The following is a 56,634-nucleotide window of genomic DNA, read 5'->3' as shown; positions in this document are numbered from 1 at the left end:
ACCATCCCGGCGCGCTGGACGGTGTCGACCCGGAGACGTGGCTGGACAACATCTGCCAGTCCGCCGACGACCCGGATGTGACCGGATCCGCCCTGTGCAGCGAGGTCACAGGCTGACCCACGCCTGGGACAGTGCCAGGTCGCTGTGAGCCCGCGGTGGCAGAGGTACCGGTACCGAAGAGGCCCGAGCCGGCAGCGGCCATCCAGGCCGACTACGACGCCCCCGCGACGGACTGGCTGGCTAGACCCGCCACGCGATCGCGACCCGGCCCGGGTCGAAGAAGTTCCGGCCCCTCACCGCCGCGTTGACGGTCACCGTCTCGATGAGAGCCTCGACGATGGCGCGGCGCTGACCGAAGCTCATCCCGTCCCAGTCCCCCGCGAAGCTGACCGGCGACAACCCGTCGAGCACGTCGCAGGTACGCAGCCGCTCCAACTCGCGGCGCGACCCGGCCAGGCGCGCATCCAGCCCCGAACGTGCCGCCAGGTACTCGCCCCGGCCGATCAGCCCGTCGGTGTAGTGGTCACGGGCGAGCTGGGTCAGCATGGCCTCGTCCCGCTCCACTGCCGCCATCAACGTGGCGACCTCCGATTCGTCGCCGTTGCGCTCGGATCGGGCCTGCCGGTACGCGTCGCTGTCCAGCCGCATCCCGAGCTGGGCGGCGACCCACTCCTCAAACGGATCGGCGAGCATCGCCATCCGGCCGCACCCGCCACCGTGCATCGGCTCGGCCGCGCACACGTACTTGCGGGACCCGTCCTCCCGCGGCCGCGCCACCAGCCGGTTGCTGCACCGCCCACACGTCGCCACACCGCCGGTGAGCAGGTAGCGGCGCGACGCGCGCCTGTGCGCGTACGCGGCCGCACGGTCGTCGATCGCCGCGCGAACACGCTGCCACGTCACCCTGTCCACGATCGCCGGCCACACCGCCTCAGCTACCACCTCGCCGTGGTGCTGCCGCAGCCCCGCGATCCGTGGCGAGCACAGCATGTGCCGCAGCACCTGGTGGCTCCACCCGGCCCCGGTCACCGTCTCCACGCCACGCTCGGTCCAGTCAGCGATCACCGACCGCAGCGTCTCCCCCGCCGCCACCCTCGACGCCGCCTCACGGATCAGCACCGCCTCCGATTCGCGAATCGCGACACGGTCAGGCTCGAACCCGAAGGGGCGCGTCCCCCCACCCCCGACCTTGCCGGCCCGGGCTAGCTCCTCAGCCTTGCGGCGGATCCGGCGCCGCAGCTGCTCGACCTCGTACGCCGCCACCGTGCCCTTCATCCGGGCCACCAACCGGCCCTGCGGCGTGGCCAGATCGACCTCCCCGCCGACGTTCAGCAGCGCCGGCTGACCGGAACGGTCCCACGCCTCGAAGAAGCTCTCGAGCTCGGCCGGGCGCCGGTGAAGTCGGTCCAGGTCCCACACGATCAGCACGTCCCAGGCGGCTGCTTCCATGTCGGCGATGAGGCGCTGATAGCCGGGACGTGGCTTACGCGGGTCGGCCGCGGTCAGATCGTTGTCGGTGTAGACCTCGACGATCTCGTGGCCGCGCTGCTCGGCGAGGGCCCGGCAGTCGGCCTCTTGGCGGGCCACACCGAGACCGGTGGATTCGCGGTCGTCGCTGATGCGGACGTAGATGGCTGCACGCATGTTCGGAACTTACCGTCGCCTAGTGACATGGTCTCACCCTGGGGTGCGCCAAGCTGAGCTCGCCGGGGGTCGCGATGCCGGTGCCCCCACCGATGAGGCCGACGGCGGATGTGCCGTGGTGGGGATCGCGGTAGGGGGGCCGCCGAGGGAGAGGAGCGTCCGGCTCACGTGTGCCTGCGATCGAGTGGATGGACGCCACCTCGAGCGCTTCGGTGATGGCGAGCGGCGGGAGCACCGATGGCAGGCGCGCAGCGAGCATGGACTTGCCGCAGCCTGGGGGCCCGGCGAGGAGCAGGTGGTGGCCTCCGGCCGCCGCGATCTCGATCGCGCGGCGCCCCGTCGCCTGGCCTCGCACATCGCGCAGGTCCGGCCCAGCGATCTCGACCACGGTCGGGGCGGCGGCGATCGTGCGGGGCGCCTGCTCGCCCCGGAGGATGGCGTACGCCTCCCGGAGGTTGGCCACCGGCACAACCTCGATGCCCTCGATGAGTGCCGCCTCGGGTGCCGAAGTCTCGGTGACGAACAGGCGACGCCCGCCGAGATCGCGCACGGTCTTCGCGACCGGGAGGGCACCCGCGACAGGGTTGGTGTCGCCGTCGAGACCGAGCTCACCGAACGCCCACACGTCGCATAGCGCGGTGTCGTCGATCTGCTCGGTCGCGCCCAGTGCCGCGAGCGCGATCGCGAGGTCGAAGCCGGTACCGGACTTCGGCAGTCCAGCCGGAGCGAGGTTGACGACGATGCGCTGGTCCGGCCACCCGAGTTCGGAGCGCTGCACCGCTGACTTGACCCGCTCGGCGGCCTCCCGGATGACGGTGTCTGGCAGTCCGGTGATCCGGGTCGTGGGCAAGCCCACGCTCGCGTTGCACTCCACCCGAACGTCACGGCCCCTCACACCGAGCAGCGCGATGGCGTGGACCGTGGCGAAGCCCATCAGAACGCACTCTCGAGGTGGGTGATGCGCGGCGTGCCGTCGCCCACCTCGATGCCCACGACATCGAAGCGGAGGGTCCGGGCGGCGAGGCCGGACTGCCGGAGGAACGCCAGCGCGAGCGAGCGGATCTTGGCCTGCTTCGCGGGGGTCACCGCAGCCAGCGGTCCGCCGAAGCGTCCGCCCGCCCGGCGGGTCTTCACCTCGACGAACGTGAGTGCCCCGTCCGGGGCGCGACAGATCAGGTCCAGCTCACCCCGGAGCACGCCGGCGGCGAGGCGCCAGTTCCTTGCCAGCACGACGTAGCCGTTGGCGCGGAGGTGGTCGGCGGCCAGGTCCTCGCCGTGGGCGCCGGTCGCGGCGCGGGGCGAGGGGGCGGGTTCGGTGGGCATAGCCGCGACGCTACGTCGCCCCACGCCCTCTGCGGTCGGTGACGTGTCCCGCGCCTGTGGAAACTGGAGGTCAGCCGAGGCTGCCGGCGGCCCCAGTCCCTCGTCCACTCGTCACTTCGTCCCCCACATCGCTCGCATATCCGAACGGATCGGGTGACGAAGTGGTGGCAGCCGACCACGGTGAACGGTCGGAGGTCAGCCGAGGATGCCGGTGGCCCACAGGAGCAGGCCGACCACGATCGCGGCCGCGGTGACGAGCAGGACGATGTCGTTGCGCTTGTCGTCCCGGTACCGCCGGTTCGCGTTGAAACCCACGTCAGCTGTCGAGCAGCTTGTCGATGGCGTCGTCGTCGTGGGCCAGTTCCTCGACGTTGACGTCGCGGAAGGTCAGCACGCGGACCTTCTTGATGAACCGGGCGGGGCGGTACATGTCCCAGACCCAGGCGTCCTCGAGATCGAGCTCGAAGTACATGCTGTCGCCCTCGCCCCGTGGCGTCACCTCGACGCGGTTCGCGAGGTAGAAGCGGCGCTCGGTCTCGACCACGAAACGGAAGGTGCGGACGACGTCGCGGTACTCGCGGTACAGCCGCAGCTCGAGATCGTTCTCGTAGGCGTCGAGGTCGTCGGGGCTCATCGGACCGAGGGTACGCAGCGTCGTCGGCTCACGCTGCGTCCTGGTACGCCGCGCTGGAGTCCTCGGCCGGTGGCACGTCGGGGATGTCACCGATGTCGGGGACGCCGACGCCGTCGAACCGGCTCGGCGGCCAGATGATCACCATCGCGCGTCCCACGACGTGATCGCGGCTGACGAAGCCGAGGCCGCCGCGTGAATCGGACGAGTTGGAGCGGTTGTCACCGAGCACGAACAGCTTGCCGTCGGGGACCGTGATCGGCCCGAAGGAGCGCTGCTGCGGCAGCACGTAGTCGGTCTCGTCGAGCTGGATCCCGTTGACGAACACGTGTCCCTCGTCGTCGATCCGGATCTCGTCTCCGGGGAGGCCGATCACGCGCTTGACGAAATCGCGGGCGTTGGCGGGGACGATCCCGAGGAACTGACCTACCCGGTTCGCGACCCGCGACAGCGTGCCACGGTCGTCGGCGAAGGGGTCGCTGCTCTCGCCCTCGAAGACGATGATCTCGCCGTGGCGGGGCTCGCGGAGACGGTAGGTGATCTTCTCGACGATCATCCGGTCGTTGATCTGCAGCGTCGGCTCCATCGAGCTCGACGGGATGTAGAACACCTGCACGACGAACGTCCGGAGGAGGAACGCCAGGAGGAAGGCCACGAACAGCAGGACCGGCAGCTCGCGCAGGAACTGCAGGACCGAGCCGTCATCGTCGGGAGCATCGGGGCCGTCGCCGGCGGGCTCGAGGCCATCGTCGGGCGCCGGCTCCTGGGGTTCGGCGTCGGCGGCCGGTCGCCGTCTCGCGTGGAACATCTCGCCGTGGGTCACCACGGGACGCTCTTCGGGTTCGGTCATCGGGCGAGCCTACGCCAGCAGCGACAGCGTCGGTGCGTAGCCGATCACGTCTGCGCGTCGCGCTTCTCCTTGATGCGCGCCTTCTTCCCCCGCCGCTCACGGAGGTAGTACAGCTTCGCGCGACGCACCTTCCCGCGACGGGTCACCTCGATCTGGTCGATGATCGGGCTGTGCACGGGGAACGTGCGCTCGACACCGACCCCGAAGGACACCTTGCGCACGGTGAACGTCTCGCGCACACCTCCACCCTGACGGCGCATGACGACGCCCTCGAACACCTGGATGCGGGAGCGCGTGCCCTCGACGACGCGGACGTGCACCTTGACGTTGTCGCCCGGTCGGAAGTCGGGCACCTCACGCAGGTGCTGCTCCTCGACCATGTCGAGCTTGTTCATGACGTGTCCGTTCCTGTGGTCGTCCGGGGCGGCGCACGACCCGAGGTCGGCCGGTGTGGTGGCGGGGGCGGTGCACGTGCTGCGCGCGGGCGAGCGATCGGCGCAGAGCAGACAGGGAGGATACGTCGGTCCTCCGAGATGGGTCAAACGTCCCCGGAGGAAGGGGGGAGGTCCTCGGAGGAGCCACCGCGTCGGTCCCACAGGTCGGGGCGCCGACGACGGGTGATCGCCTCGGCCTGCTCGCGCCGCCACGCGGCGATCGCCCCGTGGTCACCGCTGAGGAGCACGTCGGGGACACGGTGGCCGACGATCTCGGCCGGCCGGGTGTACTGGGGGTACTCGAGCAGGTCGTCGCGGAACGACTCGTCCTCCGGCGACGCCTCGTTGCCCATCACGCCGGGGACCAGGCGTGTGACCGCCTCGACGATCACGGCCGCAGCGACCTCGCCGCCCGCGAGCACGTAGTCGCCGATCGACACCTCGTCGGTGGCGACGACGTCGTGGACACGCTCGTCGATGCCTTCGTACCGGCCACAGCAGAGCACCAGGCGAGCCTCCGCCGCCAGCTCCTGGGCGAGGTCGTGGTCGAAGAGGCGGCCGCGAGGAGTGAGCACGATCGTGCGCGGACGTGGCCCCTCCACCCCCTGCGGCGCGTCGTTCCCCCACACCGCCTCGGCAGCCCGGAACCACACGTCGGCGCGCATGACCATCCCGGCTCCACCCCCGTACGGCGCGTCGTCGACGGTGCGGTGGCGGTCGTCGGTCCAGCCACGCAGGTCGTGCACGTGCAGCTCGACCGTGCCGGCCGCCGACGCTCTGCCGAGCAGTGACGCCGAGAACGGTCCCTCGAAGAACTCGGGGAAGATCGTGATGACGTCGATGCGCATCACAACGGCTCGCCGTCGACCAGCCCCTCGGGGGGATCGACCACCCCCAGGTGCAGGCCCTCGTCGGTCTCGACCACCTCGACGTACTCGTCGACGGTGGGCAGCAACCACGTCGAGCCATCGCTCCGATGGACCTCGAGCAGGTCGTAGCCAGCCTGATCGGGGAGCTCGATCAGTGCCGCGACCGTCCCCAGATGGCGACCGTCGACCGCCAGGCGAACGGGGAGCCCGACGAGCTCGTGGGCGAAGTAGGTCTCGGTCGCGCTGAGATCCGCCGCCTCTGCGGTGAGCTCGAGGCCACGCAGCAGCTCCGCGTCGCTGCGGGTGGTGACGCCCTCGAACCGCACGAGGAGGCGACCCTGGTGCGGTCGCGATGTCACGACGGTCAACGTGCCGTCGAGGCTGCGCACGCTCGCGCCCACGTCGAACCGGCCTGCGACATCGGAAAGGACCTCGACCGTGACCTCGCCGCGGATGCCGTGAGGCTTGATGATGCGCCCCACGAGCACCTCGTCGGCCCCGGACACATCAGTCCACGATGTCGACGGTGACGTTGTCCCCATCGAGCGACGCGGCGGCCTTGACGAGCGTGCGCAGAGCCTTCGCGGTGCGGCCCCGCTTGCCGATGACCTTGCCGAGGTCGTCGTCGTTGACGTGCAGCTCGAGGACGGTGTTGCGTTCGCCGTCCACCTTGACGACCTCGACATCGTCGGGGTTGTCGACGAGCTGCTTGGCGACGTACTCCAGGACCTCCTTGGCCTTCACTCGCTGCTCTCCTCGATCGCGTCGGACTCAGACGGCTCTGCCGGGGCGGCCTCGTCAGTTGTGCTACCGCTTTGCTGCTTGAGCACGGCCGGCGCGGCCGCCGCCTCGGCAGCCTCGCGCTGCTTCTCGCGCTTCTTCCTGCTGACCTTCTCGCGTTCGCGTTGGGAGCGGTCGCGGGTGGGCTCGTCGCCGGGCTTGAACTCCGCCCACACGCCGCTGATGCGCAGGAGCTTCTCGACCGCGGAGGTGGGTTGGGCGCCGTTGCGCAGCCAGTGCAGCGCGCGCTCGGCGTCGACCTCGATGCCGGACGGCTCGCGCAGCGGGTGGTAGTGCCCGATGATCTCGATGAAGCGCCCGTCGCGTGGCGAGCGGTGATCCGCAGCGACGATGCGGTAGTGGGGGGTCTTCTTCGTGCCCTCGCGTCGGAGGCGCAGCTTGACGGCCATGGATGGTCTCCGGTCCGTGCCGGGCGACGGTCGCCGCGGCGTCGTGGTCGGGCGGTACCCACGCGGCCGCGGGGTCGCGGACTGGCGGGGCGGGCTCGACCCGTGCTCTAGAAGGCCGTGAGGCCGTTCGCACGCTCTCGTTGGTTGCGGCAACGTCCAGGGGGCGGGCCCGAGGACGACGCGATGGGGAGGGTACCCGCCACCGCTCAGCGCGTCACACCGCCGGTCAGCGGTCGTCCTTGGGTGCCGGCGAGAGCCCGGGGAAGCCGCCGAGTCCGCCGCCCCGCACGCCGCCGCTCTGCTGCAGCTGGCGCAGCGCCTGGACCTGCTGACGCGCGCTGGGCTGCCCGCCCCGCCGCTTCCCGCCCCCGCGCTGGGGGCCCCCCATGCCGCCGGCCATCTTCGACACCGACTTCATGAGCTTCTGAGCCTCGCGGAACTGCTTCACCAGCCGGTTGACCTCGGTGACCGTGGTCCCCGAACCCGTCGCGATGCGCTTGCGACGCTTGCCGTTGAGCACCTTGGGGTTGCGTCGCTCCTGCGGGGTCATCGAGCGGATGATGGCCTCGACCCTGCCGACCTGCTTGTCGTCGATATCGAGGTCCTTCAGCTGCTTGCCCATCCCCGGGAGCATCCCGAGCAGTCCCTGGAGTGGACCCATCTTCTTCAACATCTGCATCTGCTCGAGGAAGTCCTCGAGGCTGAAGTCGCCCGACAGCAGCGCCTCCTCGGCGCGCTGCTGCTCCTCCTCGGTGTACGCCTCCTCGGCCTTCTCGATGAGCGTCATCACATCGCCCATGCCGAGGATGCGGCCAGCGAGACGGTCGGGGTGGAAGACCTCGAAGTCCTCGAGCTTCTCACCGATCGAGGCGAACTTGATCGGCCGGTCGGTCACCTCGCGGACGGACAGGGCCGCGCCGCCGCGCGCGTCACCGTCGAGCTTGGAGAGGATCACGCCGTCGAAGCCGACGTCGTCGAGGAACGCCTTCGCGACGTTGACGGCCTCCTGACCGATCATCGCGTCGATGACGAAAAGGGTCTCGACCGGATCGACGGCGTCGCGGATGTCGCGTGCTTGCGCCATCATCTCGGCGTCGACGTGCAGCCGTCCCGCGGTGTCGACGATCACGACGTCGCACCCCGTCTGGCGTGCCTTGTCGATCGACTCGCGCGCGACCGGCACCGGATCGCCGGCCTCGACCGGCGCGTAGACGTGTACGCCGGCCTGTTCCGCGACCACGCGGAGCTGCTGGACGGCGGCGGGACGCTGAAGGTCGCAGGCCACCACCATCGGGTTGCGACCCTTGCTCTTGAGGTGGGCGGCGAGCTTGCCGGTCGCGGTCGTCTTCCCCGATCCCTGCAGACCCGCGAGCATGATGACGGCCGGCCTGTCCTTGCCGAGGTCGAGCGGGACGACGTCGCCGCCGAGAGCGCGTTCGAGCTCGGCGTTCACCGCCTTGACCACGTGCTGGCTGGGGTTGAGGGCCTTGGCGATCTCCTCCCCTACGAGCTGTTCGCGGAGGCGGGCGACGAAGTCCTTGACGACCTTGAAGTTGACGTCGGCCTCGAGCAGCGCGAGGCGGATCTCCTTGAGGGTCTCGTCGACCGTCTCCTCGTCGAGACGGCCCTTCCCACGGATGCGGTCGAGGACGCCGTCGAGTCGTTCGGACAGCGCTTCGAACACGGTCTACCTCTCCACGGGATGGACGCAAGCGTACCGGGACGCCTCCTGGCCCTGTCCCGTGAGGGAAGCAGCACGACCTGCCCGGGGACGTGGCGTACCATCGCGAGAGACGGGGAGCAGGTCCTGGGCGTCGGGGCGGCGCCGACAGGGGGTTGCTCGTGCAGACCGGTCAGCAACGTGGCGAGGCTCGTTCCGCCGTGCCCGCTGGTGACCCCGGTCCCCCGTCCGACCGGATCGGACCGCTCAACTGGCGACGGTCGCGCGAACGCGCGGCGGGCGCGCTGCGGCTGGGCGCTGCCGCCTACGGCGCGGCCCTCATGGTCCTCCGCGAACCGGACCTCGGCGAGGCCGCGACGGCCGCGATGTGGGTGGTGCTGACCCTCACCGCAGCGCTCGGCGTCATCGCGCTCGGCACCATCCAGCAGCTCGGTCGCAGCGATCTGGAGCGCTTCGCTCGGGTCACGTTCGGTCTGGACGCCGTCCTCCTCAGCCTCCCCTCGCTGCTCCTCGGGGCCGAGGAGATCCCGCTCACGGGCGCGTTGCTGCTGGTCCTGCTCGTCATCGGGGCGTTCAAGTTCGCTCTCACCGGTGCGCTCCTGGCGATCGGCGTCGTCGCGGTCGCCGAGGTGGCGCGCCAGATCCTGAGAGTGACCGTCTGGCAGGTCGATCCGACGTGGGAGATCGCCGCTCTGAGCTTCGGGCTCGCGGTGGTGCTCGGGGTCGCCCTCGGGTGGCTGGCACGTGACGCGGAGGCCCGGCGGGAGGTGTCGGAGCGCGAGACCCGGCGGGCGACCCTGCTCGCCGAACAGAGCGCCGCCACGAGTCGCGAGGTGACGGCGATGCAGCGCGTCGTCGTGGCCGGTATCGCCAGCGTCGAGATCGATGCCCTGGACCGGATGGTCCACGAGGTCGCGCTTCAGCTCGATCTGCCCGGCGTCAGCCTGATCGTCGTAGGCGATGCGGGACCGGTGCTGGCCGCATCCACCATCCCCGGCGCGGCCGTCGGAGAGGTCGTGGCGCCCCGACCCCACGGCCCGGTGGCGAGCGCGCTGGAGTCGGGGCGATCGCAGCTGGCCGACGCGGACACCGCCGACCGCCTGGGAGGGTCCGACCCGGTGGTGCAGGTGGCGGCCCCGTTCCACGCCAAGACCGGCACGTCCGGGGCGCTGGTCGTGCAGTCGGGCGACACGACCGCCCTGGGCACCGAACAGCTCGGCATGCTCAAGCGCCTCGCCGATCAGATGGGGCTCGTGATCGAAGCCGCGCGCGCCTTCGAGAAGGAGGCAGCCCTCGTGGAGGAGTACCGCCAGCTCGACGAGATGAAGACCGACTTCGTGGCGATCACCTCCCACGAGCTGCGTACGCCCCTCACCGCCGTCCTCGGGTTCGCCGAGACCCTGCTGCGACCCGAGCTGGACCTCAGCGAGCAGCAGACGGGACAGCTGCTGGGGTCGTTGCTGAGCCAGGCGCGCCGGCTCGCGCACCTCGTCGACGACCTGCAGACCGTGAGCCACCTGGACCGTGGGAAACTGAAGGTCCAGCCGCGCGATGTCGCGTTGGCCGAGGTCGTCACGACCGTGCGAGACGAGTCCCCGCACGCCTCCCGGATCCGCACCGCGGGACCGGACCTCGCGGTGCACGCCGATCCCAACCGGCTGCGGCAGGTGATCGCGAACCTGGTGTCCAACGCGTTCGACCACGGGGGTAGCGAGGTCGAGGTCTCGTGGCGGCTCGTCGACGGCACGGTACTGCTGACCGTCGCCGACAACGGGCCCGGGATCGCTCCGGAGCACCAGGAACGGATCTTCGACCGGTTCTTCCAGGTGGAGGACACGATGGCGCACCAGCGAGGCAGCGGCCTGGGCCTTCCGATCGCTACCGGGCTGATGGCAGCGATGGGTGGGGAGCTGTGGCTGGAGGACATCGATGCCCCGGGGGCACGCTTCACGATCTCGCTCGTGCCCGCCCGATCGGCAAGCCTCAGCCGACACTGACCTCCGCGAACAGGCCATCCACGAACGCATCGGCGTCGAAGTCGGCGAGATCGTCGATGTCCTCGCCCAGCCCCACGAGCTTCACCGGCAGACCGAGCTCGCGCTGGACCGCGATGACGATCCCGCCCTTGGCCGTGCCGTCGAGCTTGGTCAACACCAGACCGCTCACGTCGACCGCCTCGAGGAACGCCCGCGCCTGTGCGATCCCGTTCTGGCCCACGGTGGCATCGAGCACGAGCAAGGTCTCCTCCAGCTGACCAGCCTGCTTCTCGAGCACCCGCTTGACCTTGCCGAGCTCGTCCATGAGCTCGCGCTTGTTGTGCAGGCGCCCCGCGGTGTCGACGATCACGATGTCGGCGTCGGTCGCCTTCGCGGCGAGGTAGGCGTCGTAGGCCACCGACGCGGGGTCGGCGCCTGCCCCCTTGGAGACGAGACGCGATCCGCTGCGCTCGGCCCACAGTCCGAGTTGTTCGATCGCGGCGGCGCGGAAGGTGTCAGCAGCACCGAGCACGACCTGGCGGCCGTCGCGCTGCTCACGCGCGGCGAGCTTGCCGATGCTGGTCGTCTTCCCGGTCCCGTTCACGCCCGTGACCAGCCACACGGTCGGGTCGTCGTCGGTGGACCGGGCGAGCGAGCGGTCACCGACGGCGAGCGCCTGCTTCAGCTCCTCCTTGAGCAGGCGCAGGACGCCGTCGCCGGTGCTCACCCCCTCTTCACGGGCGCGGCGTCGGAGTTCCTCGACGATCGCGAGGGAGGCCTCGACCCCCACGTCGGCGCCGATCAGAGCCTCCTCCAGGCCCTCCCATGCCTCGTCGGAGATGCCGCGCCCGAACAGCTCGGCGACGCTGGTGCCCAGCACGTTGCGGGTCCGGACGAGGCGGCGGCGGAAGCGCTCGCCGAGGGTGAGCGGTTCCGGCTCGACGACCTCCGGCTCGACGACCTCCGGCTCGACGACCTCCGGCTCAGCCACCTCCGGCTCAGCCACTTCCGGCTCAGCCACTTCCGGCTCGGCGACCGGCGGCGTCGGTGGGACGTCGAGCACCGCGGTGTCGGTGTCAGTGAGCTCATCCCGATCGAGCTCGAGGGTCGTGGTGCCCTCGGACCCGGCCGGCGGCTGGTCGGGCGGTCGTCGGGCCACGACGAAGCCGGCGACCAAGGCGCTGATGACCACCACGACGCTGATGGCGATCACGATCTCCACGCTGCAACCCCACGTCGACGGGCCCGAGACGGTACCCGCCCTAGGCCGACAGCGGCTCGCCCTCTTCGAGACGCTGGGCGACGACCTTGCTGATCCCGTCGCGGTTCATCGTCACGCCGTACAGCACGTCGGCGATCTCCATCGTCCGCCGCTGGTGGGTGACGACGATGAGCTGGCTGCGCTCCTTGAAGGCTTCGATCGCGTCGACAAGCCGGATGATGTTGGCATCGTCGAGCGCGGCATCCACCTCGTCGAGCACGTAGAACGGCGAGGGCCGAGCCCGGAAGATGGCGAACACGAACGCGAGCACCGTGAGCGAACGCTCGCCGCCGGAGAGCAGCGACAGCCGCTTCACGCGCTTGCCCGGTGGACGTGCCTCGACCTCGACCCCGGTCGTGAGGGGTTCGTCTGGGTCGGTGAGCACGAGCCGCCCGTGCCCACCGGGGAACATCTGCCCGAACACGGTCTCGAACTCGTGGGCCACGTCTTCGAACGCGCTCATGAAGACCTGCCGGATGCGGTCGTCGACGGCTTCGATGACCTGTTCGAGATCGCGCTTGGACCGGCGCAGATCGTCGAGCTGACCCGATAGGAACGCGTGGCGCTCCTCCAGCGCCTGGAACTCCTCGAGCGCCAGGGGGTTCACGCGTCCGAGCAGTCCGATGCGCCGGACCAGCAGATCCTCGCGCTCGGTCAGCGCGTCACGGTCGGCGTCGAACGCGGCGGGCTGCTCGTCGTCCAGTTCGTCGAGCGACAGACCGAGCTCGGCAGCCCGGGTCGCCAGCTGTTCACGCCGGTGCTCCAGGTCGGCTCGGCGCAGATCGGCCGCGTGGCGTTCCTCACGGACCTCCTCGAGCTGCGCAGCTACCTGCTGCTCTCGCTCTCGGACACGCTCGAGTTCCTGGCGCTGCGCGCGGAGCTCGCTGTCGAGACGGTCACGGTGCTGCTCGGCATCGGCGATGGCACGTCCCAGCGCCGCGATGGCCTCGTCGCAGACGGTCGACAGTTCCCGGCACCGCACGATCGCACGCTGCCGTGCCTCACGCCGCCGTGCGGCCTCAGCCAGGGCGCGCTCGACGTCATCCGCTTCGCGGCGCAGATCGGCGGCAGTGGTCTCGAGGTTGCGGATGCGCTCGCTGAGCCGCTCGAGCTGGACCCGAACCTCGAGCTCCAACTCGCGCGCGGTCTCGACGTCGGCATCCAGCCGTTCGAGCTCGCGCGGGTCAGCGTCCCGCGCGTCGGTGTCGTCGCGGGCGTCGGGTCCGCGACCGACCAGCGCGTCGAGCGTCCCGCGGTCCCGCACGAGCAGCTCGGCCAACTCGGCGTGCTGAGCAGCGATGACATCGCGCTGGTTCTGCAGCGCCGCCAGCTCCTTGTTCACGCGTGCCAAGCGTTCCGCGGCACCGGTGATGCGCGCATCCGACTCGTTGATGCGGTCGGTCGCCTCCCTGAGTGCCCGATGGCGTCTCGCCAGCGCCTCGCGCGCCGCAGTGAGGTCCCGATGCAGGCCCGCGAGCGCCGCGCTGAGCGTCGCCACACGCTGTTCGGCCTCGTCCGCGGCGGCGGCGGTCAGGACGGCGGAGCGCTCCGGGGCGGATCCGCCGCTGATGCCCCACGGCCCGGCGATGTCCCCGTCGCGCGTCACGAAGGTGAGCCGGGGGTGGCGGCCGTGCAGCAGGATCGCCGCGTCGAGATGATCGACCACGAACGTGGCGCCGAGCGCGGCCCGCAGTGCCTGGACGACGTCCACGCTCCGGCCGCGCCCCTGCAGGGTCGAGGCGATCGGGATGGCGCCCACCGCCGCGAGCTGCTCCACCAAGCCAGGATCGAGGTCGTCGGCCGCGGGGCGCGCTCCGCGCACCGCGACGAGCACCGCACGCCCCGCGCCCACCTCGCGGAGCCAGCCGACCGCACGTCGAGCCCCTTCCGGGCTGGTGACGAGCACCGCCTCGCCCAGCGGTCCGAGCGCCGCCGCGAACGCCGCTTGCAGGTCGCTGGGGACCCGCAGCGCGTCGGCGACACGGCCCACGACCCCGTCGAGTCCCGACTCGAGCAGGGCCGCGGCGCCGCCGCTGGTCTCAGCCTCGGCGGCGCGCAGCGCCTCGGCCCGCGCGGACTGTGATGAGCGCTCACGCTCGAGCTCACGCTCTCGCGTCAGCAGCTCGTCGAGCTGTCGCTGTGCCGCTGCGACCTCGACCTCGGCCGTCTCGAGTCCGGCCGTGAGCTCGACCTCGCTGGTGTCGAGGCGCTGGATCTCGTCCTGGACCTTCTGCACGTCGGCCTCGGCCTCGGCGATGCGGCCGTCGAGGCTCTGCAACTGTGCGCCGACCCGTCCCGCCTCCGCCTCGGCCGACGCGATCGAACCGCGCAGGGCGCTGACCTCCCCCTCCCAGCGCAACACCCGCTCACGCTGCTCCGCACGCCGTCGGGCCTCCGCCTGCTGTTGCTGCTCGTACTCACGCCGTGCCGACTCGGCGTGACGGCGCTGCGCGACCGCTTCCTCGAAGCTGCGCCGCACCTCGTCGCGTTCGGCGTCACGTGCACGACCGTCGGCCTCGACGCGGTCCGCGGCTGCGCGCAGCTCTGCTGGAGGGCGACCAGCCAGGGGCTCCTCGGTGAACTCGATGAGGTGGCGCCGCTTGGCCTCGATGAGGTCCCCCGTGCCGCGGACCCGTTCCAGGAGCGAACGCAGGTCGTGGTAGGTGGCGTGGGCGCGCTCGAGTCGCGGCTCGTGACCGCGGATCTGCGAGGTGAGCCGCTGCTCACGCTCGCGCACCTCGGCTATGGCCTGTTCGGTGGAGACCAGGCGCTCGACGACCTCCTCGCCGCTCGTGGCGTCCGCGTGCAGTTGGCTCGCCAGGACCGCCGCGTCGTGAGCGACGAGCGTCACACGGACGTCCCGGAGCTCGGCCTGGAGTTGGCTCAGCTTGTTGGCGGCTTCAGCTTGTCGTTCCAACGGTCGGAGCTGGCGACGGAGCTCGCGCAGGATCGAGCGCAGCTTGTCGATGTGCACATCGACCTGCTCGAGCTTGCGGACCGCGCGCTCGCGCCGGCGTCGGTGCTTGAGGATCCCGGCAGCCTCCTCGATGAAGGCGCGTCGGTCCTCGGGCTTGGCGTTGAGGATCGCGTCGAGCTGGCCCTGGCCGATGATCGTGTGCAGCTCGCGCCCGAGGCCGGTGTCGGACAGCAGCTCCTGCACGTCGAGAGCGCGGCACTCCTCGCCGTTGATGCGGTAGACGTTCTCGCCGGTGGGGAAGATCTCGCGTGACACGCGGACCTCGGCGAACTCCTTCGCGCTGGCGCTCGTCCCCAAGCCTCCCTCGCCGAGCTGGCCGTCGCTGTTGTCGATGACGATCTCGACGGTGGCGTGGCCGAGCGGGTTGCGCGTCGGGGACCCGGCGAAGATGACGTCGGCCATCTGCCCGCCCCGCAGCTTCTTCGGCGAGGCGGTGCCGAGGACCCACGACAACGCGTCGACGACGTTGCTCTTGCCCGATCCGTTCGGCCCGACGATCACCGTGATACCGGGTTCGACCGGCAGCTCCGTGCGGTCCGCGAACGACTTGAAGCCGCGGATGGTGAGGGACTTGAGGAACACCCCTGAAGCCTCGCTCTCGCGGCCTGGCCGCGGATGGTCAGCGGGGGAAGGTGGCGAAGGGTAGCGCGGGGTCTCGTACGCGCCGCGGAGGTGCCGCGGCCGCGACCGTTGACACACCGCGAAACGGGCCCCCGGAGGGGCCCGTCAGGATGGTGCGCGGTGCGTCGTCAGGCGCTGACGGTCTCGGGGGTCTCGAGGGACACCACCTCGGCCTCACGTGCATCGCGGGCGGCCTCCGCCTCGGCGAGCGCCTCCTCGAGCTGTTCGACCCGGGCCCGCAGGGCGCGGACCTGGTCCAGCAACTCGATGGTGCGAGGGGTACCGAACGAACCCATCAGAGCCTTGCTCATACGGTCTCTCCTCCCTCTGCTCGACGCGCGTGCGCGCCGACAGGCGGATGCGGTTGGTGCCGTCGGCCGTCTGGCCCTCATCCGGCTGGTCGCGGTGCGTCGTGTCCCGTGCGGACGTGTGCATGGACGGCCCGGGGCGGGCCGCAGCGGTCCGCTGGATGCGTGTACCAAAGCGTACCTCAGGCCGGGCGGGGCCGTCTAGCGGCACAACCCAGGCCAACCGGACGCGACCGGATGACCACGCCGAGACCGTCGACTCTCAGTGACGGACCTGGAACGATCCGTGACCCTCGGGTTCGGCCGGCTCGGCCTCGACCCGACGGACCTCGGCCCGCGACGGCCCCCCGCCGCGGATCCACGTCTCGATGCCCTCGACCGCCTCGGGGGCGCCTTCGAGCCACGCCTCGACCGTACCGTCGGGGTTGTTGCGTACCCAGCCGGTGACGCCGGATGCCGCGGCCCGTCGGCGGGTGCTGTCACGGAAGAAGACGCCCTGCACCCGGCCGTGGACGACCACGTGCCGGGCGGTGACGGTCACATCTGACATTGCTCGCAGTAGTAGGTGTAGACGCGGGTCCTGATCCGTTCCTTCACGATGGTCTGTCGGCAACGGAAGCAGGGCGAGCCCTCACGCCCGTACACCCGGATGTGTTCCTGGACCTCGCCCTCGTCGTCGAGCACCTCTTCGGGCTGCGACTCGTCGAGGCTCGATCCCCGGTGCTTGATCGCCGCCGCGAGCACCTCGTGCATGCCGCGGTAGAGGCGGCGCACCTCCTGCGTGGTGAGCGTCTCGGAGCCGCGGTCGAAGCGCAACCCGGCCTCCCAGAGGACCTCGTCGCTGTAGACGGGCCCGATCCCGAGCATGACGCGCTTGTCGGTCAGCAACTGCTTGAGCGGCATCGCCGCTTGTCGCAGCAGGTGACCGAACTCCATCCAGGTGGGGTTGTCCTCGAACGGATCGAGCGCGTCGTCGACGATGCCGGCCGCCTCCAGGACCTCCTCCGTGGGGACGACGCCGGTGCGTGAGGTGGGATCGCGGTCGGTGTCGGTCAGGTGGAGAGCGCCGCCGATCGTGAAGCTCACGGCGAAGTGCGTGTCGGGACCGGGATCGGCCGTCGCGGTCTCACGGTGCAGCGTGCCGCGGTCGCCCGGGTCGATGATCCAGGTCACACCATCGTCGAGATCGAGGAAGAGAACGGCACCGCGGCGCCGGACCGCCTCGATCTTGCGCCCCTCCAGCGCCTCGACGAACTGCGGTCGCGTCCGGTGGAAGGGCCGCACGATCGAGGCGGTCTCGACCTGCACGTCCTTCACCCGCTTGCCGACGATCTCCTTCTCGATGTCCTTGCGCAGGACCTCGACCTCAGGAAGCTCGAGCACCCTCAGATCCTCCTACTCGATCGTGCTACCAGCCTTCGGCCTGCTTGAGCACCACTCGATCGTGCTACCGGCCTTCGGCCTGCTTGAGCACTCATCAGCCCACCTCGCCCAGCTCGTCGCCGGCTCGCGCCGCGCCGGCATCCTTGATGCGGGTGTAGGCCTCGCGCGCAGCGGCCTGCTCGGCGTCCTTCTTGCTCTTGCCCTTGCCCGTGCCCAGCTCCTGTCCCGCGACCTCGACCCGCGCGGTGAAGGTCTTCTCGTGATCGGGACCCTCCGCCACCACGCTGTAGTGCGGCAACGTCTCGTACTCGGCGGCTGCGAGCTCCTGCAGGCTGGTTTTGTAGTCGAGCGCGGCCCCCTGCGTGGCTAGCTGGTGGAGACGATCGGTGAACAGCCGACGCACGACGGCCTCGGCAGCCTCGAGGCCGGCATCCTCGTAGATGGCTCCCAGCACCGCCTCGAACGTATCCGCGAGGATGTTGTCCTTGTCCCGGCCGCCCGATGCCTCCTCGCCCTTGCCGAGGCGCACGTAGCGACCCAACCCGAGGTTGCGCGCGACGTCAGCCAGCGACGACGCCCGGACAGCGGCCGCACGGAGCCGGGCGAGATCGCCTTCGGGGGCGTCCGGGTGATCGTGGAAGATGGCGTCGGTGACCACGATGGCGAGCACCGCATCGCCGAGGAACTCGAGCCGCTCGTTGGTCCGCAGCCCGCCGTTCTCGAACGCGTACGAACGGTGCGTCAGAGCTCGTTCGAGCAGGTCGGGGTGACGGAAACGGACCCCGAGTTCGTCGCTGAGCTGCTCGACGTTCGTCCGATCCCCTCCGGCGCTCACGGGCCGGGGTACGGGACGGCGAACGCGGACACCGCTCAGAACTCCTCGACTTCGATGACCTCGCGCCCCGCGTAGGTTCCACACTCCTTGCAGACCGTGTGCGGGCGGATCGGGCTCTTGCAGCGCGGGCAGGTGGCGTATGTCGGCTTGGAGATCCGCAGCCAGTGGGCCTTCCGGCGGCGCGTACGCGACCGGCTCATCTTGCGCTTGGGAACGGCCATCGGATCCTCCGAGTGGGTCGTCGGTCAGGTCGGTCAGGTTGTGCTACCGCTTCGCTACTTGAGCACTTCAGGTTGTGCTACCGCTTCGCTACTTGAGCACTTCAGGTTGTGCTACCGCTTCGCTACTTGAGCACTTCAGTTGCGGGCGTGTAGGTCGAGCTGCCTCAGCGGAGCCCAACGAGGGTCGCCGCCGGAGCTCTGATCGTGTCCGCACTCGGCCTCGTTGCGGTCGGTGCCGCAGACGGGGCACAGGCCGGCGCAGTTCTCGCGGCAGAGCACCCGCAGCGGTACCGCCATGACGATGGCGTCGTGCATCAGGGTGTCGAGCTCGATCGCCTCGTCGACGATCGCGTAGCCAGGTTCGATGTCCTCGTCGCCTGCCGGACGGAACAGCTCGACGACGTCGATGTCGACGTGCTGCTCGACGGGTTCGAGGCAGCGAGCACACGCCAGCTCGAGGTCGACCTCGACCGTGCCGCGCACGAGGATGCCCTCCACCACGGAATCGAGGTGGAGGTCGAGTCGGAGCGGCCCGGACAGCGTGTCGTCTGCTGGCCCCCACGGCTCACCCCCGAGGTCCTCACGGGTGAGTTCGCGGGCGAGTGGACGGGTCTCCCCAGGGCGTCCGACGAGGTCACTGACCGCTACGCGCACGGTGCTACAGATCCTTGCCGGGTGCTCTACGTGCCTGCCGGTGCGGGAGAGTACCACACGCCACTGCGGCCCGAACGAGCGCACGAGACGCGCGCGGAGCGCACGGATGGTCGGCGGACGAGGCAGGACGCTCCATCGACGCCGCGGATGCGGCGTCGTTCGTACTAGGCCTCGTCGAGCTCGTCGTCCTCGACGTCGGGCTCGGCCTCGGCCAGCTCGTCGGTGCCCATCCGCCCCCGCAGCTTCTCCCGTCCCCGCTCGACGGCGGAGAGGGTCTTGGTGAGCACCACCTCGAAGTTGGCGAGCTTGGCGTCGACGTAGTCCTCGGCCTCCAGCCGGATCTGGCGCGCCTGCTCGCGCGCCTCCTCGACGATGCGGTCGGCCTCGCGGTTAGCGGCGTGGACCACCTCGGTCTTGGCGATCAACCGGGCGCGTTCGTCCTGGGCGTCGCCGACGAGCCGCTCGGCGTCGCGCAGCGCCTTCTCGATCAGCTCGTCGCGTTCTTTCATGACCCAGCGCGCCTGCCGCAGCTCCTCGGGGATGGTGGCCCGCAGCTCAGCCAGGACGCCATCGATCTCGGCGCGGTTCAGCATGATGCTCGCCGACAGGGGCACGGTCTTCGCGTCGGCGACCAGCCGCTCGAGGACGTGCAGCTTCGCCTCGACGTCCGGCGGGATGGCCGCCGGCGTGATGTACTCGCTGGTCTGTTGGGACGCGTCCGCGGACATGAGGCACCGCCTTGCGCTCGGGGGGATGCGCCAGGTGAGCGTACCCACATGTCGCTGCGTGGAGAGTTGTGCTCACCAGTGAGGCCAGGTCTCCACGGAGCGGGGCGCAGGTCAGGTCGTGCTAACGGCCTCCGGCCTCCTTGAGCACCCTCAGGGGGACTCCTCGTGGCCGAGACGCTCGCGCAGCGCCTTCTGCACCAGGTCGGGCACGAAGCCCTCGAGCGGTCCCCCGAACCGCGCGATCTCCTTGATCAGCGAGGAGGACAGGTAGCTGAACTCCGGCGTCGTCGTGAGGAACAGCGTCTCGACGTCACCCATGCGCTGGTTCATCTGCGCCATCTGCAGCTCGTACTCGAAGTCGCTGACGGCGCGCAGACCCTTGACGATGAGCCGGATGCCGTGGGCGTTGCAGAAGGTGACCAGCAGCCCGCGGAAGCGCGCGATGCTGACGTTGTCGAGGTGGGCGACCGTGCCCTCGATCAGCTCGACCCGTTCGTCGATCGTGAACAGCGGCTGCTTGGAAGGGTTCTCGAGCACCGCCACGGTCACCTGGTCGAAGCGTGACGCCGCCCGCTCGATGATGTCGACGTGGCCCATCGTGATGGGGTCGAAGCTGCCCGGGATCACGGCCGCGACGGTCACGTTGCTTCTCCCGGGCTGCGGTCGTGTGGGACGTGCCCCTCGTGGAGGCGGGTGTCACCGTAGCGGCGGTCCCGGCCCGGCTCGATACCGGGGGGCCAGCGGGGCGGGTCGCCGTGGTGACCGAGCTCGACCGTCACGTGGGCGCCGGGCGCGAGCTGGCCCACGAGCGCCATGAGCACGTCGGCGAGCTGGTCGCTGTCGATGTCGTACGGCGGGTCGAGGAGGGCGATACCGAAGGGGGCGCCGGGCAGCCGCTCCGTCAGAGCCGCGCCGACGCTGGCGCGCACGATGGTGGCCCGATCGCCGAGCCCGGTGACCTCGAGGTTGCGCTCGAGCGCCGCGAGTGCGCGTCCGTGACGCTCGACGAACGTCGCGTGCGCCGACCCGCGTGAGAGCGCCTCGATCCCGAGCGCGCCGGACCCGGCGTACAGGTCGACTACCGACGCCGCGCGCAGCTCGGGCTGCAGGATCGAGAAGAGGGCCTCCTTCGTGCGGTCGGTCGTCGGACGGACGCGTCGACCCTCGGGCGCGACCAGGGTGCGGCCCTTGGCGATGCCGGCGATGACTCGCACCGAGCTCCTTCCTCCCCTCTATCCCTCGTCGGTCCCGCGGTGTCAGCCCGTCGCGAGCGCCTCGAGCTCCTCGAGGCCACCGCGGTAGCGCCGGACCACCTCGGCGCGCAGTGCGTGGTTGGTCCGCTCGTCGAGATCGGGATCCGCCTCGACGAGGGTCCTGGCAGCCTCGCGCGTCTGCTCGATCAGCTTGCGGTCGCGGGTGAGGCGCGCGAGCTTCAGGTCCGGCAGGCCGGACTGGCGCTCGCCGAACAGCTGGCCCTCGCCGCGGATCTCGAGGTCGACCTCGGCCAGTTCGAACCCGTCGGTCGTGGCCGTCACGGCCTCGAGCCGACGCACGGCCTCATCGGTCAGCGGGGCGTTCCAGCCGGCGAAGAGCACGCAGTAGCTCTTCTCAGCGCCCCGCCCGACCCGACCTCGCAGCTGGTGGAGCTGGCTGATCCCGAAGCGCTCCGCGTCCTCGATGACCATGACGCTGGCCGCGGCCACGTCGACCCCCACCTCGATCACGGTCGTCGCGACCAGGACGTGGATCTCGCCCCGTCGGAACGCGGACATCACCCCCTCCTTGACGTCGGAGCGCATGCGCCCGTGCACCAGCCCGACCTCGAGGTCCGGCCACACCTCCTCCGCCAGCCGTCGGTGGGTCTGCTCTGCGGACGCAGCCTCGATGGCCTCCGATCCCTCGACCAGCGGGCAGACGACGTAGGTCTGCAACCCACGCTGGGCCTGTTCCCGGACGAAGCCGTACAAGCCCTGGCGCCGCGCCGCCTCGCGGGGCGTGATGAGCTGGGTGACGATCGGCTTGCGGCCGGGCGGGAGCTCGTCCAGCACGGTCACGTCGAGGTCGCCGTAGAGCGTGAGCGCGAGCGAACGCGGGATCGGCGTCGCGGTCATCACGAGCACGTCCGGACCACCGCCCGCCTCCTCGCCCTTCTGGCGCAGGCGCACCCGCTGGCCGACGCCGAAGCGGTGCTGCTCGTCGATGACGACGACCCCGAGGTCGGCGAAACGCACCCCTTCCTCGAGCAGCGCGTGGGTGCCGATGATCACGTCGACGTCGCCCGACAGCAGCTCGCCGAGGATCCGGCGCCGCTCGGAGGTGGGCGTCGACGAGGTCAGCGCCTCGATGCGCAGGCCGTCCAGGACGTTGACACCCAGCGGGGCGAGCAGGTCGGTCAGGGTGCGCAGGTGCTGCTCGGCGAGGACCTCGGTCGGGGCCATCAGGGCGGCCTGGCGGTCGTTGTCGACCGCGCACAGCATGGTCCAGACCGCCACCAGCGTCTTGCCCGAGCCCACATCCCCCTGCAGGAGGCGGTGCATGGGACGATCGCGCTTCAGATCCGCGGCGATGCGGTCGAACGCGCGATGCTGCGCGCCGGTCGGATCGAAGGGCAGGTGCTCGAGGAAGCGAGCGGCGAAGCGTCCCGCGACGGGGCTGTTGTCCTTCCCCGCGACCTCCGCCTCGAGCCGCACGCGTCGCCACTGCAGGCCGACCTGGAGGGTGAACAGCTCGTCGAACTTGAGTCTGTGCGTCGCGGCGTCGGCGCTCGCGCGGTCGTCGGGGTGGTGGAGCTGCTGGAACGCGAAGTCGAGGTCCACGAGGTCGTACTCGTCCTTCAGGGACGCCGGGAGGTGGTCGGGCAGCGGCGGCAGGTCGTCGAGCGCGGCCTCGATCCACTGCGCCAACCTGAAGGAAGGCAGCGCCGAGGTGGCGGGGTAGATGGGCGTGAGCCGGCGGTGGTTGCCTGGTTCCTCCTCGTCCCCGAGGACCGTGACCTCCGGCATGGTGACCTGGAGGTCGCCGCGGAAGCGCTTGAGCTTGCCGCTGAAGGACGCGAACGTGCCCGCGGGGAGCTGGTTCTCGCGCCAGCTCTGGTTGAAGAACGTGGCGGTGAAGTAGGCGCCATCGCGATCGCGGACCGTGGCGGTCGCGATGTCGAGCCGGCGACCTCCCTTCGCGCGGGCGCGACGCTGCTCCCACGACGTGATGGTGCCCATCAGCGTCACGGGGTCACCGATGGGTGCGTCCTCGACCGAGCTGATCGCGCCGAGGTCGGCGTGCCGGCGGGGGTAGTGCTCGATCAGATCGCGCACCGTGGCGATGCCGAGCTGCCCGAGGGCCTTGGCCTTCGCGGGACCGATGCCCGTGATCGCGGTGACCGGATCGTCAGGAGCCAGCACGGGTCACTCGGCGCCGAGGAAGAAGCGCACGGGGCGCTGGCCGCCGTCGATCACATCGACCTCCGCGCCCTCGCCGAGGATCGACACCGCGTGCTCGAGCTCGTCCTCATCGACGTCAGCGCCGGCCACGAGCGTCACCACCTCGGCGGTGGCCGCGTCACACGTGGCCGCGACCACTTGGAGCGCCTCCACCGGCTCATCGCGGACCGCCACGACGTCCCCATCAACCACGGCGAGGAACTGACCCCGCCGCACGTGCCCCGCGGGACCGTCGGCATCCCGTACGGCGGCCACGACCTCGCCTCCGCGACAGCCGTGCGCCGCCTGTGTCGCGGCGTTCACCGTTGCCGCGGCGTCCGAGGGATCGACCACGGCCAGTGCGGCGAGCACGCTCAGCGGGCTGGTGACGGCGTCGATCACCTCGAGGGTCGGACCGCCGTCCTCCGCCGCGATCTTCGCCGCCTGCTGGGCCGTCGGTACGACGTTGGGGTGACCTGGCAGGACCAGGACGCGGTCGGCGCCGCTGCGTCGAGCTCCCTGGAGCAGGTCGGCGACCGACGGCAGATCTCCGGCGGTGCCGTGGATGGCGATGGCCCCGCTGTCCTCCGCCAGCGCGCGCAAGCCCGGTCCAGGCAGGACCGCGAGGACCGCGAACGGCGCGCCGGTGGCGACCGCTTCCGCTTCCTCGGCGGCGGCACGCTCCTCGGCAAACTCGGTGACCTGGATGCGCCACGCGCGCCCCAGGGCGGCACCCGCGTCGATCGCGGCGGCGATGTCGTTGGTGTGGACGTGGACGTTCATGACGCCGCTCGCCGCGACGACGACGACCGAGTCGCCGAGCTCCTGCAACGCATCACGCAGGTCGGGGGCGCGGTCCTCGTCGGCCTCGAGCAGGTACTGCACCTCGAAGCGGTAGTCGTCCGAGCCAGCCTCCCTCGCGACGTTGCGCACGTTGCTGCGATCGACGACCGGAGCAGGTGCATCGTGATCGACATCGGGCGCACCCGTGACGTGGTCGTGGACGGCGATCGCGAACACCTCGACCCCTCGCGCTCCGGCGTCGACGACCCCGGCAGCGCGGTTGGCCTCGAGCTGCTCACGTGTGCGCGCGACCGCTTCGTGGACCCGTGAGACGATGCGGGAGGTCGCGGTCTCGAGGTCAGCGGCGTCGCGCTCGTCGCGTGCTGCCTCCGCGGCTGCGGAGATCGCGCTCAGCATGGTCCCCTCGAGCGGGTCAGCGACGGCGTCGTAGGCGAGGTCGCGCGCACGTCTCCACCCGTCGGCGAGGGCGGCGGGTGTCGGGGCGGTGTCGCCGAGCTCAGCCAGCGCCTCGGCCAACCCGCGGAGCACCTGGCTGAAGATCACCCCGGAGTTGCCCCGTGCTCCCATCATGGCGCCCCGCACGAGCGCATCCCACAGCTCGGTCGGGGCGACGTCGTGCAGCTCCTCGAGGGCACTGCGCACGGTGAAGACGAGGTTGGTCCCGGTGTCACCGTCGGGGACGGGGAAGACGTTCAGCGCGTCGATCTCGTCGCGGTGGGCCGCGAAGGCGCTGTGGACGCGCTCGAGGAGCGACCGGACGTCGTCCCCGGTGAGGCTGTGCGCGGGCACGCGGCTCCTTGACGGTCGGGGGACACGTGCGTGCAGGGCACGTTGCGGCCCGAGCCTACCCAGGCTGTCCGGCGCGCCGTCCCCGCCTCCACCGTGTCGCCGCAGCACCTCCGTAGCCTGCCGCGCGAGTCCCAGGGCCGAGCGGAGCCTCCGATGCTGACCATCCGGCACCTCAGCGACGGCAGCGCACGTGTCGTCGAGCGGCGCGACCTCGCAGACGTCATCGATGGTCCCGGGCTCGTGTGGATCGATCTCGACGCACCGACCGACGAGGAGCAGGGTGTCGTGTCGTCACCGGCGCTCCACCTGCACCAGCTGATCATCGAGGACATGTTCGAGGACCGCCACCTACCCAAGCTCGACGCGTACCCCGATCAGGTGCTCATGACCGTCCACGCCATCGCGATCGAGCGCTCCGGTCTCGAGATCGGGACCACCGAGCTCGACATCGTGGTGCGCGGCAACGTCGTCGTGACCCACCACGTCGAGCCCATCACGTCGGTCCGCATGGTGGGCGAGCGCATCGACGACCTCGGCGGCCTCGGTTTCGAACGGCCCGGTCAGCTGGTGCACCACCTGCTCGACGTGATGGGCGACGTGTTCGCTCCCTTCGTCGTCCAGATGGAGCAGCGGCTCGAGCTCATCGAGGAGGACATCCTCAGCCGTCCCACCCAGACCACCCGTCGGGAGATCTTCGCGCTGCAGCGTGACCTCGTCGAACTTCGCCGGGTCGTGCTGCCCCAGGCCGAGGTCGTCCGTCGCCTGGGCCGTGACGGGAGCACGGTGTTCTCCGACGACGACACCGTCCTGTTCCGCGACATCTTCGATCACGTCTTCCGCATGGGCGAGCTGATCGAGTCCTACGGCCAGCTCGCCATGCACGCCCACGACCAGTACCGGGCCGCGGTCGACGACGACCTCAACCGCATGCTCAAGGTCCTGACCATGTTCTCGGCGCTGCTGCTGCCGATCAGCGTGGTCGCGAGCATCTACGGGATGAACTTCGTGCACATGCCCGAACTCGACGAGACGTGGGCGTACCCGCTCGTGTGGGGCGTGTTCGTGTCCATCGCGGTCGGCGGGCTGGTGATCTTCCGCCTCCAGGGATGGATCGGGAGCCGTGCGGAGGCGGACGTCCAGGCACGCCGCAGCCGACTGGAACGCACGCTCGACATCCCGGTCCTCGGACAGGTGCTGAAGGTGCCGCAGTACGGCGCGCGGGCCGTGTTCGACACGGGCCGCACCGTGTTCCGGCTGCCGCTGTGGTTGGCACGCCGCGTCGCCCGTCGCCCCGGGAACGGCGACCCACGAGAGTGACACGAGCGGCGGCGTTCAGCGGCGGAACACGCGCCTGCGCCCGTCGGGCAGCGGCTCCGAGGAGGCCCACACGCGCCGCCACCTCGCGTGGTCCGGGCCGCCCGCAGGGGGGGTGGCATCGTCGGCGGCCCGGCGCAGCGACTCCCACCACGTCGACCGGTCCTCGTCGAGCAGTCGAGCGACCGCGGCCTCCAGCCGCTGGTTGAACGACCGGAACGCCTCGCCCTCCGCGGGCGACAGCGGCGGCCCGAAGCGCAACGACACCGCCGGCCGCCCCGGCCGCGGCCAGCCTCGACCTCGCGGCATCGCCGCGAAGGTCCCCCGTACGGCGAACGGGACCGCCGGCACCTGGTGCTGCACGCACAGGAACGACGCGCCCCGCCGGAACCGGTGCACCCAGCCGTCGTCGGAGCGGGTGCCCTCCGGGAAGATCAGCAGGTTCCAACCGTCGTCGAGCAGCTCGCCCGGCGTGTCGGTCAGCCGGCCTCGGCCGCGGTCGACCGGGAAGGTGTTGAACACCAGCGTGGTGCCGGTCGCGCGCCACCACGCATCGAAGAAGTAGTCCGACGCGGCTGCCGTCGCTGTCCGGCGGCGCCACTCGTGCGGCAACGAGCACAGGATCAGCGGAGCGTCGAGGTGGCTGGCGTGGTTGCCGGCCAACACCACCGGTCCCTCCAGGCCCTCGAGGCGGTCCAGTCCGTGCACCCGAGGACGTACCTGCGACCACACCAGTGGCTTGAGAGCGAACCGTTGGAGCGCGTCCCGGATCGAGCTGACCGGGCGGGTCCGTGCCCAGGCGGTCGAGAAGTACCGGGTCTCTCGTGGCGGGGCGTGCGGCTCGGCCGTGGTGGGCACCAGCGGTTGGCGTGTCCACCGCCAGCCACGCGCCACCTGCTCGAGGTCCCGTCGCAGGGAGGGCATCAGCGCACCTCCGCCAGCGCGAGGGGCGGCGAGTGGAGGTAGGTGATCGTCGGGTGGCGACCGACCGACCCGCTGACCATCTCGAGAGCGTCCGACAGCGTCGAGGCCGCCTGGAACCCCATCCGCTCGACGCTGCGCCGGTCGGCGCCGACCCAGACGACATCTCGCAGGTGGTCCAGCGCGTGCGCCCCCCAGTACCACATGTAGAACGGGTGGACGCCGTGGTAGGCGTACGAGGTCCGGTACAGGTGGATGTACCAGGGGTCGGTCGCGTACCGCTGCTCGAACTTCTTCTCGATCGTGGCCGGGTCGGTGCTCTCGGCCAGCACCTCCTCGAAGAAGTCGATGTAGCTGGGGTGGTGGACCTGGTGGAACTCCCGGGCCACCGGGTGGTACAGGATCATCGCCCCGCCGGGTCGCACCAGCGGCCGGCCCCGGTACATGTTGAAGAAGTAACCCAGCCCCAGGCACATCGCCAGGATCGGGTTCATGATCGAGTTCACGTTGTAGGGGCCGACGTACGGCACGCCGGTGACCAGCACGTCGGACTGCCCGTCGACCTCGACCAGCTGCTGGCGGTGGACGTTGACCAGGGTGCGTTCGTGGACGGCCTCGGTCTCGCCGGCGTTGATACCGGTGACCCCGTACGGGGCCGCGGTGGCGTGGAACACCTTCCTGCGGGCCCAGCGGGGCATCACGTCCAGGCCCCGGCGGACCGCCAGCATCGTGGCCTGGTCCTTCAACGACCACTCCCACTCCCGGCCGTTGAGGAAGCCCAGCGGTTCGGGGAAGGTCTCGTTGTTGAGGGTCGTCTCGATCGTGAAGATCCGCAGGTGGTCGGCCAGCAGCCGGCCCATCCGCCCCGCCGAGCTGTGCAGCGCCGAGTTCGGTGGGTCCATGTAGCTGGTCGAGTGCAGCATCGTGTCGACGTTGTGGTGGTGGCGCAGGCTGCGGTAGCCGGCCAGGCCGACCGGGACGGACTTGTGGCCGCCGTCCATCGCGACCAGGTTGATGTTCACGTAGACGAGAAGGTCCGAGGTGGCCGCCCGTCGGCAGATCTCGACCTCCTCGTCCCGATCGGTGGTGCCGATGAACTCCAGATCGTCGGGATCCTCGGCGTCGAAGTTGCGCAGCCGGTCGGGCCAGAACGACCGGAACACACGCTCGCCGAGGAGCCGCTCGAGCTCGTCAGGGGTCATCCGCCGGTGCAGGGCGTTGGCGGCGACCAGCTCGACGTCGTCGACGCCAGCATGTGCCGCGTGTTCGAGGACGTGCTCGATGATGCGCTGGCGGATGTCGGGCGTCCGCATCGGCGGCAGCGGCAGGGACAGGTCATCGAAGGCGATGGTCAGACGCATGCCCGCGCGGAGCAGCTCCGGCAGGGGCTCGGAGCCGTGAGGGCGGAGCAACGCATCCTCGATGGCGGCATCGAGATCGCGTACGCCGGGCAGAGGATCCGGCGGGTAGACCACCCGGGTCCCGAGCGGGAAGTCCTCCAGTCGGAACCCCTCGCCTTCGTGGACGAGCAGCGGAGGCGTGCGCTCGTCGACCTCCAGGACGAAACCGGGACGGGTCATGCCTCCCCCCTCAAGGGGGGAGGGGCCGGCGTTGCCGGCCTGGGGGGTGATGTTCGATAGCTCATCAGGCGTCCTCCTCACCGCGGTGATCGCGCAGGTCGAAAGCGACCTTGATCGTCCCCAACGAGCCGGCGGACAGGGCGTGATCGATGGCCTCACGCCACGCGGGCAGCCGGTAGGTGGCACCGACGGCGTCGCCCAGCGCAGCATCGGTGGCCAGCCCGACGGCTGCGTCGAACGTCGACGCGTGAAGCCCGCCGACGGGGTTCGCCGTGCTCGCGTAGGCGCCGACGATCTCCAACTCGCGGAACCAGGCAGGGGTGAGATCCGCCCCTTCCGTCGGCAGGCCGGCGAGGACCACCCGTCCGCCGCTGCGGACCGTACGCAGGGCGGTGTCGAGGCTGGTCCTCGAACCGACGCAGTCGATCGCGACGTCGACCCCGCCGAGCAGGAAGCCGCCGCCGCGCTCGGGGTCGAGCCGGAGCGCCCGCGTCGCGCGCCGCACCGCACCGACCACCTCGCCTGGAGAGACCACCTCGGTGGCGCCGAACCGGCGGGCGAGCTCGGCCTGTCTGCGGTGCTTGGCCACCACGGTGATCCGCCCCGCTGGGGTGAACGCCCGCAGCGCCAGCAGGGTGAACAGACCGACCGTCCCAGCACCGACGAGCAGTACGTCGGCCGTGTCGTCGACCTGGGCGCGCTCGGCGGCGTGCACCGCACAGGCCAGTGGCTCGACCAGCACCGCCCGCTCGTCCGGCAGTTCGTCGGGGATGGGGTGGAGCTGGGAGCGGTGGGCGACGAACATGCGGCTCCAGCCGCCCCCCGTATCGGCGCAGTAGCCGGTCTGTAGGCCCGGCGACACGTGTCCGACGGTGATGTGGTCGCAGCGGTCGTGCCGCCCGGTGACGCAGGCGCTGCAGGGGTCGAGGCCGCGTGCAGCGCACGCCAGGATCGGGTCGAGGACCACGCGGGTGCCGGGAGGGAGGTCATCGACGTCGTCGATGACCTCACCGACGACCTCGTGCCCGGGTACGAACGGCAGGGACACCAGCGGGGAGAAGTAGAACGATGACCGCCCCGCGATGGTCGCCAGGTCGGATCCGCAGATCCCCGCCAGCCGCGGCCGGACCCGGGTCCAACCCGGACCCAGCGGGCGCGGCTCGTCGTTCGTGACCAGCCTGAGCGGGGCGACGGGACCAGCCAACAGGCCAGGCAGTCGAGACCCGACCACGCGGGCCGCGACGTACCGCGGCACGGACCGGTACAGCTCCAGGGCCTGGATCCTCACGCGTGGCCTCGCCGTGGCGCGGCGGTCGAGGCCAGCACGCGCGGCGTCTCGTCGACCAGCCGCCACTCCTCCACCGTCCAGCGGGGACGAGCAGACCGGGCCGCGCGGAACAGGGCCACGTCCGGGTTCACGGCCACCGGGTTGCCCACCGCCTCCAGTAGTGGCACGTCGGAGTGGCTATCGGCGTACGCGTACGACGCGTCCAGGTCCAGCCCCATCCGGTGGGCGTAGCGACGCAACCACGCGGCGCGCGCCTCGCCGACGAGCGGCAGGGTCGCCAGGTTCCCGGTGCAGACGCCCCGTTCGTCGGTGGCGAGTTCCGCCGCGACGATCTCGTCGAACAGCGCCGCGATCGGCCGGGTGAGCAGGTCGATCGCGCCGGTGAGCAGGACCGTCCGATGTCCCGCGGTACGGTGCTCGCGCACGCGCCGCAGCGCGGCCGGGGCGCTCCGCCCGAGGACGACCGGGGTGACGTGCTCGTCGACCAGGCGACGCAGTCCCTCGAGGTCCGCCCCTTCGTAGCGCTGGTAGAACGAACGCAGGAACGACTCGCGCGTCCGCCGCTCGGCCGCCACGTAGCGCGGCAGCGAGCGCAGCAGGGACGCCATCTCGCCCATCCATGCGCCGCCCCGCTCGGCCAGCCGCAGCCACAGGTACGACTCGATGACGTTCGTGTCGACGATCGTGCCGTCCAGGTCGAACACCGCCACCACGTCGGCCCGGCTGGGGAGGCCGTTGGCGGCGACGTCGGTCCGCTGGCGGGGGACGTGCGGCTGGCGCAGGTTCGCGGTGACGCTGGGACAGTGGACCTCCTGGAGGTAGTGCGGCCAGTCGATCGCGGCGGCGTCGAAGGGGAGGTCCCGGCGGTCGCGCTCGGTGATCGAGCGGAACAGCGCGTGCGTACGGTCGTCGGCGTAGAGGACCTCCAGCTCGGCGTAGGGGCCGTAGATGTCGGCGTAGCGGCGGACGAACTCCAGTCGCCGTCGCTGCCGGTCGAGGCCACGGGCGGCGGAGCGGGTGCGGTCGGAACGCGGCAGCCGCGCGACCAGCCGGTCGGCGACGTCCACGCCCTTCTCCGCGACCTCGAGCATCCGCATGACCCGTCGGCTGCCACGGAAGCGCCAGTCCGGCGGGGCGATCTCCCCCTCGCGCGGGTGCACGAACGGCTCCCGCGCGAAGTAGCCGCGGACCAGCTCGTAGAGCTCGTCGAACGTCAGCGGGTTGCGGGCGCCCGACGAGACGTGGTAGTGGAGCCGGTCCCCGGCGGCGGGTGGGTGGGCGGCGATCGCCACCAGCGCGTTGACCACCAGGTCGACCGGGATGATGTCGATCACCGCATCGCGGACCCCGGGGAAATCCGGGATGTCCCCGCGCCCGTAGCCGAGGATGATCGGCTCGGCCATCTTGAAGCCTTCGATCCAGCCTGGCCGTGGATGCCTGAGGGCGCTCTCGATGATGGACGGTCGCACGATGGACAGCGGCAAGTCACCGTGCAGGTCCTCCGCACAGCGCTCGCCGAGCGCCTTGCTGAACGTGTAGACGTCCGGCCAGCCGAGGCTGCGGGCTCGTTGGCGACCCTGAGCGACGAGCCGGTCGTGGACCCACGCGCCGCGGCGTTGCTCCGCCGATCGGGCGACCGTCCTGGGGCCGGCACGGCTGTGGGCGACGTTGGCATCGTCGAGGAGTCGTTCGAGCAGGTCGGGGCCCCGCGACGTCTGCTCGGTGGCGGTCCGCGCTGCCAGCGCCGCGTCGGCCTCGACGCGCCAGTCGACGTCGTGCTGGAGCGGTGCCTCCGGCACGACGCCCTTGGCCAGGCCGGCGACGTAGGCCGTGGACACGTGCACGACGTGGGGTTCGCTCCCGGACGCGCGCAGCGCCTCGTGCAAGCGGCGGGTTCCGAGCAGGTTGATCTGGAACGCGACGTCGATGGGCGGGTCGAACGAGACGGTCCCGGCGAGGTGGACCACCACGTCGAGGTCGTCGGGCAGCGCCGGGACGGCCTCGGTCAGATCGGCCTCGATCACGTCGATCCGCTGATCCAGGATCCGCTGCGCGCCACCGTCGCCGAGGCCCGCGCGCAGGCGGTCGAACACCGGCTTGGTCAGCAGATCCGCGACGCGGTCACGTCCCGAGGCCCCCGGAACCGGGCGGACCAGCAGCACGAGGCGCGCCCGCGGCAGGTAGGACAGCAGACGTTCGAGCAGCGCCTGCCCCACGAAGCCGGTGACACCCGTGAGCAGGATGCGCCGACCGTCCAGCCGCTCGTGCACCGAGGACCCCTCTGCGAGCTGTCCGGAGGTGCTCACGCCGTCTCCCGTCCGCTGGCAACCTGAGGCTAGACGCCCCTCTGGTGGCGCGCCGCGTCGCCCGTCGTCCCGGGGATGGCGACACCGGGGCTGAGGGGTCGCCGTCCGGTGAGGTCTGCTACCATCCTCCGACCGAGGCCGCCCCCGACGTCCGAGATCGTGCTACCGCTTCGCTACTTGAGCACGGCGCGATCGTGCTACCGCTTCGCTACTTGAGCACGGCGCGATCGTGCTACCGCTTCGCTACTTGAGCACGGGGCGGCCGCACCGCGCCGGGGCGAGTTCCCGGAGGCGCCACCACCCGATCACTCGCGGGAGTCTGCGATGAAGTCCGTCTGCGACATCTGCGGCAAGAGCCCCTGGTTCGGCAAGCAGGTCAGCCACAGCCACCGCCGCTCGTCACGCCGCTGGGACCCCAACGTGCAGCGCCTGCGCATCTGGAAGGACGGACGGGTTCAGAAGGCGAACGTCTGCACGTCCTGCCTCAAGGCCGGCAAGGTGCAGCGCCCTCCCGTCAAGTCCCGCTGACGTCTCCGATCTGATCAGCTCGGAGGTCGAGCGCTCGACCGAACGCCGGGTGGGCGTGGCGCAGGATGAGCGCGTCCTCGTCGTCGACCTCGCCGAGTAGCAGGGACCGACGGTGACGGTCCCCCAGGACCAGGGCCACACCCGCCGGGATCATGGACAGTCCCAGCAGGGCGTTCGAGCCCAGCACGACCGACGCGGTCAAGACCACCGCACCGACGAACAGTGCGGCACGGAACCCCCGGTCCAGCCGCTGACGTCGCGTCAGCGCCTCCGGGGCGACCGGCAGCACGACCGTCGCCGTGCGCGCGTCGCGCCGGTTTGCTGCCACCGCCAGCGGCGTCGGCAGGACCATCACGTTCCATCGCCACTGCGCCCCCGGCACCCACCGGAACCGCAACGGGGCACGCTGCGAGGTCGGTTCGCCAGTCGCTACGCAGACGTCGGGCAGGTCGTCGACGTCAGCCAACCGGACCCGGACCTCGGCCACAGCACCTCCCCCTTCGACCGCCGAGCCAGCGTAGACGTCGCGGGGCTTGCTCGACCGGTGGCCTCGTGCGTCCGAAGGAGCTGGCGGCGGTGACGAGAACGCGCGTGGATGCGCGTTTCCGTCGGACTGGTCGGGGCTGAGCGGCCCGGCGATGACGAGAACGCGCGTGGACGCGCGTTTCCGTCGGACGGTCGCGTCGATCGGCGGTCAGGGGCGGGGTAGGTCGGCGCCGTCCCAGACCTCATCGAAGCGGTCGAGGACCCGTCGTGCTGCGGGCGTGTCGAGGTCGTGCTGACAGGACGAGATCGCGATCACGGCGGCGTCCGCCATGGCGGCCTGGGGCCCGCCGGGGAGCCGTCGCACCGTGATCGTCCGCTCCACGCCGTCGATAGCGGTGGGGCAGGTGCCCTCGAACTTGACGGCGGTGAGGTCGTTGAAGCCGTTCTCGATGATCTCGGCCAGTGCCGGCGCGACGTCAGGCTCGACCTGCTCGACGAGTTCCGGACTCGTCGTCGTCGCGTCGGCCACGGTCACCGTGCCGTCGCTGGTGACCGTGACGGTCCGCGCGCAGACGGTCCCGGTGCCGTCGGGAGCGGCGCACATCCCGCCCCGCTCCTCGACCGTCACGTCGACGACACCCTGCTGCGACCGCGGGATCTCGGACGCGGTGCCGACCCCAGAGCTCGACGGAGTCGTCCCGCCCCCACACGCCGTGAGCGCGACCAGGACGAGCAGCCCCGCGATCTCAGTCCTCACGACGCTGCCAGGCGTGGTCGACGGGCCCGATGCCGCGTCCGATGCGCACGCCTCGGCGTAGCGCTCCCGTGAGGTAGCGCTTCGCTGCGGTGACCGCAGCGACCACATCTGCTCCCTTGGCTAGCTCGGCGGCGATGGCGCTGCTGAAGGTGCAGCCGGTCCCGTGGGTGTCGCGGGTGTCGAGTCGTTCCGAGCGGATCTCGTGCCAGGAGTCGCCGTCGGTCAGCAGGTCGACGGCGTCCTCGTTGTCGCGCAGGTGACCACCCTTGACGACGACCCAACGCGGTCCGAGCGCGAGCAGTGCCTCGGCAGCGCGCGGCATGTCGTCGACGGTCTCCACCTTGACGTCGGTCAGCAGTGCGACCTCGCCCACGTTGGGCGTGATCACCAGCGCACGTGGGACCAACGCGTCGCGCAGCGCGGTGACCGCGTCCTGCCGCAACAGCGCGTCGCCATGCTTCGACGCCGCGACGGGGTCGAGGACGACCATCGTGAGGTCGTGCGCGTCGAGGCCCGCGGCGACGGTCTCGACGATCGGGGCGCTCGCGAGCATCCCGACCTTCACCGCGTCCACACCGATGTCGGTCACCACGCTGTCGAGCTGTCGCCGGACGAAGTCGGGTGGCACCTCGTGCACCCCTTGGACTCCGACCGTGTTCTGGGCCGTCAGCGCGGTGAGCACGCTCATGCCGTAGACGCCGAGAGCCTCGAACGTCTTCAGGTCCGCCTGGATGCCGGCTCCCCCGCCGGAGTCCGACCCAGCGATCGTCAGGGCACGGGGTGGTGTCGCGGTCACGGTTCCTCCACGTCGTGTTCCCAGCCTGCCTGCACCACGTCGCGGTCGCCCAGCCGGACCCCCTCACCTTCGACGACCTCACCCACGACACGGGGCCGCAGCCCGGCGGCCTCCAACGCGGTCTCGACACGGGCGAGACGGTGAGGTCGGACCGTGGCCACGAGCGCGTAGTCGTCACCGCCACCGACGACGAGATCGACCGGATCTATGTCGAGTTCGTCCGCCACGGCCACCACGTCAGGATGGAGGGGCAGCCGGTCGGGATCCAGCACGACACCGACCTGCGATGCCGCGGCGATGTGGCCCACGTCCCGGCCGAGACCGTCGCTGACGTCGATGCACGCGTTGGCTCCGGCAACGGCGAGCGCTGCTCCAGCCTCGGGGAGTGCCCGCGGGCGTCGGTGGGCTGCGGCGACGAGTGGATGCTCCTCGAGCAGGTCGGTGCGCCCCGCCCGGTGTGCCGCCAACCCCGCAGCGGCGACGCCGAGCTCTCCCACGATCAGCACGACGTCACCGACCTCCGCCGCACCGCGGCGGAGCGGCTCCGGACCCAGCAGCGCCCCGACCGCGGTGACGCTGACCGCTGCGACCGGTCCCCCGACGGTGTCGCCCCCGACGATGCGACAGCGCCACGTGTCGGCGGCGGCACGCAGGCCGCGGTAGAGCGCGAGCACGTCGGCGTCCTCGAGACCGGGGGGGCGCTGGAGCGAGACGACGGCGGCGCTGCACTGGGCACCCACCGCCGCGAGATCGCTGACGTTAACGGCGAGCGCCTTGTAACCGACATCCTCCCAGCTCGACAGGACGAGGTCGAAGTGGACCGCGGCGACCAGGGTGTCGACCGCGATCGCGACCGGCGTACCGGCGACCTCGACGACCGCCGCGTCGTCGCCGTATCCGACGGGCACGCCAGGTCCGTCGCCGTCGAGGAGCGGCGACAGCAGTTCCAGCAGGACGAACTCGGGTGAGGCCACACGGCTCCTCCGTCGGAGGTAGTGAAGCAAGCACGGACCGCGTAGAGGGACGGCGACTAGGCTCGCCGACCGGGCGATCGACGCGGGTCGGTCGTGGAACGGAGCGAACATGGCCGTATCGGCGTACATCCTGATACAGACCGAGGTCGGCAAGGCTGGCGCGGTCGCCGAGGCGGTGGACGACATCCCTGGCGTCGTCGCTGCCGAGGACGTAACCGGCCCCTACGACGTCATCGTCCGCGCCGAGGCGGGCAACGTCGACGAGCTGGGGAAGATGGTCGTATCGAAGATCCAGGCCATCCCCGGCATCACCCGCACCCTCACCTGCCCCGTCGTGCATCTGTAACAGGCGACGACGCGGATGCGGCGTCGCCCGTATCGGGTATCAAGGGGCGTAGCGCGCGTCCTCCTGGGCGGCCTCGAAGGCGAGTTCGAGGAGGCGGTCGACGAGCTCGGGGTAGCTCACGCCCTGCGCCTGCCACAGGCGCGGGAACATCGACGCCGGTGTGAACCCCGGGATCGTGTTGATCTCGTTGAGGTACAGCTCGCCCGCCCGCGTCACGAAGAAGTCGATGCGAGCCATCCCGCGACAGCCGATCGACCCGTAGGCCTGCCGGGCGATGTCGTCGATCCGCTTCAGCATCTCGTCGTCGAGTTCGGCGGGGACGATCAGCTCCGACTCGTCGAGGTACTTGGCCTCGAAGTCGTAGAAGTCGTGGCTCGGCTTGATCTCCCCCGGCGGCGTGACCTCGATCGTGTCGTTGCCGAGGACCGCGACCTCGACCTCACGCGGGTGCTCGAGACCCTCCTCGACGATCGCCACACGGTCGTAGCCGAACGCCTCCTCTAGCCCCGACGCGAGCTCCTCACGATCGCCGACCTTGCTGATGCCGATCGAGGACCCCTGACGGGCGGGCTTGGTGAACAGCGGGTAGCCGATCGCTCCCTCGATCTCGTCGAGGAGCGCACCTCGCTCTGCCTGCCAACGCTCGATGCGCACCGCGAGGAAGGGGACCTGAGGTAGCCCCCGCGCCTTGAACGCCAGTTTCATCGCGCGCTTGTCGATACCGACCGAACTGGCGGTCACATCCGCTCCGACGTAGGGGACGTCGACAGTGGCGAGTTGGCCCTGCACGGTGCCGTCCTCTCCGTAGGGCCCGTGCAGCACCGGGAACGCGACATCGATCGCCCCGACGGTCTCGACTTCGTCGCCCACGAACCTCACGAGGTTGGCCCCGGACCGGCTGCGGACGAGCGCGACGGTGTCGCCGACGTCCTCGACCTCGGGGAGCGGATGGCCCGGCCGCGGTTCGATCGTCCCATCGGTGAGGACCCAACGGCCTGCGCGCGTGATGCCCACCGGCACGACCTCGTAGCGGTCACGGTCGATCGCGTTGAGGACGGATCGGGCCGACAGGCACGAGACCTCGTGCTCGCTCGAACGGCCTCCGTACAGGATGAGAACGCGCTGCTTCACGTTGGTCCGTCTCCGGTCGTGGCGGTCGCCAGAGCGTGGTCGAGATCGGCGCGAAGGTCGCCGAGGTCCTCGATGCCGACGCTCAAGCGCAGCAGACCAGGCCCGACTCCCGCCGCGACGAGGTCGTCATCGGACAGTTGGCGGTGGCTCGTCGACGCCGGGTGGAGCACGAGCGACCGGGTCCCACCGAGCGAGGCGGCGCGGAGGAAGACCCGGCACGCGTCGGCGACGCGTTCAGCGACGTGGCGATCGCCGAGGTCGACCGCCACGATCCCGCCGCCGCCGCGACCGGCGAACTGCTTCACCGCGAGATCGTGCTGGGGGTGAGAGGGCAGCGTCGGGTAGGCCACCGAGACCACGCCGGGGCGTCCCTCGAGGTGCTCGGCCAAAGACAGCGCGGTCCGTGACGACCGCTCCATCCGCAGTGCGAGGGTCTGGATCCCGCGTGCGACGAGCCACGCCTCGAACGGTCCCAATGATCCCCCGAACTCGTAGCCGGCCTCGCGCGCCGCGGCGATCGTGTCGACACTGCCGGCGATGACGCCGGCGACGACGTCGCCGTGCCCGCCGAGGTACTTGGTCGCGGACTCGACCACGACGTCAGCACCCAGCTCCAGCGGCCGACACAGCCACGGCGAGGCGAACGTGTTGTCCACGATGAAGGTCAGCCCGTGCGTACGGGCACGGTCGGCGAGAGCACCCAGATCCGCGACCTGCGTACTGGGGTTCGCCATCGTCTCGGCGTACAGGACCGTGTGCTCGTCGGTGACCGCAGCGTCGACGTTCGCCGGGTCACTCAGGTCGATGGCATCCACACCCCATCCCGCTTCGTCCGCCAGCCGATGCAGCAGGGCGTAGGTCCCACCGTAGAGTCGCTTCGTGACGAGCAGGCGACCGCCGCGACGCTGACTGTCGAGGACCGCGTGGATGGCGGCGGTACCGGACGCGAAGGACCACGCCGCGGGAGCCGAGTGGAGAGCCGCCACGGCGGTGTGCAGGGCCGTGTTCGTGGGGTTGTCGTAGCGCCCGTACACGTAGCCGTCGAGGCGATCCTCGAGGAGCGCGCCCACCTCCGCCGAACGGGTCGTGGCCCACGTCGCGACCGGCCAGATCGGTGGCGCGACCGGTTGTTGCGCGACCTCGGGCAGAACCGTGGAGGCGTGCACCGCCAGGGTCTCGAAGGCACCGGCGGGGCGTTCGGGGCGGGGTTCCACGGGAGGCGTCCTCTGGCCGGCCACGGGCAGGCTACCGACGACCCCGGATGTGAAGGCGTCTCGTCCCCGTGGCTAGCCTGCTCGGCCCCGGACGACGCTGATGGAGGTAGCAGGTGGCGGAGATCAACTACGAGGGTCGGATCGCGATCGTGACGGGGGCCGGGGGCGGGCTCGGCAGGAGTCACGCACTGCTGCTCGCGAGCCGCGGCGCGAAGGTCATCGTCAACGACCTCGGAGGTGACCGCCACGGGAAAGGCTTCGGCTCCGACATGGCCGACGCCGTCGTGGACGAGATCAACGAGGCCGGCGGCGAGGCGGTCGCCAACTACGACGGGGTACACACCTGGGAGGGTGGTGAGAACATCGTCAGGACCGCCCTGGACACCTGGGGTCGGGTCGACATCGTCATCAACAACGCCGGGATCCTGCGCGACGTGTCGTTCAAGAACCTCGAAGAGGATCAGCTCGACATGGTCCTCAAGGTGCACCTCTACGGCGGCTTCCACGTGACGCGCGCCGCGTGGGAGTCGATGCGCGAGAACAACTACGGCCGCATCATCAACACCACGTCAGGGTCAGGCCTGTACGGCAACTTCGGCCAGACCAACTACTCCGCCGCGAAGATGGGCCTGGTCGGGCTCACGCGGACGCTGGCCATCGAGGGCGCCAAGTACAACATCCTGGCCAACGCGATCGCGCCGGTGGCGAGGTCGCGGATGACCGAGGACGTGATGCCGCCACAGCTGCTCGACAAGCTCGAGCCCGAGTGGGTCTCCCCGCTGGTGGCGTACCTGGTGTCGGAAACGAACACCGAGACGGGCCGCATCTTCTCCGCAGGCGGTGGCTACTACTCCCGCGTCGCCTTGGTCGAGGGGCAGGGCGTTGGGTTCGAGAAGGTGCCCAGCATCGAAGAGATCGCCGAGCGTTACGCCGACATCGCCGACATCTCGGCCGGCAAGGAGCTCAGCGGCGTCATGGAGCAGACTGGCCAGATCGTGACGACGCTGGGCATCGAGCTCGGCTGATACGACGACGGCGCCTCAGCTCGCGAGTCGCTGCTCGAGCAAGCCCACGAAGCGGTCGAGCTCGTCCCCATCGGCGTCCTCTACCACCGCTTCGGTGGGGATGACCGAGCCGTCCTCGAGCACGAGCGTCAGGTCCACGGTCCGGACGCCGCCGACGTCGGTCTCCTCGTGGACGAGGTCTTCGACCTGCTCGAGTGCCTGCACGTGGACGATCTGTCTGGGGTCGCCGTTCTCGTCCGTCCTGAGGAAGACGAGTCGGTCGTCGGTCAGGGCGAGCGCGGTACGGGTCGAGACCGGCCAATCGAGCTGGACGGCGCGGGCCCCATCGTCGGCTGACGCCGGCCGGTCGGGGCGGATCACCACGATCGCTGCGTGAACCTGATCCCCAGGTTCGAGCAGCTCCTCATCATCGACCGCCTTGCGGACGCGTTCCAGGAGATCGGGCACCTCGCTCCTCCTACCTCAGGCCTGTACTCAAGACGGTACGCCCTACACCGGTGCAGGCCGGACGCCGCCTCCGGCCGACCGACGGGTGTTCGCTCGTCCCCGCCGTCAGGCGTCGAGGCCGTACATCTCCGGCTTGGCGTCGCGGCTCATCAGCTCCTTGACCATCAGGGAGGGATCGAGCCCATCGTGGACGACGCGCACCACACCCTCGGCGATGGGCATCTCGACATCGTGCGACCGGGCGAGGCCGACGATCGCCCGTGAGGACTTCACACCCTCGGCGACCATGTTCATCTGACTGATGATGTCCTCGAGCTTCATGCCGCGTCCGAGCTTCTCGCCGACCTGGTTGTTGCGCGACTTCGTCGAGGTGCACGTCGCCACGAGGTCGCCGACGCCGGCGAGCCCAGCGAACGTGAGGGGATGGCCACCCATCGCGACGCCCAGCCGGGTCATCTCGGCCAACCCACGCGTGATCACGGTGGCGAGGGTGTTGTCGCCGAACTCCATCCCCCGGGCGATGCCTGCGGCGAGCGCGATGACGTTCTTGACCGCCCCGGCGATCTCGACGCCGACCTTGTCGGGGTTGGTGTAGACCCGGAAGTAAGGGGTCATCACCGAGGCCTGGACCCGCTCGGCGCGGTCGAGGTCCGGGCTCGCTGCGACCGTCGCGGCGGGCAGCCGCTGGGCGCACTCCTTGGCGAGGTTGGGACCGCTCACGACCACCACGCGATCGGGATCGCATCCGAGGCCATCGCTGATGACCTCGCTGCCGAACTTCATCGAATCGACCTGGACACCCTTGATCAGGCTGACCAGCGTCGCTGCATCTGAGATGTGCTCGCCCCACTCGGCGAGCTGCTCCACGATCCCGATCGACGGGATCGCGAGCACCACGACAGCCGTGTCCGCCAGGGCTTGGTCGGGGTGGGTCGTCGCACGGACGGGGTCAGGGAGTTCGACCCCGGGCAGGTAGTCGGGGTTGGCGTGCTCGTCGTTGATGCGGTCGACGATCTCCTGCCGGCGCGCCCACAGCGAGACCTCGGCACCCGCGTCGTGGCACATCATCGCGAACGCGGTTCCCCAGGAACCTGCGCCCATGACCGCGATCCTCGTCACCGCCACCTCGCTCGGGTCACTGGACCACCACGGCCGCCCACTCGTACGGCGGCCGTCACCCGGTAACGGCCGCCCACTCGTACGGCGGCCGTCACCCGTGACGTTAGCGGCTGCCCTCGGAGGTCGTACGCTGACCTGGATGACCGCCCGAACCGTCGCTCTCATCCCGCTGCGCGATCCTGGCTCCGGCAAGTCCCGCCTCGCTCCGGCGCTCGATCGCGACGAGCGCGCCGCGCTCGCCGAGGCGATGCTCGCCGACGTGGTGCAGGCGCTGACCGACGCCGTCGACGACGTCGTGCTCCTCGCCAGCGGATCGCAGGCGGCCGTCGCGGGCCAGGCGCTGGGACTCGATGTGCTCCTCGACGATGTCGACACGCCAGGCCTCAACCCCGCGTTGGCCGTGGCGACCAGGAGACTGAGCCCCAACGCCGCACGTATCGTCGTGGTCGTCGCGGACCTGCCCTGCCTTCAGTCAGCCGACGTGAACGCCGTCCTCGCCGACGAGGCGCCGGTCGTCGTCGCGCCGACGGCCGACGGCGGCACCGCGGTGCTGCTGCGCGTACCTGGCGAGGTGATCACGACCGCCTACGGACCCGACTCGGCCGTGCGTCACCTCGAGCTGGCACGCAACGCGGGAGTGACGAGTCGACGGATCGACCGTCCGGGTACCGAGCTCGACGTCGACACGGTCGGCGATCTCGCCGCACTGGCGGCGGCACCGGTCGGTCCGTCCACCAGGGGGTGGCTCGCCGATGCGGATCTCGCTCGTCCCGTCGATGCTGACGGCCCCGCCCTCAGGACGCCGGGGCGTCCGCTGCCCGGTTCGTGACGACGACCAGGTCGGGACGCTCGCGCAGCGCCGTCGTCAGTCCATCGAGATCGTCGCGTGACCCCTCCACGCGGACATCGAGGAGCAGCCGATCCTGCAGCGTCGTGAGCTCGGTCGGGTGCTGACCGAAGCCACGCTGCTCCACCAGGTCCACGACCGAGGCGAGCGCCCCGCTGTCCGGCACGACGATCTGGTACCGGACGATCTGTCGGGACCGGGTCTTCAGCAGACGAGCGACGGTGAGGTCGAGCGGGATCAAGGCGACGACGGTCACCAGGACGATCGCGACAGCGACCGCGTAGTTGCCCAAGCCGGCAGCGACGCCGATCGAGGCCGACCCCCATAGCGCTGCGGCGGTGGTGAGGCCGCGGGGCTCACTGCCCGCGGCGAAGATGGCGCCACCACCGAGGAAGCCGATCCCGGACACGATCTGCGAGGACACCCGCGTCGGATCGCCGCCCTGGAACAGCTCCGACCCCGTGTACGTGAAGGCCGCGGCTGCGACGCCCACGACGATGTTCGTCCGTAGTCCGGCCGGCTTCGACCGCAGCTCGCGGTCGACACCGATGACGGCGGCGAGGACGGCGGCGACGGCGAACCGGACGAGAGCTTCATCGAACACGTCGTGTCTCCCCGCGGTGGACGGTGACGGTGTAGCCCGCAGTGACCCACGGATGTCAGAGGCGTCCCCGACCGAGGGTCCACCGCATCACACCGCGGCGCCCCAGCGGACCACTGATGCCGCCCAGGTGTACCCGGTGCCCGCAGCGATCAGCAGCACGAGATCACCATCGACGACGTCGCCAGCACGCACGGCTCGGTCGAGTGCGAGCAGCGGATCGACACCGCTCATGTGCCCGGTGTCGTCGAGGTAGGCGGCTCGTTGGGGGGGCACCCCCAGCGCATCCAGCAGGTCCTGGTGCATCGACCGCTTCATGTGGATGCCACAGACGTAGCCGACGTCCTCGAGCGTGGCACCGGAGCGCTTGAGGGCGCCCTCCGCCGCGGCGACGAAGTTGGGCAGCGTGACCGGGTCGAGACGCTCCTTCATCGACGCGGTTTCCGCGACGTCGAGGCTGTGGCGGTGTGCGGCCACCGAGGCGTGACTGGCTGGCTCGACGCTGCCACCGGCCGGGACCTTGACGTCGAGGGAGAACGATCCGTCGGTGATCATGTGGCAACCGAGGAGCTCGTTGCGCGACGCGTCCTTGGACAGCAGCGACGCCACGGCCCCGTCGGCGAAGTTGAACATGAACCGTGCGCGCTCGTTGCGGTAGTCGAGCAGTGCCGACTCGCGACACGCCGCGACGGCCAGCACGGTCTCGATGTCGTCCTCGGCTCGCAGCAGGTCGCGACAGACGCGCAGCGCCACGGGCGTGCCGCACGAGACGTAGTCGAGCTCGAGCGCGAACGCGCGCGTGCAGCCGAGGCGGTGGGCGATGTGGGGTGCCGCGTGCCAGACGGGATGGTCCTTCCACGTCGAGCCGAAGTACACGACGGCGTCCACGCTCGCCGGATCGACGACGTGCTCCTCGAACAGCGCCCGCCCGGCTGCGACCGCGAGATCGGAGACGTGCTCGTCCGCGGCCGCGATGTGCTTGCCACGGAGCCCGAACTTGTCGATCAGGACACGCTCGGGGATGCCGCTCAGCTCGGCGAGCTCGCTGGCCGGCATCCAGCGCTCGGGCAGGTGGTGGGCGATCGCCGTGATGCCGACGCGCGTCACGATCCGGCTCCCAGACCACGGCTGATGAACTCGAAGATCGTGTCGAGCACCTCGTCAGGGACGGGATCCGACGGATCGGGGGATGGAGCGTCGCCGCCAGCGAGAGCGTTCCACAGGATCCAGCGCATGCCGATGAGCTCTCCGACCCCCATGAGTGCCCACGCCAGCGCCTCGGGATCGGCCTCCGCGATCTCGCCCGCGTCCATCGCGCCGCGCAGGTTGGCGATGTAGCCCGCAGCGATGCGGCTGTAGTGGTAGTGGAGCGCTCGGGGGGAGACGAACTCGGCCTGGCGGATGACCCGGTACAGGGCCGGGTGCTCGGCGGTGAAGCGGAAGAACGCACGGAACCCCAGGCGCTCGGCCTCGGCCCGGGACGATGCGCCCCGCGACCCCTCCGTCATGGCGTGGCGGACGCGCCGGTTCAGATCGACCACGAGCTCGTCGAAGACCTGCTGCTTGCTCTCGAAGTACAGGTAGAAGGTGCCCTGGGCGACGCCCGCGGCTTCGGTGATCTTCACGATCGACGCCTCGTGGTAGCCCAGATCGGCGAACACGGACTCCGCGGCCTCGAGCACCCGGTGCCTCGTGGCCTCGCCGCGGCTCGTGAGCTGCTTGCCGTCCACGCCGGTGTGGGACGGTCCGTGCTCCGACGTCGGGAACTCGGCTGCGGTCACGGTGCCACCTCGGTCCGAGCGTCGGCGACGAACCGCGCGACGATGCCGTCGAGATCGAGACCCAGCTTCCAGCCCCAGTCCCGGTGCGCGTTGCGGTCGTCGAGGCGCAGCGGCCACGAGCCCACGATCGCCTCGAGCTCGGGATCGGGTTCGTAGCCGAGGCGGGCCTCGGGCAGGACGCGGCGGATGGCCTCGACCAGTTCCTGCGCCGTGGGGGCGATGCCGCCGATGTTGTAGATCCGGCGCGACAGCCGCTCGGGCGCAGCCTCAGCGAGGGCCAGCAGCGCCGCGACCGCGTCGTCGACGTGCAGGAGCTGGCAACGCGTGTCGGGTCCGACGTAGAGCTGGTACGGCGCCCCGTGGGCGGCCGCGTCGAACACCATGCTCGAGTAGCCGCTCGCCCCGCTGCCTCCACGCCCCGTTCCGACGATCGACGGGAACCGCAGCGCACGCACATCGGTGCCGTAGCGGAGGTGGTGGTACTCGACCAGCCGCTCCCCGAAGACCTTCGTGGCGCCGTAGATCGTCGTGGGCCACTGCGGTGCGTCGTCGGCCACGGGGTCGCCCGCGCCGCGGCCGAACGTGGCCATCGTGGAGGTGAACACGATGCGATCGATGCCGACGGTCCTCGCGATCTCGAGCAGGTTGTGGGTGCCGGTCGCGTTGGCCTCGTACGCGGCGGTGGGATCCGCCTCGGCGGCTGCGGACAGCAGCGCCCCGCAGTGGAAGACCACCTCGGGGCCGTAGGCGGTCACGACGTCCAGCAGATCGTTCCAGCGGCCGAGGTCGCCCTGCTCCGTGGTCGCTCCGATCTCCGCCAGCTCGTGCACGCCAGTAGCGACGTCGAACGCCACGACCTGACGGTCGTCCTCGCGCAGCCGGCGGACGAGGGCGCGACCGAGGAAGCCGGCGGCACCGGTCACGAGTGCAGTCACGTCGCAACCTCCGGGGCGTAGCGCTCACGCAGCTCGTCCTTGCGCACCTTGTCCATCGAGGACCGCGGGAGCGCGTCGACGACGCGTACGTGCTTGGGGACCTTGTACGCCGCCAGCCGTTCCCGACAGTGGCTGAGCAGCTCGTCCTCAGTGACATCGCGACGCAGGACCACGACGGCGAGCCCGACCTCGCCCCACCGGTCGTCGGGCACGCCGATGACCGCCGCCTCGACGACGGCGTCGTGCTCGTGCAGGACCGACTCGACCTCCGCGGGGTAGACGTTCTCGCCGCCCGAGATCAGCATGTCCTTCGTACGGTCGCAGATGCGGTAGAAGCCCTCCGCGTCGCGTTGCGCGATGTCGCCGGTGACGAGCCAGCCATCGACGAGGGCGGCACCCGTCGCCTCCGCGTCGCGCCAGTACCCCGCGAAGACGTTAGGTCCACGGACCAGGACCTCGCCCTCCCCGGGACCGAGGAGCAGCCGTCCCGTCGCGACGTCGCGCAACGCCACCTCGACGTGCAGGTAGGGCTTGCCTGCGAACCCGATCCGGCTCGTCGCGTCCTCCGGTGGCAGGCACAGGACGTTGGGTGCCGCTTCGGTCAGTCCGTAGCCCTGCGCGATGGCGACGCCGCGTTCCTGCCAGGTTCGCAGGAGCGCCTCCGGCATCGGGGCACCACCCACGATCGCCAGACGCAGCGACGTCAGGTCGGCATCAGCGAACGCTGGATGCTCGGCGAGGAAGAGGTAGTTCGCGGGGACGCCCATCATCGCGGTGATGCGCTCACGGCCGATCAGGTCGAGGACGCGCGCGGCGTCGAAGCCCTCCTCGAGCACGACCGTCGCACCCTTCCACCACGCCTGGACCGCCTGGACGTTCCACCCTCCGACGTGGAACTGCGGGAGGATCTGGAGCACGACGTCGTCGTAGCGCAGCGGGGCGGTCAGGTCGAGGCTGAGGTTGGTCCAGAACGTGTTCGCGTGGGTGAGCAGCGCGCCCTTGGGCTTGCCGGTCGTGCCGGACGTGTAGATCAGCAGCAGCCCGTCGTCGTCGGCGACCTCCGCCCCGAGCACATCACCGGTGACCGCGAGCCGCTCCAGTCCGCTGGCCGAGAGCTCGAGCACGCGCGGATCGGCCCTCTCCCCAGCGAGCGCCTGCGCGGCCAGCTCCTCGTGCCGAGGCTGGACCAGGAGCAGCTGCGGCTCGGCGTCGTCGAGCTGGTACGCAAGCTCGGGAGCGGTCAGCCGCCAGTTGAGCGGGAGCAGGATCAGCCCCGCCTTGGCGCAGGCCCAGAACACCACGACGTGCTCGGGGCTGTTGGTCGTCAGCGTCGCGACGCGGTCCCCGCGGGTCAAGCCCCGGTCGAGCAGCCCGGCTGCGAGCCGCTCGGAGCGCTCGTCGAGTTCGCGGTAGGTCGTGGCGACACCGTCGAAGTCGATCGCGGTGCGCGCCGGGGTCGTGCGTGCGCGGTGACGGAGCATGCGTCCGACGGTGTGGAGTTCAGCCATGCCTCCCCCCTGGAGGGGGGAGGGGCCGGCGTTGCCGGCCTGGGCGGTGAGTCGGTCAGTCGCGCCTCCCCCCTGGAGGGGGGAGGGGCCGGCGTTGCCGGCCTGGGGGGTGAGTCGGTCAGTCACGACGCGACCTCCCCCGACACCGCCCAGGTCGTCAGCAACGACGCCATCCGGTCAGGGTCCTCCCAGTGCGGCAGGTGACCGCGCCCGTCGAGACGAACGACGTGGGCGTCGGGCCACCGCTCCTCGAGCACGTCCGCCACCGCCGGGTTGACGACGCGGTCGTCGGTGCCCTGGATCACGAGGATCGGGACGTCGAAGTCGTGCAACTGCGCGGTGTAGCGGTACCCGCTGCCCGCGAAGTCCTGACCCATCCATCCGGCTGGGGTGAACGGCTTGGCAGCGCGGTGCGCGACGATCCGGTCGACGAGTTCGGGGCGCTCGCGCACGGTGGCCGGTGACAGCGCGGCGGCGACGTTGCGACGCACCTGGTCGGGATCGATGACCTCGGCGGGGTCGGCACCGGCGAGGAGCGCACAGAGCCCGGCGCGGCCGTCGACCAGCGCATGGTCCGTGGTCCGCGACACCGCGGACTCGGGGTACAGCGCTCGATCGGCGATCAGCGGCGCCGTGAGGATCAGCCGCTCGACGCGTTCGGGGTGGCGGCACGCGAACTCCTGCACCACGGCACCACCGAGGCTGGTCCCGACGATGGTCGCGCGGTCGATGTCCGCGTCGTCGAGGACCGCACGCAGGTCGTCCGCCATGTCACCGACGGTCCACGGCATCGTGGGCGCGTCACTGTCGCCCATGCCGCGCGTGTCGAGACGCACCACGCGACAGGCGGCCATGAGCGGCTCGAGGATCACGCCCCAGTCCCGCCGGTCGTAGCCGAGGCCGTGCTGGAGCACGAGCCAGGGGCCGGAGGCTCCGTCGACCTCGTAGGCGATGCGCACCCCCTCGTTGTCGACGAAGTGCACATCACCCACGGCGACGCCTCCTGATCGCCACCAGCGGCAGCGCGATGGTTGCGGTCGTGAGCCCCGCCCCGGTCGTGGGAAGGTCCGCGGCGGAAGGCGTCGCGTCGGACGGTCCGGCCCGCGGCGGGGGCTCGACGCGCGGCGGCGGCCCAGCGTGCGGTGGCGGGCCACCACGCCGCGTCGGCTCCAGCTCGTCGCTCTGGAGGATCGGCAGGTAGATGCCGAACGGTTCCTCTCCCCGTGCGAGCGTGTTGTGGGCGGTGCCGGGGAGCTGGATGTTCTCGGCACCTTCGAGGCGTGGGCTCTGGCTGTCGTCGAACGCTCCGCCGTTGACGTAGAACTGGTCGGCGACGCCACTGCCGTCGTAGATGGTCGTGTACGTCGGTCCGTCGGGGGTCTCGTCGTCACCGTTGAGCTCGTCGAGCCACGCGGTGCCGGGCGCGATCTCGTCGCACCCCCACCACGTGTCCTCGATGCCGCGGCACACGCTCGTGCCGTGGTTGGCGCCCGCGATGAGCACGAGGTCGTCGGCCTTCGCGAACAGGTCGGGGCGCTGTTGCAGCGTCTTGCGCGTCACGGTCACCCCGAGCGAGTGGGCCACGATGTCGAACCCAGGAGCCCCGGTGTAGTCGAGCACCGCGTCGAGGAAGGCCGCGAGGTCGGGGACGTTGACGTCGTTCGCGGTCCCGCAACCGGTCGTGGAGCAGCCCGCGGCGCCGTCGTAGCTGAGCGCCCAGACGTCCTGCTCGGAGTAGCCCGCATCCAGCAGGCGCTGGCGCACGTTGACGATCGTGGGTGGGCTCTCGGACCGCTGCCAGAAGTCGTGAGTCTCGGTGTTGCCGTGGACGAGGATCACCGGTAGGCGCTCGGTCGGAGCGCCACGGTCGAGGCCTCCGAAGCCGCCGATGGGGTAGCCCTGTTCGGCGTCGAGGGGCGGCTCGAAGTCGTCCGCGAACTCGTTCGGTGCGGGCCCCTGGTTGGGCGCTCCGTGCCCCGGGACGTGGTCGGCGTGCGTCACGCCAGGGACGAGCAGCCCGACGGCAGCCGCGGCCGTCACCGCTGCGATCCGGACGCGGTGCACCTCAGAACCTGCTGACGCAGGTCGCGGACTGCTTCCAGACGGACGTGTCGCCCTTCGGCACCGAGCTGTAGAGGTTGACGAGGTGGCCGCCGAAGTGCCCGCCTCCACGGCTGAAGTCGACGTTGCACATCGGATCGACGGTGGCCGAGTAGCCGCTCTGGATCATGCCGGTGAGGATGTTGCGGTCGCACTGGCGCCCGCAGTCCTCGAGCATCCGGTGGATCTGCTTGAACGCGAGCCAGAACATCCAGTCGACATCGTTGGGTGTCTTGCGGGGCCGGTACTGAGCGTACGCCTGCTGCATCCGCTGGACCTCGTCGTAGTACGGCGTGGAGGTGTCGGAGGGGTCGTACGCGGGCGTGATCCAGACCACCTCGGCCGAGGGGAACTCGCGCATCGCCTGACCCGCGGTGTCGGTCACGAGGTTGAAGCCGTCCTCGCCGATCACGTGCGGGTAGAAGCCCTGCTGGTCGGCCTCGTTGAAGAAGCGCGCCATGGCGAGCGCGTTGGCGTGGAAGTACAGCACGTCGACCTTGTCGCGCATGTCGATGATGTAGGGCGTGAACTGCTCGTTGTTGTTCGGGATGTCCTGGTCGTAGGTGACGTTGTCGGCCTTGCCGAGTCGCTCCAGCTCGTCGAGGAACGAGTCGCGGCCAGCCTTCCAGTTCTCGGAGTTGACCCAGATCACGCCGATGCGCTTGTTGGGGTGCTTGGCTGCGACCCGCTGCGCGACGAAGCGGCCCACCTGCTCGATCGTCGGCGAGCCGGTGTGGCTGTGGTCGAGCTTCGCCGGGTCGGCCTCCACCGCCATCGTGTGCACGTAAGGGATGCCGTGCGTCTCGGCGTAGTTGCGCACGGTCGGCGTCTGATCGAAGCCGACGCCGCCGAGCATGAGGAACGGATCGCGGTCGTCGCACTCCGCCGCCGCCTGCGCCGCTCCGGCGGCCGTGTACTGGTCGTCGGTGAAGGTGATCTCGACCTGGCGGCCGTGCACGCCGCCCTGGTCGTTCAGCCAGCGCCAGTACACGTCCTCGTCCTCGGGGCGGTTGTCGAACACCGGCCCGAGGAGGAACGCCGCGTGCATGCAGAGCCGGAGCGTCGTGTCGGTGATGCCGATCCGTGCCTCGTCGGCGCTGTAGAGACCCGAGGACGGCCACTGAGGGGTGGGGCTCGGCGGCGGTGGCGGTGGTTGCGTGGTGGGCGTCGGCGTGGGCTGGCTCGACGGCTGCGTCGTCGGCTGCTCACCGGCCGTGGCGGTCGTGGGCTGGGGGTCGGGGCCGCTGGTGGTGGCGGGCGACCTCCTCGTGGTGGGACCGGGCGAGGACACGCCAGCGGGTGCGGGGCTCGGGCTCGCGGCTTCGGACGGCGTGTCGACCGGGCCCTCGCTGCCGACGTCGGCAGGCCCCTCGGTCGCGGGCGCGGCGACGTCGTCGATCTCGGGTGTGAAGTCACGCGCGCCGATCTCGCCCTCGGCGACCGCGGCGACGCCGACGATCAGCAGGAACGAGGTGACGATCGCGAGCAGTCGCTCGTAGCGCTGCGCGGCCATGGTGGCCTCCCCTGGTGTGTCCTTGACCCGGCGGGCCCTCTCCGGTAAAGATGTAACCTGAATCACCTGTCAGGTGTCAAGCCTTCGGGCCGAGGTCGAAGGAGGAGCAGCGTGCGCACGCTCGGGGAGATCGTCGTGCTGGGTCTGTCCAGCGGCGCCATCTACGCGCTCCTCGCGATCGGCCTGGTGCTCGTGTACCAGACGACGCGGGTGCTCAACTTCGCTCAGGCCGAGGCCGGCACCTTCGCGATGTACCTGTCGTGGTGGCTGCACGATACGACGGGGCTACCGGGATGGGCGACCGCGGTGTTCGGGATCGCCGCCCTGATCGTGGTCGGACTGGTGTTCGAACGCTTCGTCGTGCGCCCGATGCTCGACGGGCCGCGCTTGTCGCTGACGGTCGCCACGCTGGGGTTGATGTCCATCATGGGGTTCCTCCCCATCGTGTTCTGGCGGGTGAGTCCACGCTTCCCGCCCGACCTCGTCGACGGCAGCATCACGGTGGCCGGCGTCGTCATCAGCGCGGTCCAGGTGCTCGCCCTGGCCGCGGCCGCGATGTTGGCCATCGCCCTGTGGCTGTTGCTCCGCCGCACGACGCTGGGTCTGGGCATGCTCGCTGCCGCGGAGGATCCCTCGACGCTGCGGCTGATGGGTGTGCGCCTGTCACGCATCAGCGCGTTCACGTGGACGTCGGCCTTCGCACTCGGGGCGCTGGCGGGGATCCTCACCATCAGCGCCATCCCCCAGTTCCAGCCGTTCACGATGACGACGTGGTTCGTCCGCGGCCTCGCCGCGGCCTTGCTCGGTGGACTGACCAGCCTGCCCGGCGCCGTGATCGGCGGCGTGAGCGTCGGCTTGATCGAAGCCGCGATCCGGCAGGCCGACACGCTCCCCTTCGTCGATCGCACACCGCCCGGCCTCGCGGAGTTCGTGCTCATGCTGCTCGTGCTCGCGGTCCTGGTGCTGCGGCCCCGAGGCATGATGGGGAAGGAGGCAGCGGCGTGAGCAACGACACCGAGGTCCTCGAGTTGCCGTTCGACGACCGTGCCTCGACCCAGGCGGCGAGTTCGCCCTCCCGTGGCGGTGATCCCATCATCCGCGCGGCGATCGTCGTGCTCCTCATCGCGATCGTGCCTATCCTCGCGCGGGTCGCACCCGATCTGATGCCGACGGCACGCGCCCTGAACCTCGCCATCGGACTCGCCTTCGCCACGGTGGCTCTGAGCCTCAACCTGTTGATGGGCTACTCGGGTCAGATCTCGCTCGGCCACGCGGCGTTCCTGGGCGTCGGGGCGTATTCCGCGGCGACGGTCACGGGGCGATGGGACCTGCCACAGCCGCTCGACCTGCTCTTCGCCGCCGCCATCGGCGCCCTGGTCACGTTCGTCGTCGGTCTCCCGGCGGTGCGCCTCCGCGGACTGCTCCTCGCCATCGCCACGCTCGCGGCGGGCGTGGGCATCCAGGGGTTCGTGTTCCAGCAGCCGTGGCTCACCGGCGCAGCATCCGGAGCGGTGCACGAGCGGCACCCGTGGCTGGCCGAGCACGCCGACTACTACGTCTACGCCGGGCTCGTGCTGGCCCTCGTCTGGATCCTCGACCGCCAGATCGCCGGTTCGCGTCTCGGCCGCGCGTTCCACGCCGTCAAGGAGGACGAGGAGGTCGCAGCCAGCTACGGCGTCGACGTGACCCGCACGAAGCTGATCGCCTTCGTCCTGTCGGGCGCCTTCGCCGGCATGGGCGGCGCTGTGTTCGCGGGCGCCATCGGCAGCTTCCAGTCCACCGAGTTCAGCTTCGATCTCTCCTTGCTGTTCGTCATCATCGTCGTGGTCGGCGGGCTGGGCTCGCGGGTCGGCGCGGTCGTGGCCGCCATCCTCTTCGTGATACTCACCCGCATCCTGCCGTCGTCGCTGGCATCGCTGCGGTTGGAGGCGTGGGCGCCCATCCTCGGGTCGGTGCTGCTGATATTCACGGTGGCACGCAACCCCGGGGGGATCATCCAGGGTCTGCGTCAGGCCCGCGAGGAGAAGGCTGAACGCGAGCTGCGGCGACGTCTCGCCGGCGAGTCGGCGGAGGAGGACGCCGCGATCGATGTCGCCACGGTCGCTGGCGCATCGGTCCCGAAGGTGCCCGACATCGCCCTGCACGGCCGGGGCGCGACACCCCCCGGCGAGGTGCTGCTCTCGGTCCGCGACGTCGAACGGTCCTTCGGTGGACTGCACGTGCTGCAGGGGGTGGATCTCGATGTCAGGGCCGGGACGGTCACCGGCCTGATAGGTCCCAACGGCGCGGGCAAGTCGACGCTGTTCAACATCATCTCGGGCTTCCTCGAGCCCGACGCCGGCCACATCTGGTTCCGCGGTCGCGACATCACCTACCTCGCCCCGCACACGCGGACGCGGTTGGGCATCGGCCGCACCTTCCAGCTGCTGGGACTGGTGCAGGACCAGACTGTGCTCGACAACTTCCTGCTCGCCCAGCAGCCACTGGCCACGTACGGCGACCTCGACGCCATCGTGGGTGGCGGGCACGTGAAGGCCATCGAGGTGCAGATGCGCGAGCGCGCCGACGAGGCGGTCGAGGCGCTCGGCTTCGGCGACGTCGCCCACAAACGCGTGGCAGACCTGTCACACGGCCAGAAGCGCATCGTCGAGTTGGGATGCGCCCTCGTCACCGGCCCCGAACTGCTGCTGCTCGACGAGCCGTCGGCGGGGATGGCACCTGCCGCCGCGGAGTCCCTGGCGGAACGGCTCGCCGCGATCCGCGACACCCTCGGGCGCACCGTGCTGCTCATCGAGCACCACCTGCCCATCGTGCAGGACGTCTGCGACGCGACCTACGTGCTGCACCAGGGCCGCACGCTGACCTGGGGCCCGACCGAGCGGGTCCTCGCCTCGCCGGCCGTGGTCGGGGCCTACCTCGGCGAGGAAGCCGCAGCCGAGACGACGGAGGTGGCGTGATGGCTCTGCTGGAGGTACGCGACCTGTACACGGGGTTCGGATCGCATCCCGTCCTGCACGGGGTCGAGTTCGACGTCGATCACGGGGAGTTCGTCGCCATCCTCGGACTCAACGGGGCGGGCAAGTCCGTGACGCTGAACTGCGTCTCGGGGCTCGTGGAGATCTGGCGCGGATCGGTGTTCCTCGACGGCGACGACATCAGCCACCTGCAGCCCGAGGACCGGGTCCGAGCCGGGCTCGCCCACGTGCCCCAGGGCAGCCGTGTGTTCCCCAACCTCACGGTCGAGCAGAACCTCCGTCTCGGCGGGGCGACCGTCGCGGACAAGGACCGCTACGCGGCCAACCTCGACCGCGTCCTCGACGTGTTCCCGAGGTTGCAGGAACGGATGGACCAGCGCGCCGGGACGATGTCCGGCGGCGAGCGGGCGATGCTCGCCGCGGGGCGGGCGCTGATGAGCGATCCGAAGCTGTTGATCGTGGACGAGCCGTCGCAGGGACTCGCACCGACCGCGGTGGCGGACCTGACCGAGGTGCTGCGTCAGGTGAACGATGCGGGGACCGCGGTGCTGCTGGTGGAGCAGAACGTGACGTTCGCGATCCGGCTCGCACACCGCCTGTACCTGCTGCAGAAGGGCGCGGTCGCGATGCACACCACCGTGGACGACCTCGACGATCCCACCCAGCTGCTCGACGCGCTCGGGATGGGGACCCTGCTCGCCGACCGTGTCCGCCGCGCCGTCGCCGCGCGCGTCGGCGGCTGAGATGGGCGGGACGGCGTCGTGCTCGTCGGGCCGGTCGCCGCCGTCTTCGGAGAACGCGCCTGTCAGGCAGTCCACGCTGCTGCACGGCACCGCGGGGCTCGACCGGTCACGTCAAGCCCGACGGGAACACGCATCCGCGCGCGTTCGCGTCACCGCCATCGCGACCAGGGCACGTCAGCCCGACGGAAACACGCATCCATGCGCGTTCGCGTCATCGGCCGGCTTCTGCGCTAGCGCGGCATCGTCCCACAACGACGCCGTACGTCATCCAGGCCACGGATAGTCGATGGAGCGCCGCAAGGGGCCGCCCCCGCCTCGATCCGGGTGTCCGCCACGCCCACGCGGATGATGCGGGCGCAAGCCCAGCCACGTGTCACGCTCGAACGCGCGAACTGCCCTGAGGTGCCCTGGCATCTTCGGCCTCTGTGGCGTCTTGCGCTGAGCCCACACTGAGAGGGCTACCCGTCGCTGACCACACCGATCGGGACGTGGATCCAACCCTCCCGCACCGCGTCCTCCAGCCACTCGTCAGGGATGGGAGCGGTTCTCCCTTGTCGCGCTAGACCTGCCACGAGAGCGGCGATGAGCGCGTCCAACTGGTGATCGTCGGCTGGATCGCCGTGCGGCGCAAGATGGAACTCCTGATCAAGAGCATCGGAGATCTCGGACTTGAGCACGTGGGCCCGTTCTCCTGACTTGTGATCCTGGGCGCCCGTCGACAGTTGGTCGACGTGGACGCCGGCTGCGTGCCGCGTCAGGATCGCCACGCCCGTGTTCTTCGCTGCGACCGCGAGATCGATACCAGCCGTTCGCAGGGTCCTCCTCGGCAGGCCGCGCGTCAGTATCGGATCGCCAGCGGGCGCGGCCCCAAGCTGCTTGGCCAGCGTTAGCCGCGCTCGCGTTCGTCGCGACGTTTCCCGCGGCTGCCCCGGCGCCCCCGGCGCCACGCCCCGAAGGTTCCGACCAGGATCCCGAGCCCGAAGGCGATCACGAGCAGCACGATCAGCGGGATCCCGCCCGAGACCCGCTCGCCGCCCTGCTTGACGACCTCGGTCTCGCCGAAGATCCAGGAGAAGTCGACGTACTGGAAGTTCGCGAGCGCGAAGATGACGAAGAGGATGGCGGACACCACCATGACGGCGCGGCCCACCTGCTGGGTGAGCGGTGTCCCGGGCGCGACCTCCTGCACGCCGCCCTCACGTGGCGCGGTCTCCTCCTGCTGCTCGTCGCGCTCCGGGTCCTCGGCCACGGTCCACCTCCGCGTTGGCGCGAGCCTAGTACGGGGCCCGGGTACGATCGGCCGACCCGTTCGGAGGACGCGCCCCGATGCCGCAGGGCACCGTGCGAAGCTTCGACCACGAGACGCAGACCGCGACGCTGCTCGACGATCAGCTCCGTGAGCTGTCGGTCGACCAGGAGGCGTTCGCGGCCTCGGGCCTGCTCGAGCTGCGCGTCGGCCAGCGGGTCCGCTTCGAGGTCGAGGACGAGGGTGACGAGGACCGCGTCACGAACCTCAACATCGTCTCGCTCTGAAGCGGCCGGGTTTCCCCGTCCAGGCGTGCGGGCTCGTTTAGGAGGCCTGTGCGCAACTAGCACTTCGGTGACGCTACTCCGGGGCGCTCTCGACCTGCTCCGCCGACCGCTCGTCGTCTGGCGGCGTCGCGGTCGGCACCTCATCGGTGATGCCCTCGAGGACCACCGCGGTCCGAGCCAGGATGCCGCGACCGTGCGGCATCCCGTTCTCGTCGGCCCACGCGCGGGTCTCCTCGAGCACCTCACGCAGCTGCTTGACCGCGTCGGGGGCGGTGGACCCGTGCTCCGCGAGCGCGGCCGAGGCGACCTTGTCGGGGTCCACCTCGAGCAGCTCGTCGACGCTGCTGAACACACCGTGCTCGGCCCGCCAGTCGAGAATGGCCTGACCGGTGACGGGACCAACCCCCGGTAGCGTGTCCAGCACTTCCAAGGTGGCGGTGTTGAGGTCGACGGGAGGGATGTCGGCGGACTTCCACGACCACCGTCCTTGGGACAGGTGGGCGATGCCGGTTGTGGTGACACCGTCGTCCACGACCTCGGCGTTCCCCCCGACGCGGGTCACGACCGCGGGCGTCCCCCACACCATTCCCTCGAGCAACGCGATGGGGAGCCCCTCGTGGATCGACGGAAGCACGAACACGTCGAACGCGCCCGCAACGCGCGGTGCGTCCTCGCGGTAGCCGGCGAAGACGACGGTCCCGTCGAGCCCGCGCTCGGCGACGGTGGCGATGAGTCCGGCCAGCCGGAGGGAGCGGGAGAGGCGGCCGGCGCGGAAGCGCTGCAGCACCGCGCGCCTGGCGAGTCCGTAGTCGACGGTCCCGTGCATCGTCCGGCCATTCTCCCCGGTCGCTTCCGGCGCGGGCAAGGGCCCGGCCCCGCAGGCCCCACCCTACGAAACCGTCCGGGCCGAGAAGGGCCACCCACCGAGCTTGACGCGGGTATGATGCGGAGGGTATCTCGATATATCGGTTCGATATATCTAACCGACGTATCGGCACACAGGGAATCGACACAGGGAAGAACGCCCGGATGGCTTCGTCCTCATCACTCGAGATCGCGATCCTCGGCCTCCTCAAGGAGGGGCCGATGCACGGGTACGAGATCCGCAAGCGCCTCGGGGTCACCCTGGGGCCCCTCTGGACCGTCTCCTTCGGCTCTCTCTACCCCTGCCTGCGGCGGCTGCGCAAGGCGGGGCTCGTCCAGGAGACCGGGAAGGACGAGCCCAAGAAGCGCAAGCGCACGTCGTCCAAGAAGTCGGGGCCGGCCACCAA

The 56,634-nt window shown here is 70.5% G+C and carries 58 protein-coding genes and 1 pseudogene (1 of these 59 only partly in view); 12 read left to right on the top strand and 47 right to left on the bottom strand.

Annotation, left to right across the window (positions count from 1 at the left end):
- Positions 1 to 116, top strand: the final stretch of a protein-coding gene (locus KY469_10520; protein MBW3663522.1) for a hypothetical protein. Its footprint begins 268 nt before the window's first position; 116 of the gene's 384 nt are visible here — the last part of the coding sequence; the start codon falls outside the window, past its left edge; it ends in the stop codon at positions 114 to 116.
- Positions 117 to 240: 124 nt separating this feature from the next.
- On the opposite strand, the gene KY469_10515 is transcribed toward KY469_10520, so the two are convergent.
- The 11 genes from KY469_10515 to ffh all read right to left on the bottom strand — a co-directional run bounded on the left by KY469_10515 (position 241) and on the right by ffh (position 8,625).
- Positions 241 to 1,644, bottom strand: coding sequence for a recombinase family protein (locus tag KY469_10515; GenBank protein MBW3663521.1), 1,404 nt, complete (start codon positions 1,642 to 1,644; stop codon positions 241 to 243).
- Between the two features lie 19 nt (positions 1,645 to 1,663).
- The gene (locus KY469_10510) at positions 1,664 to 2,578 is read right to left on the bottom strand and encodes an ATP-binding protein (GenBank protein MBW3663520.1); all 915 of its coding nucleotides are present in this window, start codon (positions 2,576 to 2,578) and stop codon (positions 1,664 to 1,666) included.
- Positions 2,578 to 2,967 (bottom strand): YraN family protein, encoded by a 390-nt coding sequence (locus KY469_10505; GenBank protein MBW3663519.1) that lies wholly within the window; start codon positions 2,965 to 2,967, stop codon positions 2,578 to 2,580. The genes KY469_10510 and KY469_10505 overlap by 1 nt, the downstream gene beginning before the upstream one ends.
- 316 nt (positions 2,968 to 3,283) lie before the next feature.
- Complete coding sequence (locus KY469_10500; GenBank protein ID MBW3663518.1) at positions 3,284 to 3,601, bottom strand: DUF2469 domain-containing protein; 318 nt, start codon at positions 3,599 to 3,601, stop codon at positions 3,284 to 3,286.
- A 28-nt stretch (positions 3,602 to 3,629) separates the two neighbouring features.
- On the bottom strand, positions 3,630 to 4,406 hold the full coding sequence (gene lepB, locus KY469_10495; GenBank protein MBW3663517.1) for a signal peptidase I: 777 nt from the start codon (positions 4,404 to 4,406) through the stop codon (positions 3,630 to 3,632).
- 86 nt (positions 4,407 to 4,492) lie between these two features.
- Positions 4,493 to 4,843, bottom strand: coding sequence for a 50S ribosomal protein L19 (rplS, locus tag KY469_10490; protein MBW3663516.1), 351 nt, complete (start codon positions 4,841 to 4,843; stop codon positions 4,493 to 4,495).
- 143 nt (positions 4,844 to 4,986) lie between these two features.
- Positions 4,987 to 5,730, bottom strand: coding sequence for a tRNA (guanosine(37)-N1)-methyltransferase TrmD (gene trmD / locus KY469_10485; protein ID MBW3663515.1), 744 nt, complete (start codon positions 5,728 to 5,730; stop codon positions 4,987 to 4,989).
- Positions 5,730 to 6,293, bottom strand: coding sequence for a ribosome maturation factor RimM (gene rimM / locus KY469_10480; protein ID MBW3663514.1), 564 nt, complete (start codon positions 6,291 to 6,293; stop codon positions 5,730 to 5,732). Before rimM ends, trmD begins: the two co-directional genes overlap by 1 nt.
- Positions 6,259 to 6,495, bottom strand: a complete 237-nt coding sequence (locus tag KY469_10475) for a KH domain-containing protein (GenBank protein MBW3663513.1) — start codon at positions 6,493 to 6,495, stop codon at positions 6,259 to 6,261. Before KY469_10475 ends, rimM begins: the two co-directional genes overlap by 35 nt.
- Complete coding sequence (gene rpsP / locus KY469_10470; protein MBW3663512.1) at positions 6,492 to 6,941, bottom strand: 30S ribosomal protein S16; 450 nt, start codon at positions 6,939 to 6,941, stop codon at positions 6,492 to 6,494. The genes KY469_10475 and rpsP overlap by 4 nt, the downstream gene beginning before the upstream one ends.
- Before the next feature lie 226 nt (positions 6,942 to 7,167).
- Entirely contained in the window at positions 7,168 to 8,625 is a 1,458-nt protein-coding gene (gene ffh / locus KY469_10465) for a signal recognition particle protein (protein MBW3663511.1), read from the bottom strand.
- 158 nt (positions 8,626 to 8,783) lie between these two features.
- Here ffh and KY469_10460 point away from each other — a divergent pair, with 158 nt between their 5' ends.
- Complete coding sequence (locus KY469_10460) at positions 8,784 to 10,619, top strand: GAF domain-containing sensor histidine kinase (protein MBW3663510.1); 1,836 nt, start codon at positions 8,784 to 8,786, stop codon at positions 10,617 to 10,619.
- On the opposite strand, the gene ftsY is transcribed toward KY469_10460, so the two are convergent.
- The 13 genes from ftsY to KY469_10395 all read right to left on the bottom strand — a co-directional run bounded on the left by ftsY (position 10,606) and on the right by KY469_10395 (position 24,595).
- Positions 10,606 to 11,820, bottom strand: a complete 1,215-nt coding sequence (gene ftsY, locus KY469_10455) for a signal recognition particle-docking protein FtsY (GenBank protein ID MBW3663509.1) — start codon at positions 11,818 to 11,820, stop codon at positions 10,606 to 10,608. The genes KY469_10460 and ftsY overlap by 14 nt on opposite strands.
- A 40-nt stretch (positions 11,821 to 11,860) precedes the next feature.
- On the bottom strand, positions 11,861 to 15,418 hold the full coding sequence (gene smc / locus KY469_10450) for a chromosome segregation protein SMC (GenBank protein MBW3663508.1): 3,558 nt from the start codon (positions 15,416 to 15,418) through the stop codon (positions 11,861 to 11,863).
- 167 nt (positions 15,419 to 15,585) lie between these two features.
- On the bottom strand, positions 15,586 to 15,768 hold the full coding sequence (locus KY469_10445; protein ID MBW3663507.1) for a hypothetical protein: 183 nt from the start codon (positions 15,766 to 15,768) through the stop codon (positions 15,586 to 15,588).
- Positions 15,769 to 16,027: 259 nt separating this feature from the next.
- Positions 16,028 to 16,315, bottom strand: a complete 288-nt coding sequence (locus tag KY469_10440) for an acylphosphatase (GenBank protein ID MBW3663506.1) — start codon at positions 16,313 to 16,315, stop codon at positions 16,028 to 16,030.
- Positions 16,303 to 17,148 (bottom strand): hypothetical protein, encoded by an 846-nt coding sequence (locus tag KY469_10435; protein ID MBW3663505.1) that lies wholly within the window; start codon positions 17,146 to 17,148, stop codon positions 16,303 to 16,305. Before KY469_10435 ends, KY469_10440 begins: the two co-directional genes overlap by 13 nt.
- A gap of 94 nt (positions 17,149 to 17,242) precedes the next feature.
- On the bottom strand, positions 17,243 to 17,983 hold the full coding sequence (gene rnc / locus KY469_10430; GenBank protein MBW3663504.1) for a ribonuclease III: 741 nt from the start codon (positions 17,981 to 17,983) through the stop codon (positions 17,243 to 17,245).
- Positions 17,984 to 18,018: 35 nt separating this feature from the next.
- Positions 18,019 to 18,204: a 50S ribosomal protein L32 gene (gene rpmF, locus KY469_10425; protein MBW3663503.1), complete on the bottom strand. Its 186-nt coding sequence runs from the start codon at positions 18,202 to 18,204 to the stop codon at positions 18,019 to 18,021.
- A 135-nt stretch (positions 18,205 to 18,339) separates the two neighbouring features.
- On the bottom strand, positions 18,340 to 18,858 hold the full coding sequence (locus KY469_10420) for a DUF177 domain-containing protein (protein ID MBW3663502.1): 519 nt from the start codon (positions 18,856 to 18,858) through the stop codon (positions 18,340 to 18,342).
- 164 nt (positions 18,859 to 19,022) lie between these two features.
- Positions 19,023 to 19,586, bottom strand: a complete 564-nt coding sequence (locus KY469_10415; protein MBW3663501.1) for a hypothetical protein — start codon at positions 19,584 to 19,586, stop codon at positions 19,023 to 19,025.
- A gap of 150 nt (positions 19,587 to 19,736) precedes the next feature.
- Positions 19,737 to 20,183, bottom strand: coding sequence for a pantetheine-phosphate adenylyltransferase (gene coaD, locus KY469_10410; protein ID MBW3663500.1), 447 nt, complete (start codon positions 20,181 to 20,183; stop codon positions 19,737 to 19,739).
- A gap of 41 nt (positions 20,184 to 20,224) precedes the next feature.
- Complete coding sequence (rsmD, locus tag KY469_10405) at positions 20,225 to 20,800, bottom strand: 16S rRNA (guanine(966)-N(2))-methyltransferase RsmD (GenBank protein MBW3663499.1); 576 nt, start codon at positions 20,798 to 20,800, stop codon at positions 20,225 to 20,227.
- A 42-nt stretch (positions 20,801 to 20,842) separates the two neighbouring features.
- Entirely contained in the window at positions 20,843 to 22,984 is a 2,142-nt protein-coding gene (recG, locus tag KY469_10400; protein ID MBW3663498.1) for an ATP-dependent DNA helicase RecG, read from the bottom strand.
- Between the two features lie 3 nt (positions 22,985 to 22,987).
- Positions 22,988 to 24,595, bottom strand: a complete 1,608-nt coding sequence (locus KY469_10395; protein ID MBW3663497.1) for a DAK2 domain-containing protein — start codon at positions 24,593 to 24,595, stop codon at positions 22,988 to 22,990.
- A gap of 153 nt (positions 24,596 to 24,748) precedes the next feature.
- Between KY469_10395 and corA the strand changes: the two genes are divergently transcribed.
- Positions 24,749 to 25,912: a magnesium/cobalt transporter CorA gene (gene corA, locus KY469_10390; GenBank protein ID MBW3663496.1), complete on the top strand. Its 1,164-nt coding sequence runs from the start codon at positions 24,749 to 24,751 to the stop codon at positions 25,910 to 25,912.
- A 15-nt stretch (positions 25,913 to 25,927) separates the two neighbouring features.
- Here corA and KY469_10385 read toward each other — a convergent pair whose 3' ends face one another.
- The 4 genes from KY469_10385 to KY469_10370 form a co-directional block, all read right to left on the bottom strand.
- Positions 25,928 to 26,833: a 1-acyl-sn-glycerol-3-phosphate acyltransferase gene (locus tag KY469_10385; GenBank protein MBW3663495.1), complete on the bottom strand. Its 906-nt coding sequence runs from the start codon at positions 26,831 to 26,833 to the stop codon at positions 25,928 to 25,930.
- The gene (locus KY469_10380; protein ID MBW3663494.1) at positions 26,833 to 28,410 is read right to left on the bottom strand and encodes a nickel-dependent lactate racemase; all 1,578 of its coding nucleotides are present in this window, start codon (positions 28,408 to 28,410) and stop codon (positions 26,833 to 26,835) included. The genes KY469_10385 and KY469_10380 overlap by 1 nt, the downstream gene beginning before the upstream one ends.
- A gap of 64 nt (positions 28,411 to 28,474) precedes the next feature.
- The gene (locus KY469_10375; GenBank protein ID MBW3663493.1) at positions 28,475 to 29,692 is read right to left on the bottom strand and encodes a zinc-binding dehydrogenase; all 1,218 of its coding nucleotides are present in this window, start codon (positions 29,690 to 29,692) and stop codon (positions 28,475 to 28,477) included.
- 2 nt (positions 29,693 to 29,694) lie between these two features.
- Entirely contained in the window at positions 29,695 to 32,004 is a 2,310-nt protein-coding gene (locus tag KY469_10370) for an HAD-IB family hydrolase (GenBank protein MBW3663492.1), read from the bottom strand.
- Positions 32,005 to 32,328: 324 nt separating this feature from the next.
- On the opposite strand from KY469_10370, the gene rpmB reads away from it, so the two are divergent.
- Complete coding sequence (gene rpmB, locus KY469_10365) at positions 32,329 to 32,532, top strand: 50S ribosomal protein L28 (protein ID MBW3663491.1); 204 nt, start codon at positions 32,329 to 32,331, stop codon at positions 32,530 to 32,532.
- On the opposite strand, the gene KY469_10360 is transcribed toward rpmB, so the two are convergent.
- The 4 genes from KY469_10360 to thiL form a co-directional block, all read right to left on the bottom strand.
- Positions 32,519 to 33,019, bottom strand: a complete 501-nt coding sequence (locus tag KY469_10360) for a hypothetical protein (protein MBW3663490.1) — start codon at positions 33,017 to 33,019, stop codon at positions 32,519 to 32,521. The genes rpmB and KY469_10360 overlap by 14 nt on opposite strands.
- Positions 33,020 to 33,226: 207 nt before the next feature.
- On the bottom strand, positions 33,227 to 33,775 hold the full coding sequence (locus KY469_10355) for a hypothetical protein (protein ID MBW3663489.1): 549 nt from the start codon (positions 33,773 to 33,775) through the stop codon (positions 33,227 to 33,229).
- A complete protein-coding gene (gene thiD, locus KY469_10350) occupies positions 33,765 to 34,571 on the bottom strand; it encodes a bifunctional hydroxymethylpyrimidine kinase/phosphomethylpyrimidine kinase (protein ID MBW3663488.1) in 807 nt (268 codons plus the stop codon). Before thiD ends, KY469_10355 begins: the two co-directional genes overlap by 11 nt.
- Positions 34,568 to 35,545 carry a thiamine-phosphate kinase gene (gene thiL, locus KY469_10345; GenBank protein ID MBW3663487.1) on the bottom strand — a complete coding sequence of 326 codons (978 nt, stop codon included), beginning with the start codon at positions 35,543 to 35,545 and terminating at the stop codon, positions 34,568 to 34,570. Before thiL ends, thiD begins: the two co-directional genes overlap by 4 nt.
- A 109-nt stretch (positions 35,546 to 35,654) precedes the next feature.
- On the opposite strand from thiL, the gene KY469_10340 reads away from it, so the two are divergent.
- The gene (locus KY469_10340; protein MBW3663486.1) at positions 35,655 to 35,891 is read left to right on the top strand and encodes an Lrp/AsnC ligand binding domain-containing protein; all 237 of its coding nucleotides are present in this window, start codon (positions 35,655 to 35,657) and stop codon (positions 35,889 to 35,891) included.
- 39 nt (positions 35,892 to 35,930) lie between these two features.
- On the opposite strand, the gene KY469_10335 is transcribed toward KY469_10340, so the two are convergent.
- Together KY469_10335 and KY469_10330 are read right to left on the bottom strand one after the other, a co-directional pair.
- Positions 35,931 to 37,022 (bottom strand): D-alanine--D-alanine ligase, encoded by a 1,092-nt coding sequence (locus KY469_10335; protein ID MBW3663485.1) that lies wholly within the window; start codon positions 37,020 to 37,022, stop codon positions 35,931 to 35,933.
- Entirely contained in the window at positions 37,019 to 38,236 is a 1,218-nt protein-coding gene (locus tag KY469_10330; protein MBW3663484.1) for an aminotransferase class I/II-fold pyridoxal phosphate-dependent enzyme, read from the bottom strand. Before KY469_10330 ends, KY469_10335 begins: the two co-directional genes overlap by 4 nt.
- 122 nt (positions 38,237 to 38,358) lie before the next feature.
- On the opposite strand from KY469_10330, the gene KY469_10325 reads away from it, so the two are divergent.
- Positions 38,359 to 39,261: an SDR family oxidoreductase gene (locus KY469_10325; GenBank protein ID MBW3663483.1), complete on the top strand. Its 903-nt coding sequence runs from the start codon at positions 38,359 to 38,361 to the stop codon at positions 39,259 to 39,261.
- 15 nt (positions 39,262 to 39,276) lie between these two features.
- Here KY469_10325 and KY469_10320 read toward each other — a convergent pair whose 3' ends face one another.
- Both KY469_10320 and KY469_10315 read right to left on the bottom strand, forming a co-directional pair.
- Positions 39,277 to 39,708: a hypothetical protein gene (locus KY469_10320; GenBank protein MBW3663482.1), complete on the bottom strand. Its 432-nt coding sequence runs from the start codon at positions 39,706 to 39,708 to the stop codon at positions 39,277 to 39,279.
- A gap of 105 nt (positions 39,709 to 39,813) precedes the next feature.
- The gene (locus KY469_10315; protein MBW3663481.1) at positions 39,814 to 40,809 is read right to left on the bottom strand and encodes an NAD(P)-dependent glycerol-3-phosphate dehydrogenase; all 996 of its coding nucleotides are present in this window, start codon (positions 40,807 to 40,809) and stop codon (positions 39,814 to 39,816) included.
- 157 nt (positions 40,810 to 40,966) lie between these two features.
- On the opposite strand from KY469_10315, the gene cofC reads away from it, so the two are divergent.
- Positions 40,967 to 41,656, top strand: coding sequence for a 2-phospho-L-lactate guanylyltransferase (gene cofC / locus KY469_10310; GenBank protein MBW3663480.1), 690 nt, complete (start codon positions 40,967 to 40,969; stop codon positions 41,654 to 41,656).
- Here the strand turns inward: cofC and KY469_10305 are convergent.
- The 8 genes from KY469_10305 to KY469_10270 form a co-directional block, all read right to left on the bottom strand.
- Positions 41,622 to 42,278, bottom strand: a complete 657-nt coding sequence (locus KY469_10305) for an MgtC/SapB family protein (protein ID MBW3663479.1) — start codon at positions 42,276 to 42,278, stop codon at positions 41,622 to 41,624. The two genes, cofC and KY469_10305, sit on opposite strands and share 35 nt — an antisense overlap.
- A gap of 87 nt (positions 42,279 to 42,365) precedes the next feature.
- A complete protein-coding gene (locus tag KY469_10300; GenBank protein MBW3663478.1) occupies positions 42,366 to 43,331 on the bottom strand; it encodes a 3-oxoacyl-ACP synthase in 966 nt (321 codons plus the stop codon).
- Between the two features lie 47 nt (positions 43,332 to 43,378).
- Positions 43,379 to 44,005 carry a TetR/AcrR family transcriptional regulator gene (locus KY469_10295; GenBank protein MBW3663477.1) on the bottom strand — a complete coding sequence of 209 codons (627 nt, stop codon included), beginning with the start codon at positions 44,003 to 44,005 and terminating at the stop codon, positions 43,379 to 43,381.
- Positions 44,006 to 44,052: 47 nt separating this feature from the next.
- Entirely contained in the window at positions 44,053 to 44,991 is a 939-nt protein-coding gene (locus KY469_10290) for an NAD-dependent epimerase/dehydratase family protein (protein MBW3663476.1), read from the bottom strand.
- Positions 44,988 to 46,499 carry a long-chain fatty acid--CoA ligase gene (locus tag KY469_10285; protein MBW3663475.1) on the bottom strand — a complete coding sequence of 504 codons (1,512 nt, stop codon included), beginning with the start codon at positions 46,497 to 46,499 and terminating at the stop codon, positions 44,988 to 44,990. The genes KY469_10290 and KY469_10285 overlap by 4 nt, the downstream gene beginning before the upstream one ends.
- 122 nt (positions 46,500 to 46,621) lie before the next feature.
- A complete protein-coding gene (locus KY469_10280; GenBank protein MBW3663474.1) occupies positions 46,622 to 47,491 on the bottom strand; it encodes an alpha/beta hydrolase in 870 nt (289 codons plus the stop codon).
- Positions 47,484 to 48,563 (bottom strand): hypothetical protein, encoded by a 1,080-nt coding sequence (locus KY469_10275; protein MBW3663473.1) that lies wholly within the window; start codon positions 48,561 to 48,563, stop codon positions 47,484 to 47,486. The genes KY469_10280 and KY469_10275 overlap by 8 nt, the downstream gene beginning before the upstream one ends.
- Position 48,564: 1 nt before the next feature.
- Positions 48,565 to 50,112 (bottom strand): ABC transporter substrate-binding protein, encoded by a 1,548-nt coding sequence (locus tag KY469_10270; protein MBW3663472.1) that lies wholly within the window; start codon positions 50,110 to 50,112, stop codon positions 48,565 to 48,567.
- A gap of 111 nt (positions 50,113 to 50,223) precedes the next feature.
- Between KY469_10270 and KY469_10265 the strand changes: the two genes are divergently transcribed.
- Genes KY469_10265 through KY469_10255 form a run of 3 tightly spaced genes read left to right on the top strand, consistent with a single transcriptional unit; the run spans position 50,224 to position 53,830 of the window.
- Entirely contained in the window at positions 50,224 to 51,117 is an 894-nt protein-coding gene (locus tag KY469_10265) for a branched-chain amino acid ABC transporter permease (GenBank protein ID MBW3663471.1), read from the top strand.
- On the top strand, positions 51,114 to 53,069 hold the full coding sequence (locus tag KY469_10260) for a branched-chain amino acid ABC transporter ATP-binding protein/permease (GenBank protein ID MBW3663470.1): 1,956 nt from the start codon (positions 51,114 to 51,116) through the stop codon (positions 53,067 to 53,069). Before KY469_10265 ends, KY469_10260 begins: the two co-directional genes overlap by 4 nt.
- Positions 53,066 to 53,830: an ABC transporter ATP-binding protein gene (locus tag KY469_10255; protein ID MBW3663469.1), complete on the top strand. Its 765-nt coding sequence runs from the start codon at positions 53,066 to 53,068 to the stop codon at positions 53,828 to 53,830. The genes KY469_10260 and KY469_10255 overlap by 4 nt, the downstream gene beginning before the upstream one ends.
- A 458-nt stretch (positions 53,831 to 54,288) precedes the next feature.
- On the opposite strand, the gene KY469_10250 is transcribed toward KY469_10255, so the two are convergent.
- Entirely contained in the window at positions 54,289 to 54,597 is a 309-nt protein-coding gene (locus KY469_10250; protein MBW3663468.1) for a DUF429 domain-containing protein, read from the bottom strand.
- A gap of 185 nt (positions 54,598 to 54,782) precedes the next feature.
- Positions 54,783 to 54,965 (bottom strand): annotated as a pseudogene (locus KY469_10245) (hypothetical protein).
- A 191-nt stretch (positions 54,966 to 55,156) separates the two neighbouring features.
- On the opposite strand from KY469_10245, the gene KY469_10240 reads away from it, so the two are divergent.
- Entirely contained in the window at positions 55,157 to 55,363 is a 207-nt protein-coding gene (locus tag KY469_10240; GenBank protein MBW3663467.1) for a hypothetical protein, read from the top strand.
- A gap of 73 nt (positions 55,364 to 55,436) precedes the next feature.
- Here KY469_10240 and KY469_10235 read toward each other — a convergent pair whose 3' ends face one another.
- Positions 55,437 to 56,189 carry a glycosyltransferase gene (locus tag KY469_10235; GenBank protein ID MBW3663466.1) on the bottom strand — a complete coding sequence of 251 codons (753 nt, stop codon included), beginning with the start codon at positions 56,187 to 56,189 and terminating at the stop codon, positions 55,437 to 55,439.
- A 203-nt stretch (positions 56,190 to 56,392) separates the two neighbouring features.
- Here KY469_10235 and KY469_10230 point away from each other — a divergent pair.
- Positions 56,393 to 56,634: PadR family transcriptional regulator (locus tag KY469_10230; protein ID MBW3663465.1), on the top strand; the 242-nt coding region annotated here is incomplete at its 3' end.

Source organism: Actinomycetota bacterium (genome assembly GCA_019347575.1).
Classification (GTDB): domain Bacteria; phylum Actinomycetota; class Nitriliruptoria; order Nitriliruptorales; family Nitriliruptoraceae; genus JAHWKY01.
The sequence above is the reverse complement of the archived record's forward strand: the minus strand, read 5'-3'. Positions and strand labels throughout refer to the sequence as shown.

Coding starts and splice junctions, on each gene's coding strand:
- KY469_10510 (MBW3663520.1), bottom strand. CDS start 2,578: ATGGGCTTCGCCACGGTCCACGCCATCGCGCTGCTCGGTGTGAGGGGC.
- lepB (MBW3663517.1), bottom strand. CDS start 4,406: ATGTTCCACGCGAGACGGCGACCGGCCGCCGACGCCGAACCCCAGGAG.
- corA (MBW3663496.1), top strand. CDS start 24,749: ATGCTGACCATCCGGCACCTCAGCGACGGCAGCGCACGTGTCGTCGAG.
- KY469_10270 (MBW3663472.1), bottom strand. CDS start 50,112: ATGGCCGCGCAGCGCTACGAGCGACTGCTCGCGATCGTCACCTCGTTC.
- KY469_10235 (MBW3663466.1), bottom strand. CDS start 56,189: ATGCACGGGACCGTCGACTACGGACTCGCCAGGCGCGCGGTGCTGCAG.
- KY469_10515 (MBW3663521.1), bottom strand. CDS start 1,644: ATGCGTGCAGCCATCTACGTCCGCATCAGCGACGACCGCGAATCCACC.
- KY469_10240 (MBW3663467.1), top strand. CDS start 55,157: ATGCCGCAGGGCACCGTGCGAAGCTTCGACCACGAGACGCAGACCGCG.
- coaD (MBW3663500.1), bottom strand. CDS start 20,183: ATGGGCCACGTCGACATCATCGAGCGGGCGGCGTCACGCTTCGACCAG.
- rplS (MBW3663516.1), bottom strand. CDS start 4,843: ATGAACAAGCTCGACATGGTCGAGGAGCAGCACCTGCGTGAGGTGCCC.
- rimM (MBW3663514.1), bottom strand. CDS start 6,293: ATGGGGACAACGTCACCGTCGACATCGTGGACTGATGTGTCCGGGGCC.
- cofC (MBW3663480.1), top strand. CDS start 40,967: ATGACCGCCCGAACCGTCGCTCTCATCCCGCTGCGCGATCCTGGCTCC.
- trmD (MBW3663515.1), bottom strand. CDS start 5,730: ATGCGCATCGACGTCATCACGATCTTCCCCGAGTTCTTCGAGGGACCG.
- KY469_10505 (MBW3663519.1), bottom strand. CDS start 2,967: ATGCCCACCGAACCCGCCCCCTCGCCCCGCGCCGCGACCGGCGCCCAC.
- KY469_10415 (MBW3663501.1), bottom strand. CDS start 19,586: ATGTCCGCGGACGCGTCCCAACAGACCAGCGAGTACATCACGCCGGCG.
- KY469_10300 (MBW3663478.1), bottom strand. CDS start 43,331: ATGCCGGCCAGCGAGCTCGCCGAGCTGAGCGGCATCCCCGAGCGTGTC.
- KY469_10440 (MBW3663506.1), bottom strand. CDS start 16,315: ATGTCAGATGTGACCGTCACCGCCCGGCACGTGGTCGTCCACGGCCGG.
- KY469_10380 (MBW3663494.1), bottom strand. CDS start 28,410: ATGACCCGTCCCGGTTTCGTCCTGGAGGTCGACGAGCGCACGCCTCCG.
- rpsP (MBW3663512.1), bottom strand. CDS start 6,941: ATGGCCGTCAAGCTGCGCCTCCGACGCGAGGGCACGAAGAAGACCCCC.
- KY469_10445 (MBW3663507.1), bottom strand. CDS start 15,768: ATGAGCAAGGCTCTGATGGGTTCGTTCGGTACCCCTCGCACCATCGAG.
- KY469_10285 (MBW3663475.1), bottom strand. CDS start 46,499: ATGGCTGAACTCCACACCGTCGGACGCATGCTCCGTCACCGCGCACGC.
- KY469_10500 (MBW3663518.1), bottom strand. CDS start 3,601: ATGAGCCCCGACGACCTCGACGCCTACGAGAACGATCTCGAGCTGCGG.
- rpmB (MBW3663491.1), top strand. CDS start 32,329: ATGAAGTCCGTCTGCGACATCTGCGGCAAGAGCCCCTGGTTCGGCAAG.
- KY469_10385 (MBW3663495.1), bottom strand. CDS start 26,833: ATGCCCTCCCTGCGACGGGACCTCGAGCAGGTGGCGCGTGGCTGGCGG.
- KY469_10315 (MBW3663481.1), bottom strand. CDS start 40,809: ATGGGCGCAGGTTCCTGGGGAACCGCGTTCGCGATGATGTGCCACGAC.
- KY469_10340 (MBW3663486.1), top strand. CDS start 35,655: ATGGCCGTATCGGCGTACATCCTGATACAGACCGAGGTCGGCAAGGCT.
- rpmF (MBW3663503.1), bottom strand. CDS start 18,204: ATGGCCGTTCCCAAGCGCAAGATGAGCCGGTCGCGTACGCGCCGCCGG.